The organism is Paenibacillus sp. FSL R10-2778 (genome assembly GCF_038593035.1).
Lineage (GTDB): Bacteria > Bacillota > Bacilli > Paenibacillales > Paenibacillaceae > Paenibacillus_AQ > Paenibacillus_AQ odorifer.
Map to the genome: position 1 here is coordinate 576,714 of NZ_CP151956.1, position 57,539 is coordinate 634,252.

At 46.2% G+C, this 57,539-nt stretch carries 57 protein-coding genes and 2 riboswitches (2 of these 59 cut by a window edge); of the genes, 44 read left to right on the forward strand and 13 right to left on the reverse strand.

What is annotated here, in order from left to right:
* Nucleotides 1–703 carry the 5' portion of a TspO/MBR family protein gene (locus NST40_RS02550; RefSeq protein ID WP_076124500.1) on the reverse strand. Its footprint begins 65 nt before the window's first position, so 703 of the gene's 768 nt are visible here — the first part of the coding sequence; the start codon lies at nt 701–703; its stop codon lies beyond the left edge, outside the window.
* Between the two features lie 463 nt (nt 704–1,166).
* Between NST40_RS02550 and NST40_RS02555 the strand changes: the two genes are divergently transcribed.
* The 3 genes from NST40_RS02555 (at nt 1,167) to NST40_RS02565 (ending at nt 6,371) form a co-directional block, all read left to right on the forward strand.
* Nucleotides 1,167–4,253, forward strand: coding sequence for a DEAD/DEAH box helicase (locus NST40_RS02555; RefSeq protein ID WP_076276038.1), 3,087 nt, complete (start codon nt 1,167–1,169; stop codon nt 4,251–4,253).
* A gap of 33 nt (nt 4,254–4,286) precedes the next feature.
* Nucleotides 4,287–5,078 (forward strand): hypothetical protein, encoded by a 792-nt coding sequence (locus tag NST40_RS02560; RefSeq protein ID WP_076124497.1) that lies wholly within the window; start codon nt 4,287–4,289, stop codon nt 5,076–5,078.
* 141 nt (nt 5,079–5,219) lie between these two features.
* Nucleotides 5,220–6,371: a YCF48-related protein gene (locus NST40_RS02565; RefSeq protein WP_076276040.1), complete on the forward strand. Its 1,152-nt coding sequence runs from the start codon at nt 5,220–5,222 to the stop codon at nt 6,369–6,371.
* Between the two features lie 364 nt (nt 6,372–6,735).
* On the opposite strand, the gene NST40_RS02570 is transcribed toward NST40_RS02565, so the two are convergent.
* Nucleotides 6,736–7,464, reverse strand: coding sequence for a GTP pyrophosphokinase family protein (locus NST40_RS02570; protein ID WP_076218890.1), 729 nt, complete (start codon nt 7,462–7,464; stop codon nt 6,736–6,738).
* Nucleotides 7,465–7,668: 204 nt separating this feature from the next.
* Between NST40_RS02570 and NST40_RS02575 the strand changes: the two genes are divergently transcribed.
* The 4 genes from NST40_RS02575 to NST40_RS02590 are packed head-to-tail and all read left to right on the forward strand — an operon-like array spanning nt 7,669 to nt 10,283.
* A complete protein-coding gene (locus NST40_RS02575; RefSeq protein ID WP_076276041.1) occupies nt 7,669–8,460 on the forward strand; it encodes a zinc ribbon domain-containing protein in 792 nt (263 codons plus the stop codon).
* 40 nt (nt 8,461–8,500) lie between these two features.
* The gene (locus NST40_RS02580) at nt 8,501–9,319 is read left to right on the forward strand and encodes a TrmB family transcriptional regulator (protein WP_076124492.1); all 819 of its coding nucleotides are present in this window, start codon (nt 8,501–8,503) and stop codon (nt 9,317–9,319) included.
* A gap of 25 nt (nt 9,320–9,344) precedes the next feature.
* The gene (locus NST40_RS02585) at nt 9,345–9,647 is read left to right on the forward strand and encodes a hypothetical protein (protein ID WP_038568522.1); all 303 of its coding nucleotides are present in this window, start codon (nt 9,345–9,347) and stop codon (nt 9,645–9,647) included.
* Nucleotides 9,648–9,689: 42 nt separating this feature from the next.
* Nucleotides 9,690–10,283, forward strand: coding sequence for a xanthine phosphoribosyltransferase (locus NST40_RS02590; RefSeq protein WP_076276042.1), 594 nt, complete (start codon nt 9,690–9,692; stop codon nt 10,281–10,283).
* A 114-nt stretch (nt 10,284–10,397) separates the two neighbouring features.
* On the opposite strand, the gene NST40_RS02595 is transcribed toward NST40_RS02590, so the two are convergent.
* The 3 genes from NST40_RS02595 to NST40_RS02605 form a co-directional block, all read right to left on the reverse strand.
* Nucleotides 10,398–11,354: a diacylglycerol kinase family protein gene (locus NST40_RS02595; RefSeq protein WP_076193704.1), complete on the reverse strand. Its 957-nt coding sequence runs from the start codon at nt 11,352–11,354 to the stop codon at nt 10,398–10,400.
* A gap of 110 nt (nt 11,355–11,464) precedes the next feature.
* Nucleotides 11,465–11,803, reverse strand: coding sequence for a membrane protein (locus NST40_RS02600; RefSeq protein WP_036682511.1), 339 nt, complete (start codon nt 11,801–11,803; stop codon nt 11,465–11,467).
* Between the two features lie 93 nt (nt 11,804–11,896).
* Nucleotides 11,897–12,886: a serine hydrolase gene (locus tag NST40_RS02605; RefSeq protein ID WP_076276043.1), complete on the reverse strand. Its 990-nt coding sequence runs from the start codon at nt 12,884–12,886 to the stop codon at nt 11,897–11,899.
* Between the two features lie 469 nt (nt 12,887–13,355).
* On the opposite strand from NST40_RS02605, the gene NST40_RS02610 reads away from it, so the two are divergent.
* The 13 genes from NST40_RS02610 to NST40_RS02670 all read left to right on the forward strand — a co-directional run bounded on the left by NST40_RS02610 (nt 13,356) and on the right by NST40_RS02670 (nt 24,952).
* Entirely contained in the window at nt 13,356–13,544 is a 189-nt protein-coding gene (locus NST40_RS02610) for a hypothetical protein (RefSeq protein WP_019913840.1), read from the forward strand.
* A 403-nt stretch (nt 13,545–13,947) separates the two neighbouring features.
* A complete protein-coding gene (gene coxB, locus NST40_RS02615; protein WP_076124488.1) occupies nt 13,948–14,994 on the forward strand; it encodes a cytochrome c oxidase subunit II in 1,047 nt (348 codons plus the stop codon).
* 126 nt (nt 14,995–15,120) lie between these two features.
* Nucleotides 15,121–16,968 (forward strand): cytochrome c oxidase subunit I, encoded by a 1,848-nt coding sequence (ctaD, locus tag NST40_RS02620; protein WP_076124740.1) that lies wholly within the window; start codon nt 15,121–15,123, stop codon nt 16,966–16,968.
* Complete coding sequence (locus NST40_RS02625; protein WP_038568531.1) at nt 16,965–17,591, forward strand: cytochrome (ubi)quinol oxidase subunit III; 627 nt, start codon at nt 16,965–16,967, stop codon at nt 17,589–17,591. Before ctaD ends, NST40_RS02625 begins: the two co-directional genes overlap by 4 nt.
* Before the next feature lie 5 nt (nt 17,592–17,596).
* Complete coding sequence (locus tag NST40_RS02630; protein WP_036682505.1) at nt 17,597–17,923, forward strand: cytochrome C oxidase subunit IV family protein; 327 nt, start codon at nt 17,597–17,599, stop codon at nt 17,921–17,923.
* A gap of 85 nt (nt 17,924–18,008) precedes the next feature.
* Nucleotides 18,009–18,929: a cytochrome c oxidase assembly factor CtaG gene (gene ctaG / locus NST40_RS02635; RefSeq protein ID WP_341001028.1), complete on the forward strand. Its 921-nt coding sequence runs from the start codon at nt 18,009–18,011 to the stop codon at nt 18,927–18,929.
* Nucleotides 18,930–18,955: 26 nt separating this feature from the next.
* Nucleotides 18,956–19,420 carry a DUF420 domain-containing protein gene (locus NST40_RS02640; protein WP_076124485.1) on the forward strand — a complete coding sequence of 155 codons (465 nt, stop codon included), beginning with the start codon at nt 18,956–18,958 and terminating at the stop codon, nt 19,418–19,420.
* A 995-nt stretch (nt 19,421–20,415) separates the two neighbouring features.
* Complete coding sequence (locus NST40_RS02645; RefSeq protein WP_076124484.1) at nt 20,416–21,144, forward strand: hypothetical protein; 729 nt, start codon at nt 20,416–20,418, stop codon at nt 21,142–21,144.
* 61 nt (nt 21,145–21,205) lie between these two features.
* Entirely contained in the window at nt 21,206–21,601 is a 396-nt protein-coding gene (locus NST40_RS02650) for a GntR family transcriptional regulator (protein WP_076124482.1), read from the forward strand.
* An 18-nt stretch (nt 21,602–21,619) separates the two neighbouring features.
* On the forward strand, nt 21,620–22,549 hold the full coding sequence (locus NST40_RS02655; protein WP_076307923.1) for an ABC transporter ATP-binding protein: 930 nt from the start codon (nt 21,620–21,622) through the stop codon (nt 22,547–22,549).
* Nucleotides 22,550–22,553: 4 nt separating this feature from the next.
* On the forward strand, nt 22,554–23,456 hold the full coding sequence (locus NST40_RS02660; protein WP_076218889.1) for an ATP-binding cassette domain-containing protein: 903 nt from the start codon (nt 22,554–22,556) through the stop codon (nt 23,454–23,456).
* Nucleotides 23,449–24,729, forward strand: coding sequence for an ABC transporter permease (locus tag NST40_RS02665; protein ID WP_076124479.1), 1,281 nt, complete (start codon nt 23,449–23,451; stop codon nt 24,727–24,729). The genes NST40_RS02660 and NST40_RS02665 overlap by 8 nt, the downstream gene beginning before the upstream one ends.
* A gap of 31 nt (nt 24,730–24,760) precedes the next feature.
* On the forward strand, nt 24,761–24,952 hold the full coding sequence (locus NST40_RS02670; protein ID WP_139332130.1) for a hypothetical protein: 192 nt from the start codon (nt 24,761–24,763) through the stop codon (nt 24,950–24,952).
* 459 nt (nt 24,953–25,411) lie between these two features.
* Here the strand turns inward: NST40_RS02670 and NST40_RS02675 are convergent, their stop codons facing one another.
* Genes NST40_RS02675 through NST40_RS02685 form a run of 3 tightly spaced genes read right to left on the reverse strand, consistent with a single transcriptional unit; the run spans nt 25,412 to nt 26,995 of the window.
* Nucleotides 25,412–25,864 carry a hypothetical protein gene (locus tag NST40_RS02675; RefSeq protein WP_076124475.1) on the reverse strand — a complete coding sequence of 151 codons (453 nt, stop codon included), beginning with the start codon at nt 25,862–25,864 and terminating at the stop codon, nt 25,412–25,414.
* Between the two features lie 40 nt (nt 25,865–25,904).
* Complete coding sequence (locus NST40_RS02680) at nt 25,905–26,426, reverse strand: hypothetical protein (RefSeq protein ID WP_051490930.1); 522 nt, start codon at nt 26,424–26,426, stop codon at nt 25,905–25,907.
* 14 nt (nt 26,427–26,440) lie between these two features.
* The gene (locus tag NST40_RS02685; RefSeq protein ID WP_076218887.1) at nt 26,441–26,995 is read right to left on the reverse strand and encodes a hypothetical protein; all 555 of its coding nucleotides are present in this window, start codon (nt 26,993–26,995) and stop codon (nt 26,441–26,443) included.
* 68 nt (nt 26,996–27,063) lie between these two features.
* A riboswitch (cyclic di-AMP (ydaO/yuaA leader) is annotated at nt 27,064–27,228 on the reverse strand.
* Between the two features lie 419 nt (nt 27,229–27,647).
* A riboswitch (cyclic di-AMP (ydaO/yuaA leader) is annotated at nt 27,648–27,837 on the forward strand.
* A gap of 251 nt (nt 27,838–28,088) precedes the next feature.
* Between NST40_RS02685 and NST40_RS02690 the strand changes: the two genes are divergently transcribed.
* The 5 genes from NST40_RS02690 (at nt 28,089) to NST40_RS02710 (ending at nt 35,541) form a co-directional block, all read left to right on the forward strand.
* Entirely contained in the window at nt 28,089–28,505 is a 417-nt protein-coding gene (locus NST40_RS02690) for a hypothetical protein (RefSeq protein WP_076124472.1), read from the forward strand.
* Nucleotides 28,506–28,721: 216 nt separating this feature from the next.
* A complete protein-coding gene (gene kdpA / locus NST40_RS02695; protein WP_076141854.1) occupies nt 28,722–30,398 on the forward strand; it encodes a potassium-transporting ATPase subunit KdpA in 1,677 nt (558 codons plus the stop codon).
* Between the two features lie 16 nt (nt 30,399–30,414).
* Complete coding sequence (kdpB, locus tag NST40_RS02700) at nt 30,415–32,448, forward strand: potassium-transporting ATPase subunit KdpB (RefSeq protein WP_341001036.1); 2,034 nt, start codon at nt 30,415–30,417, stop codon at nt 32,446–32,448.
* Between the two features lie 55 nt (nt 32,449–32,503).
* Nucleotides 32,504–33,112 carry a potassium-transporting ATPase subunit KdpC gene (kdpC, locus tag NST40_RS02705; RefSeq protein WP_076193779.1) on the forward strand — a complete coding sequence of 203 codons (609 nt, stop codon included), beginning with the start codon at nt 32,504–32,506 and terminating at the stop codon, nt 33,110–33,112.
* Nucleotides 33,113–33,216: 104 nt separating this feature from the next.
* Entirely contained in the window at nt 33,217–35,541 is a 2,325-nt protein-coding gene (locus NST40_RS02710) for a histidine kinase (protein WP_076185175.1), read from the forward strand.
* 99 nt (nt 35,542–35,640) lie between these two features.
* On the opposite strand, the gene NST40_RS02715 is transcribed toward NST40_RS02710, so the two are convergent.
* Together NST40_RS02715 and ytxJ are read right to left on the reverse strand one after the other, a co-directional pair.
* Nucleotides 35,641–35,880, reverse strand: coding sequence for a glutaredoxin family protein (locus NST40_RS02715; RefSeq protein WP_076124465.1), 240 nt, complete (start codon nt 35,878–35,880; stop codon nt 35,641–35,643).
* Nucleotides 35,877–36,203, reverse strand: coding sequence for a bacillithiol system redox-active protein YtxJ (gene ytxJ / locus NST40_RS02720; RefSeq protein WP_042123836.1), 327 nt, complete (start codon nt 36,201–36,203; stop codon nt 35,877–35,879). The genes NST40_RS02715 and ytxJ overlap by 4 nt, the downstream gene beginning before the upstream one ends.
* 228 nt (nt 36,204–36,431) lie before the next feature.
* Here ytxJ and NST40_RS02725 point away from each other — a divergent pair, with 228 nt between their 5' ends.
* The 7 genes from NST40_RS02725 to NST40_RS02755 all read left to right on the forward strand — a co-directional run bounded on the left by NST40_RS02725 (nt 36,432) and on the right by NST40_RS02755 (nt 42,928).
* The gene (locus tag NST40_RS02725; RefSeq protein ID WP_341001040.1) at nt 36,432–37,154 is read left to right on the forward strand and encodes an SDR family NAD(P)-dependent oxidoreductase; all 723 of its coding nucleotides are present in this window, start codon (nt 36,432–36,434) and stop codon (nt 37,152–37,154) included.
* Between the two features lie 49 nt (nt 37,155–37,203).
* Nucleotides 37,204–37,839 carry a ThuA domain-containing protein gene (locus tag NST40_RS02730; RefSeq protein ID WP_076185171.1) on the forward strand — a complete coding sequence of 212 codons (636 nt, stop codon included), beginning with the start codon at nt 37,204–37,206 and terminating at the stop codon, nt 37,837–37,839.
* Nucleotides 37,840–37,984: 145 nt separating this feature from the next.
* Complete coding sequence (locus tag NST40_RS02735; RefSeq protein WP_076185170.1) at nt 37,985–38,377, forward strand: MerR family transcriptional regulator; 393 nt, start codon at nt 37,985–37,987, stop codon at nt 38,375–38,377.
* A 37-nt stretch (nt 38,378–38,414) separates the two neighbouring features.
* Nucleotides 38,415–38,741 carry a thioredoxin domain-containing protein gene (locus tag NST40_RS02740; protein ID WP_076124458.1) on the forward strand — a complete coding sequence of 109 codons (327 nt, stop codon included), beginning with the start codon at nt 38,415–38,417 and terminating at the stop codon, nt 38,739–38,741.
* 111 nt (nt 38,742–38,852) lie between these two features.
* Complete coding sequence (locus NST40_RS02745; protein ID WP_341001044.1) at nt 38,853–40,601, forward strand: spore germination protein; 1,749 nt, start codon at nt 38,853–38,855, stop codon at nt 40,599–40,601.
* Between the two features lie 27 nt (nt 40,602–40,628).
* The gene (locus tag NST40_RS02750) at nt 40,629–41,720 is read left to right on the forward strand and encodes a GerAB/ArcD/ProY family transporter (RefSeq protein WP_341001047.1); all 1,092 of its coding nucleotides are present in this window, start codon (nt 40,629–40,631) and stop codon (nt 41,718–41,720) included.
* Nucleotides 41,717–42,928 (forward strand): Ger(x)C family spore germination protein, encoded by a 1,212-nt coding sequence (locus tag NST40_RS02755; protein ID WP_076310501.1) that lies wholly within the window; start codon nt 41,717–41,719, stop codon nt 42,926–42,928. Before NST40_RS02750 ends, NST40_RS02755 begins: the two co-directional genes overlap by 4 nt.
* 28 nt (nt 42,929–42,956) lie before the next feature.
* Here NST40_RS02755 and NST40_RS02760 read toward each other — a convergent pair whose 3' ends face one another.
* On the reverse strand, nt 42,957–43,844 hold the full coding sequence (locus NST40_RS02760; protein ID WP_076124450.1) for a CHAD domain-containing protein: 888 nt from the start codon (nt 43,842–43,844) through the stop codon (nt 42,957–42,959).
* Nucleotides 43,845–44,083: 239 nt separating this feature from the next.
* Here NST40_RS02760 and NST40_RS02765 point away from each other — a divergent pair, with 239 nt between their 5' ends.
* On the forward strand, nt 44,084–44,977 hold the full coding sequence (locus tag NST40_RS02765; RefSeq protein WP_081391852.1) for a hypothetical protein: 894 nt from the start codon (nt 44,084–44,086) through the stop codon (nt 44,975–44,977).
* A gap of 102 nt (nt 44,978–45,079) precedes the next feature.
* On the opposite strand, the gene NST40_RS02770 is transcribed toward NST40_RS02765, so the two are convergent.
* Nucleotides 45,080–45,865: a carbon-nitrogen family hydrolase gene (locus tag NST40_RS02770; protein WP_341004231.1), complete on the reverse strand. Its 786-nt coding sequence runs from the start codon at nt 45,863–45,865 to the stop codon at nt 45,080–45,082.
* Between the two features lie 158 nt (nt 45,866–46,023).
* Here NST40_RS02770 and NST40_RS02775 point away from each other — a divergent pair, with 158 nt between their 5' ends.
* The 8 genes from NST40_RS02775 to NST40_RS02810 all read left to right on the forward strand — a co-directional run bounded on the left by NST40_RS02775 (nt 46,024) and on the right by NST40_RS02810 (nt 52,776).
* Nucleotides 46,024–46,452 carry a MarR family transcriptional regulator gene (locus tag NST40_RS02775; RefSeq protein ID WP_076304354.1) on the forward strand — a complete coding sequence of 143 codons (429 nt, stop codon included), beginning with the start codon at nt 46,024–46,026 and terminating at the stop codon, nt 46,450–46,452.
* Nucleotides 46,453–46,485: 33 nt separating this feature from the next.
* Nucleotides 46,486–47,121, forward strand: a complete 636-nt coding sequence (locus tag NST40_RS02780) for a nitroreductase family protein (RefSeq protein WP_076223389.1) — start codon at nt 46,486–46,488, stop codon at nt 47,119–47,121.
* 59 nt (nt 47,122–47,180) lie between these two features.
* On the forward strand, nt 47,181–47,474 hold the full coding sequence (locus NST40_RS02785; protein ID WP_036676736.1) for a putative quinol monooxygenase: 294 nt from the start codon (nt 47,181–47,183) through the stop codon (nt 47,472–47,474).
* Nucleotides 47,475–47,649: 175 nt separating this feature from the next.
* A complete protein-coding gene (locus NST40_RS02790; RefSeq protein ID WP_341001050.1) occupies nt 47,650–49,218 on the forward strand; it encodes a phospholipase D-like domain-containing protein in 1,569 nt (522 codons plus the stop codon).
* 62 nt (nt 49,219–49,280) lie between these two features.
* Nucleotides 49,281–49,658 carry a hypothetical protein gene (locus NST40_RS02795; protein WP_341001052.1) on the forward strand — a complete coding sequence of 126 codons (378 nt, stop codon included), beginning with the start codon at nt 49,281–49,283 and terminating at the stop codon, nt 49,656–49,658.
* A gap of 74 nt (nt 49,659–49,732) precedes the next feature.
* Complete coding sequence (locus NST40_RS02800; RefSeq protein ID WP_036676741.1) at nt 49,733–50,059, forward strand: metalloregulator ArsR/SmtB family transcription factor; 327 nt, start codon at nt 49,733–49,735, stop codon at nt 50,057–50,059.
* 107 nt (nt 50,060–50,166) lie between these two features.
* On the forward strand, nt 50,167–51,930 hold the full coding sequence (locus tag NST40_RS02805; protein WP_076185164.1) for a SulP family inorganic anion transporter: 1,764 nt from the start codon (nt 50,167–50,169) through the stop codon (nt 51,928–51,930).
* A 150-nt stretch (nt 51,931–52,080) separates the two neighbouring features.
* Complete coding sequence (locus NST40_RS02810) at nt 52,081–52,776, forward strand: DUF1361 domain-containing protein (protein ID WP_038568569.1); 696 nt, start codon at nt 52,081–52,083, stop codon at nt 52,774–52,776.
* Here the strand turns inward: NST40_RS02810 and NST40_RS02815 are convergent.
* The gene (locus tag NST40_RS02815) at nt 52,773–53,090 is read right to left on the reverse strand and encodes an MGMT family protein (RefSeq protein ID WP_076124439.1); all 318 of its coding nucleotides are present in this window, start codon (nt 53,088–53,090) and stop codon (nt 52,773–52,775) included. The genes NST40_RS02810 and NST40_RS02815 overlap by 4 nt on opposite strands.
* A gap of 214 nt (nt 53,091–53,304) precedes the next feature.
* Here NST40_RS02815 and NST40_RS02820 point away from each other — a divergent pair, with 214 nt between their 5' ends.
* The 3 genes from NST40_RS02820 to NST40_RS02830 all read left to right on the forward strand — a co-directional run.
* Nucleotides 53,305–54,357 carry a LacI family DNA-binding transcriptional regulator gene (locus tag NST40_RS02820; protein ID WP_076193723.1) on the forward strand — a complete coding sequence of 351 codons (1,053 nt, stop codon included), beginning with the start codon at nt 53,305–53,307 and terminating at the stop codon, nt 54,355–54,357.
* Nucleotides 54,358–54,424: 67 nt separating this feature from the next.
* Nucleotides 54,425–56,839 carry a hypothetical protein gene (locus NST40_RS02825; RefSeq protein WP_076276049.1) on the forward strand — a complete coding sequence of 805 codons (2,415 nt, stop codon included), beginning with the start codon at nt 54,425–54,427 and terminating at the stop codon, nt 56,837–56,839.
* 93 nt (nt 56,840–56,932) lie between these two features.
* A protein-coding gene (locus NST40_RS02830; protein WP_076124434.1) for an extracellular solute-binding protein crosses the window boundary here: on the forward strand, nt 56,933–57,539 show its 5' portion. 794 nt of this gene lie beyond the right edge of the window; only the first 607 of its 1,401 coding nucleotides appear in the window; its start codon is at nt 56,933–56,935; the stop codon falls past the right edge of the window.

Genomic DNA, 57,539 nt, shown 5'->3' on the forward strand with positions numbered 1-57,539 from the left:
GACCTGCCGTTACTGTGCCCGTTACAAAGACTGCATTAGCTTCTCTATGTTCCAAGGCGATCGCGATGAAAGCCCATACGAAGACCAGAGGATAGATGCTGTCTCGGTTAGGGTAGCTGACTAACACCGCAAGCAGTGTCCCCACGCAGAGCATGATCACGGCCCAGGTTATCCCGCTAAGTCCAAACCCATCCCAATGATTTTTCTCCAGAACAACGCTAACATTCACGATAGTCGCCACAGAGATCCAGCCAAGGTATATACTAAAGGGTAGCTTGATCAGCCATTTCTCACCTGAAGTAGGATTTGCAATCTGGCGCGTTCGGCGATAGATAACAATGATGGAAATTAACATTAACACCATGGCAATCAAAGAAAGCTCGATGTATAGATACTGCCAGAGGAAAAGCCAGCTCATATTAAAAACACAGCTCAGGATAAACCAGAACGAAATAGCTCGTACAGAATCCCTAGAACTTGTATAGGAGCGGAATTGATAAATAACGAAACCGGCTAACAAGAGGTAGATCAGCGACCAAATGGAGAACGCGTAGCCAGCAGGAGTCATGTAAGTCTTATATTTGTCAGAGATTTCTCCTGTACTGTTTCCGCCCAAAGGCAAGGTTACCGCCAGCACATTTACGATAATTACACCCACAAAGAATACGAGGTTCCACCATTTATAAGGATTATAACGTCTCAAATAATTCACTCCCTAGCTTTTTTAATAGGGTGTTGCTTATTTAGAATATACCCCTTTTTGGCCTAATTAAGACTATAAAAAGAAAAGAAGTGACTAGTGAGTCATAACATTCTTGGATAGCAGGGCAGTAGTGCGGGGTATTTTAAATGAATCAAATTACTGGGTGTTTCTATATCCTTCAACTTTATTTCATAAAAATCTACAGAAAATATGCAGAAATGTTTTTAAATCAGCGCTTTTTCGTATAAGATGAAGAGATGAAGATTCAAGAAAATATAAGTTTTGTCCTAGTTCTTTATCCTTATATTTACCGCAGGAGCGCATCGCCTCTCTAAAAGAGGAAGAAGCGGCTTCTACTTGTATAGCTTCAAAATTTATTTCTCGCGGAAAAGGTTGCAGTTACCCTTCCTGATGGTAGGGGGCTGGTTCTTTTTTTGCTTGCTTAAAAGACAGGAGATCACCGATGACTAAGCATCTGTATGCAATATGGTTAGGGGACGTTTTATTTTGCTTCTCTGGCGAAACTTCGGAGCCGAAGGTTGACGCTTGGACTCGCGTAGTGAAGCGGATGGAGCTACAGGGAGGAGTGCGTCCTTTTGCAACTGCTGCTCTGCGTCTGGCAGAAGTGAAATATCCGGCTCCCCCTGTAGAGGGGAAGCCAGCCCGGCGCGGATTGCCCGGACGAACGTTCGAAGGGCTCGCCTTGGTTCCTAGCGATGCATTTCAACTGCTTCTGGCATGGGATGAGACGTTATGCCGAGATCAGGGAGTGGAGCCAGGCGGCGAACTGCGTTACTGGGCAGCAGCGGCACGTTTTGCGCTGGAGCTGATGGGTACGGGCGGGATTACGCCGGGGGCCTTGCCACCACGCCCTGTGGGCTCACGTCGCCGCGGCGGCGAACAGGCGGCGACGGTCTGCTGGTCGCCAGCTTTCCGAAAGCAGGAGGACAAAGAGATCTTTCTGCAGCTGGCAGCATCCATGCCTGTTCTTGCACTAGGAACGCATATCGCAGAGGCAGGGGATTTATCCTCTCGTGATGAGGCTGGAGCATATGTGCTTTACTCCTTTATGCAGGCTGTAATGACTGCTGAGATAAAAAAAGTAATTGCGGGCATTGAAAGTGAGTTAATCCCTTATAAAGCGAATTATCGCCGGGGTTATTCCCCTTTAACAGAACTGTGGTGGAATAGCCTTCTCACGGGAAGCCGAGATATACCCGTGCAAGGAACTCCGGCAGAGGTGACAGACCTTTTGGTCACTGTGAACGAGACCGCTGGCAGCGATGTGCCACATTCAGAACCAGAGGAAGCACGGAGCGGGCAGCTGGGTCTTGGGTTACGGCTGGAGCCGCCAGAAGACAATAATGAAGTCTGGCGGTTAACCTTCTGGGCGGAGAATAAGGAAGAAGGGGAATTCTGGTTTCCCGCCAAATCGATCTGGAGTAGTAAAGAACGAGAGTTTACGTTATGGGGTAAACGCTATCGCAATATCCAGCAGCAGCTGCTTATAGCGCTGGGCCGGGCTGCGAAGATATCGCCGGATATTCAGCGCGCTCTTGCTAAGCCTGCGCCTACGGGGGCGGATTTGGAACCGGAGCGTCTTTATTTCTTTTTGAAGGAGACGGTGCAGCAGCTGCGCGATCGGGGAATAACGGTGCAGATGCCTTCGCGCTGGAGCCGTGAGGGACGCCGCCGCATTGGCATGAAGATGAAAATGCAGCCAGGCGTGAACGGGGGCGATAGCCCTGCGCCCGCAGCTCTGGGTATGGAAGAGCTGATCTCGTTCCGTATTGAGGCCTCGCTTGGAGATAGTACGATTAGTGAGGAAGAATTAAATGCATTAGTAGAGGCCGGTGTACCTTTTGTACGTTTCCGCGGGGAATGGATCGAGATAGATCCTAAAGAAATCCGCCAGGTTCTTAGATATATGAAACGCCATGAAAACGGAGAAATGACTGCCGCGGATTGGATGCGTCTAGAAGCCGAGGATGGTGAAGATCGGCTCTGGAAAGGAATGTCCGTCACTGGAATGGAGACATCCGGGCTGTTGGCATCACTTATGCGCGGAGATGTATTACGTAATCTTCCGGTGCGTCCTGTACCTGAGGGTCTGCATGGAACTTTAAGACCTTATCAGGAGCGGGGTTATCAGTGGCTGGCCGAGCTCAGTGGTCTGGGTTTTGGGGTATGCCTCGCCGATGATATGGGTCTAGGTAAAACGGTGCAGGTTATCACCTGCCTGCTGGACCGGGCGTTAAGTGCTCCCCCTGAAGAGAAGCAGGAGCCTGTACTGATTCTCTGCCCAACATCGCTTCTTGGCAACTGGCAGCGGGAGCTGCAGCGCTTTGCACCTTCGCTTAATGTACACATACATCATGGTGGACGCCGTGTTCGGGGAGATAGCTTCTTAGAACTGGCAACCAGTCATGATATCGTACTGACGACCTATCATTTGGCAGGCCGTGACAGTGAGGATTTAGCCAATGTCCAGTGGTCAACAGTGGTGCTGGATGAAGCTCAATATATTAAAAATCACCGTACGAAGCAGGCGCAGAGTGTGATGAAGTTATCAGCGCCGCATCGCATAGCTATGACAGGTACTCCGGTAGAGAACAGACTTGGCGAGTTATGGTCTATTTTCCACTTTTTAAACCCGGGCTATTTAGGAACCTATCATTCCTTCCGGCAGCGTTATGTGTCTGGTGAAGGTGGGGAACGCCTGCGGGAGCTACATCGCTTGGTATCCCCCTTCCTGTTGCGGCGTCTGAAGAGTGACCCGGATATTTCTAAGGATTTACCGGAGAAGCTGGAGCTGAAGTCTTATTGCCCGCTGACCGAGACCCAAGCTGCCCTGTATCAGGGTGTCGTGGATGAAATGCTCGGTGTGATCGGGGAGAGCAGTGGTATGGCTCGCCGTGGACTGGTGTTATCCTCTCTGACGAAGCTGAAGCAGATTTGCGATCATCCTCAGCTATTCCGGAAAGAAGAAGGACGGAGTCCACGCAATGAACATTCCGGTAAAATGGAGGTTATGTTCGAGGTGCTGGACAGTGTCGCTGAAGTTGGCGAATCTGTGTTGATCTTTACGCAATACGTAGCGATGGGTGAGCTGCTGGTGAGCAAGCTTACTAAGCGTTATGGTACATCGCCGCTGTTCCTTCATGGGGGGATTCCAAAACGGGAGCGGGACGAGATGGTGCATGATTTTCAAGAGGGCAAGGGTCCAGCCTTCTTCGTGTTATCTCTTAAAGCGGGCGGAGTAGGTTTGAACCTAACCCGGGCCAATCATGTTATTCATTACGATCGCTGGTGGAATCCGGCAGTGGAGAATCAGGCGACAGACCGGGCTTTCCGAATTGGGCAGGATAAGAACGTACAAGTTCATAAGCTGATTTGCCAAGGAACGCTGGAGGAACGTATTGACGAATTAATTGAGCGGAAGAAAAGCCTTTCGGAGCAGGTTGTTGGTTCTGGTGAAACATGGTTGACCGAGATGTCTAATCATGAACTGAAGGAGCTTATTGAACTGCAGGATCAGGATTGGATGTAAAGAAAGACATGAGCAATACGGAGGGATCGAACAATGAGTGAACTGTTAGAGATGCGGCTGGAAGTTGTGCCTGGATTAGTAAAAGCAGCATGGACGGCTTCGCCCGGGAAAGTGACGGGAGGGTCGCGGGCAAAAGGTGAATGGAATGTCGGTACTTCTGCTGTTCCTCAGGGACAAAGAACGGAGCAACCTCTCTCTCTGAAGGTTCCAGTATGGCATGCTGCCCGTAGAAAAGAAATATTGCGGCGTCTGGCGCTAAGTCCGGATGAGGTATTTGCTTTGCTGCAAGGGAGATTGACGGGTGGGCTGGCGGAACTGGAGCTTCTGCCTACAGATACTGAGCTGGAGCAAGCCCTCTTTGAGGGGGAAGGGTTAGAGAACCAGGCGGAGACTCTGCAGCTTATAAAAGAACGACTTGCTGAAGAGCCGCTGCTGGCGCTTTCTCTGAGAGGATTTACTAAGGGAGAACTCCTGGATGGAATATTTGCCCTTTGGGCTGAAACTGATATAGCTGCCGATGATTCTGAGACAGAGGCAGCCCCAGCTAGTGAGCTTGCAACAGAATTAGCACGGCTAGAGCGCAAGGGCCCCGCAATTTCTTCTGGGGAATGGCTTGCAGAAGCGGCTGCTGAAGGTTCGCTTCACCAGCCGGGACCGCAGTTCCATGAGATTACGGCTAGGCCATTTCCTTCATCGCCGGTAGTAGCAGCGGTAACGGAAGACTGGGGAGCTTTGCTGCCTCAGACACCTAAGGCTCTAGAAGGCCTAACTTTGATTATGAATCGAGTAGCAGAAGCTGCTGCCCGTCGTGCAAGTAAGGCGTAATTAAACAGCAGTGGAGTTTAGAGAAGCCGCATCCTATCTGAGGAGGCGGCTTCTTCTTTGTGTAATGCTTCTGTAACCTTTTACCATTAAACTCTGTCTATGATTATAGAATAGAAGGAAATGGGAAAAGGAGGATTTCATTTGAGACTATATGCCGTTTTTGCCCCGATAATCATTGCTGGGTTATTTCTGCAATCCTACATGGTAAACGATAATCTTGGTTTAGATTCGAGTATGGGGACAAATACCGCTGAGCTGAAGACGAAGATGAATTCTTTGCAGGGGTATCCTGCTAAATTTCGCATGAATGACATAAAGCATGGATGGGGAATAGACGAGACTGGATTATGGACTACGAACGATGGAGGAAGTAGTTGGTACCATCCGGACAGCAATATCGTTCCTATTCCACAAGAAACAGGCATCTTTGCCGCAGCAAGCTTTTTCCTGAATGCCACAAATGGCTGGATTATTAGTAGTCATGGTATGGGTCAACCTATTCAGATCTATCATACCTCTGATCAGGGCCAGACCTGGAAGGAGACAAAACTCCCCGTCACGGAGGATTGGGAGCAAGGATACAGTGGCGGTTTTATTCATTTTATCGATGTGAATAACGGGTATGTGTTGCTGGATTCAGAACCTGGTCTCGGGATGATGGAGAAATCCTTGTATCGCACGGCTGATGGCGGGAACAGCTGGAAGCGAATCGGAAATCTAACGGGGAGTATTAAAGCCTATCCAACAGGGATAACCTTTCAGGATTCTCAGAATGGCTGGATCACCTCCAGCAACCATGGGCAAGAATACATTTTAACATTCAGAACTACGGATGGCGGGAAGAGCTGGAAGCCGGAGCAATTAAAGAAGCCAGCTGCTCTGGCAGCCTTTACTTACAGTAATAGTTATCCGCCTAAATTCTCAGGCAAAGACAATATGAAAGGCATCCTGCCGCTGGAGATCGTTGACGATGGGATTCGAAGTATGGTGTTTTACACAAGTGATAACGGAGGCAGGACATGGAAGCTTGGCCCTCAATTGCTCGGTACTGAGGCAGCGAGAACAACATGGCTGAACGCTCGTGAAGGTTGGGCTTTGCAGGAGGGCGGCAAACTGGTGGCGACTGTCAACGGGGGTGTAAGCTGGAGGTTGATTGCGACATCACAGCTATTCGCGAAGGCAGAAAACATTCAGTTCGTTACGCCGAAAAACGGCTGGTTGGCGGGTCCAGGATTTCTACAGACCACTACAGATGGCGGCGTCACATGGAAGCCTTTGGTTAGTAAGCCTTGAGGCTGAATACAGCGGAACGCCGGGTCATGATTAGCCGTTGGTTGAGGTTTAGGGACTCAGGAGGCGTTATTCACACATTTATCGCCTATCCAGCATGTTTTCGGACTCCAGTGCAGCTATTTCATATAGTAGGGCGCAGATCGGGTGTTTTTTATGCCGTTAGCGACTTTGGGGTCCGTTAGTATGCAAAATGGAGGATTATTTTGCGAATAAGATCGGCTGTGTCCGATAGCACCTTGCTTCGGCGGCGAAGGGTAATGATCAAACGGCCTAATCGATTAAAAAGAAGGGGGTGTCCCAGCAGCCATTGTCATGGCTTATGAGACATCCCCTTAATTTTTGAGAAATGTAGAAATATGAAAGCTTAAACCTGCCCGCCGGCAGGGGATTCCCCTTCTGCAAGTTCCAGAATCTCGCGGCGTAGGCGCAGCATTTTTTGATCCAGTTCATCGGCGGCGCGTGCGGCATCCTTCAATTCCTCCGCAACATGCGAAGGAAGCTGCTTATCGAATTTATAATACAGAATATGTTCCATACTTGCCCAGAAGTCCATGGCTAGGGTTCGCAGCTGTATTTCGGCTTTGACCCAGCGTGTTCCTTCCAGCAGGACGAGCGGAATTGCGACGATAAGATGCAGGCTTTGATACCCATTCGGCTTGGGATGGGCTATATAATCTTTGATCTCCAATACGCGAATGTCTTCGCGTGTGCTGAGGTGATCAACCAGACGGTAAATATCTTTAACAAAAGCACATACAATCCGCATACCTGCAATATCGTGAATGTGCTGCTCCATATTTTCCAAGTTGAACTCGAAACCTTTGCGCTCCATCTTTTGAAGGATGCTCTTGGGTTCTTTAATTCGGCATTTAACATGCTCGATGGGACTGAAGCCGTCACGGACCTGCCATTCCGTTTTGATCACATCGATTTTATTCTCAAGATCGTTTAGTGCATGGCGATAGAGTGCTGGCAGAGACTTGAACTCATTGATAAGATTTGTGAAATCCTCGTTATCTTGCCAATGTTGCAGATCCTTAACGTGTACCTGCATCTGTTTTAGCGTAAGCTGTGTGCTGTCATGTTCTTCCACTGAAACTCTCCCAATTTCGTTATTTGTGATTAATTCTATTTTAACCGATGTAGAACCCCTGACGCAAAATAACGTCTGAAATCAGGGAAAATAAGAATTTATAGGAACATTCTCCGCTAAATCGCGTATTAAAGCACATTAATGAATCTGTTCGATACATTTGGTATGATAGAAACACGTATCGCTGGAGAGGGAGGAACTGTAATGAGTTTTATGAAACGAATCAAAGATAGTGCGAGCCGGGTTACCGAAAAAGCACAAAGCTCTGTTGAGATCGGCAAGCTGAACGGGCTTATTTCCGATATTGAACGTGAGATGGAAGTGGAATTCACGAAAATGGGCAGGCTTTTTTATGAAGGGTATCGCTCTAAGGATATGTCTGTAGCTGAAGGCAAAATGGTAGAACTGGCACGGACCTGTTCCAAGCTTCAGGAAAAAATTGAAGTCCAACGCGCAAGAATTGCTGAACTGAAAAATGAACGGTTATGTTCTTGTGGCAATGTTGTGGCGCTCGATGCAAATTTTTGTCCAAAGTGTGGAAGTAAGCTGGAGGAGCTAACCACATCAAGAAAGATTCCGTCACCGCCGGTATTCGTCAAAACTGTGGATGAGGACGAAGAGGATGAGGATCAATACTATGGTGCGGATGAGCTAACGGATGAAGAGAAGGAGATTGCAATGAAGCTCCATCCGCAAAGTGTGGTGTATTCTGAGATCCTGCCTTCAGAGGATGATGAGCTGCCATTGGAGGAATATGCGGCGAACGAACATGACATTGAACGGGATCGCAGACATGCTGATCAGCTGGAACGGGAAAGACAAAGACAGCTTGAGCTGGATCGTCGCATCCGCGATTGGAACGCGAATGAACATCAGGACGAGTCCGCAGTCACCCAGGACAGTGGTGTTCGTGATATGATTAAGTGTCAAATCTGTCGGAATGAATTGCCAAAGGGCTCCTTATGGTGCCCGCGTTGTGGATCGGAGCAAATATAGTACAGATATCAGTCAGCTTAGGGCTTAGGGGGACAACAAGATGGAACAGCTGCTGCTGCATCTGCGCAATCTGGGCTTCACGGAGATGGAGTCCAAAATCATGGTCGAGCTTGCGACTAAAGGTCAGGCTTCTGGCTATGAGGTTGCCAAACAGCTCGGAGTTTCAAGATCAAATGTGTATGCGGCGCTTCAGCGCCTAACACAGCAGGGATATGTACGATGTGGTGAAGGAGAGCCTGCGCGGTATAGTGTTCTCAATCCGGAGGAGCTGGCGACGATGATCTCGGGAAGAGTTCAAGCTTCGCTGGCTTATATGGAAAGTGAGATGCCTCGCGGGGGGCCTGTTAGTCCTTCTTTTTATAATGTAGAGGGCGACCGCAATGTAATGGGGGCGCTGATTCGCCAGCTTAACATGGCAGAGCAGGAGATTGTAGTGGATATGTGGCGCGAGGAAGCGTCGCTTCTGCGGAGCGAACTTGAACAGGCCGAACTGCGTGGCGTTAGGCTTTTATGGGCTTTTGACGGTGGCAATGCTGCTGCTGCCTCTTACCCGGTATGGCCGTCATTCGGAAAAAATTCGCAGCGGGCGGATGGACGGAAGTTCTCATTTGTGATTGACCGGAGCTGGTGTATGCTGGGGATGCGTTATGATGATGGGTCGGCGCAAGCAGTGGTAACAGAGCACCCGGTGTTAGTGGAGCTGCTGTTGAATCATTTCACACAGGAAATGGTCTTGTTCGAGCTGGAGCAGGATATGGGCGCAGAATTAGTAGAGCGTTATGGAGAACGTTACAGCAAAATTCATAGCAAATATGTTATGTATGATCAAGGCGATGATGGGGAAGAACAGGCGCAGTAGTTATTATCATAGGGAGGTGAGAAGCATGGAATGTATCGTTCATTTTGAAGTGGTGCACAATGATGGTCCTAAAAAATTGCGTGGACTGTTGTTTCTGGATAAGGGAGCATCTCCTGGAGAAGCAGAATTAGTCGAAATGTTTAAGGATATGAATTTTAACGTGAGACTGGAAGACCGCGAAAAATTGATTTTTAAACCGGTAAATCCGGGGGATTTCTTGGAGATTCGAATTACGGGTTATGATAACGGTCAGGAAAAGAGCAAGGATGATCATAATTTAAAATCGATCGTTGGAAATTTATTGCCTCAGAAGCCGACAGGTCTGTAATGTGGGGAGAATGGATTCAATGATGGGAGAAGGAGGAGCACTATGGAGCTGTTGAGACAAAAAGTGTTGAAAGAAGGTATTGTACTCGGGCAAGGAGTGCTCAAGGTGGATTCTTTTCTGAATCATCAGATGGACCCCTTCCTGATGCGTGAGGTTGGCCGTGAGTTTATCCGCCGGTTCGCTGGCGAAGAAATTACGAAGGTGCTGACTATAGAATCCTCGGGGATTGCTCCGGGGATTATGACAGCATTAGAGCTGGAGGTTCCGCTGATTTTTGCCCGTAAGCAGAAATCGCTGACGCTGACAGAAGACATTTACGTGGAGAAGGTCTACTCCTTCACGAAGAAAGAAACGAATGAAATTACCGTTTCGAAGAAATTCATTGCTCCCGGAGAACGGGTGCTGATTGTTGACGATTTCTTGGCGAATGGTGAAGCCGCCTTCGGACTTGCCCGTATTGTTGAGCAGGCGGGGGGAAGTGTGGTTGGAATTGGTATTGTGATCGAAAAAGCGTTCCAGCCAGGAAATCGGCTGCTGCAGGAAGCGGGATATCGCGTAGAATCACTTGTGCGTATTGCTTCACTGGAGGACGGAAGAGTCACTTTCGTGGAAGACGAGGAAGAGCCTCTTATTTGAGGCTTTTGGAATGAATTCTCAGTCAAAAGCTATAGGATATACAAAACAGCAAGCGACTTGGTAATGAACCAGTCGCTTGCTGTTTTTTGTGTGTATGGTATGCACGGGTCAGGGTTACCCGTTACTGCCGCATGCCGCTGCAGTGTCGGCGGGCAGCTGTACGCTGTCCGCTGCCAGCGGCGATAGCACCCGCAGCGCCCCCGGCTCGCAGCGAACGGCCAGCGGCCCTTTGCCGAGGCTCTCGCCGTCGCCGATTGCAGGCCGGGCCTCGGCAAAGCCCACAGCTACGCTGCGTCCGCGCAGCATAGACACGAAGGGCAACGCCACATGCTTGCCCTTCAGTACCGTGGGGAACAACCGCAGCAACTGCCCGCGGCTGCACCCATGCACGACGCAGACGTCAAGCTGGCCGTCATCGGCCTTTGCCTGCGGGCAGATCAAAAGCCCGCCGCCGTAGCTGGGCAGGTTGCAGATCGAGACCAGCCATGCCTTCTCGAAGGCGTGCTCCGTACCGTCGCAGACTACACTTACCCGGCAGGGCTTGAATGTCATCAGCGTATGCAATATGCCGATGATATACGCCAGCTGGCCTGCTCCAATGGCATTGCACAGCCGTTTGTAACGGCTGGCATTCACATTCTCGGCCACTTGAGCATCAAAGCCATTGGCAACGGCTGTTACGGTCAGTCCGTTTGCTCCTGAAAGCAGGTCTGCTTCGATATACCGCTCGCTAAGGGCGGCCTCCAGCGCGGCTTCTATGGAAAGTGGAATGCCGAACCCCCGGGCGGTGTCGTTGCCGGAGCCGGCAGGAATTACGCCCATGGGGATATCTTTGCCGCAAAGTGCACCCAAAATGCTATGGAGCGTGCCGTCACCGCCGATTACAATCACGGCTTTCCAATCCTCGCGATGCTTTAGTGTATTTAAAACAAGGGCTTCTGCACCCTCTACGCTGTGCGTAAACAAGGACATGAAAGGCAGCGAACGCTCCTTCATGAGCGCCTCTACAGTATGCCAGGTCCGGCCGCCTGCTCCCCCGCCGGAACGCGGGTTTATGATAAATAGATACATATGATTTCCTCCAGCCTGTAGAATTCCATTGATGCCCTTTCTACATTGTAAGGAGTGGATGGGCAAAAGGGAATACTTTTCAGCGATCAGAGGGGCTGCTTTTTGGGGGATTACAGATGGCGAATCTGACTTTCTGCGATATCACCTGCCCAAGGAAGTTTATACCACCTGCCACTTAAGGCATGGTAGATCATTAACAGCCACACCCCAAAGCTGCAAAGAGAGACGAGGGCACTCATCAAGGGACCGAGGAATGGGACCAATCCGGTTAGAACGTGGAGGATCATCAGCACCCCGAAGGTAATCAGTGATTGCAGCGAATGGAACAGCACAAAGCGGCTGCGTTTCTCCAATGCGAGAAAGACGACGCCGCCGAGAAAAGGGAAAAAGTAACATAACGCGCCCGCTATATTATCGGGCAATCCGGTGGATGATTTAAAAGGGGACAATGGGCTCACTCTCCTTCTGCTTGGAGAAGAAGGGGCTTGATTGTTCGAATCCTTCTTCCTTACAAGCCTATGACTTGTCAGGAAAAAGTATGTTTAGCTCATTGAAGGGAGAACATACTTTTCAAGCAGCCTGCGAGGGTTCTTCCAGTTGTTTGTCTTGCTCTCTGCTGTAAAGACCACTACAGCATCCAGATTGGGAAAGAGCAGAATCTGCTGCCCGCCATGCCCGTGGGCGAGCTTGTAGGGCTGCCCGCTCATCGTACCGATCCAAAACTGATATCCGTAATCACCAAACGCTGGATATCCCTTTGCTTGAGCGGTAAGTGCATCCTGCAACCAATGTTCTGGGATGATTTGCTGCTCTGCAAACACTCCATTATTCAGCAGGCAGATTCCGAATTTAGCCATATCCCGAGACGTTAGGTGCAAACCGATATGACCCATGCTATGTCCTTCGGGGCTAGGTAACCAAGCGGTATTAGCCATTCGGAGTGGAGTGAATAAATGCTGTGCTGCATAGGAAAATGCATCAAGACCTGTAGATTCACTAATCATTATCGAGATTAGATGTGAGTCGATGCTTCGATATTGGAACTGGCCGATTTGTTCTGGAATAATGTTCAAGCTAAGGCCAAAGGAACCCCAGCGGCGGCTGCGATGGAGGTTCCGAACAAGCGGTTCACCAAGCTTCTTCCCTGTGATCCAGCTAAAACCGGAAGTCATGGTAAGAAGATGACGGAGTGTAATTTTTGAGAGATGTGGGGAGTGAAGGTATGGAATATGCTTGCGAAGGACCTCGGACACAGAAATATGGAGATCAGGCATCTCTCCACGGCCGATAGCGATTCCCGTAAGGACACTGACAAAACTTTTGGTGGCAGAACGGAGATCATTTAATGCTCCAGCATGATGGTCGTTATAATAACGTTCGAAGATAAGTTTTCCATGACGCACAATAAGCATGCTATGCATCTTGGGGTATTCTTTTAGGATAGCTTGATGGGCTTGTTCAAGACCCTCCCGGCGTGTATCGGTGTCTTCTGGCGTTGCGGTAGTCATTAGGGGAATTACAGGCTGGGCCATAAAGATCTCCTTCTCATTTGTTGATAAATACAATTTCGCTTGCTGTATAGGTTATTGTATTTTAACCAGTTTGGAGACATCTGACTTACGAAGACAGCTGTTAAAAATAATATTTTCCAAATAGTACATTTTACAAGGAAAGGTGGAAGTTAATCCGGAATATGATACAATATAACGATAAGGCCCGAAAGGAGTGATTCAGTAAGTGGCTCTTCGGGTAATAAAAGTGTCAAGGAGCTATCGTTCATCAGGCGTCCTTACTCTCAGCCCAAATCACGACGAACCTGCTTCACCGGCAAGGCGGTGTTTCAAAGGCTAGATTTAGCTTTAGATTCCACGTTTTGACGGATAGTGCAAGCCACGTATGTGTAATGGATACTTCACTTGCATTCGAGGTTACGGCGTACTTTTCATCATGCATTCTCTACAACGGAGCATTCATTTTCAATGTTTTGGGAGGGAACTGATCATGGCAAGTAAAGGTCATAACGAAGTCAAGGAAAGTCTACGGGAAATGACACGCATTTTCCGGCCCAAAGATCCCAAGAAATTCGTAAAGGAGTACGTCCGAAAGTATCGGATTACAGGAGGCTATGAAGAAGAACTGACCATGGTCGTGGAACACGAGTTGGTACGGATGAATTCATCCGTCTCCTAGCTAACAGATACGTTTGTCACTTGCTTAACTTTAGACATCATTTTGAGTAATAACATCCACGAGGATTCTTATAAACCGTGCCCGAGCAACTTTTGTTGCTGGAATCGGTTTTTTTTGTATGCGCATTTACGAATAAGGAAAAGTCTTCCTCATAGAATAGTCAAATGAATTAATAGACACATTTTAAATTGAATACGCTTTCTTTATTATTTTTTATTTGTTTGCGTTTTCATAAAATGCTATAAAATCCAGATGGGACAAGGGTTTATTGTGTCGAAAATTACAATGTGAACTAGTTGTGAACGATTGACAAAACTTTCCCTTAAACTTATATTAATAGTGATTGTTATAATTGACAGAAAAAAACAGGAATCTACGAAATCGGGAAAAGCGGGGTAGATCAATGATGAAAACGTGGCAGGCTGTAAAGCGACTCCTTCCCATGACCGCTATGTTTGGACTCTTTCTTGCCGGGTGCGGTCGTGAGGACTTGTCAGTACTCAGACCACAGGGACCTGCAGCAGACAGATCTTACGGATTAATGGAGCTGTCGATCAGCATTATGATCGTGGTGTTGCTGATTGTCTTTACGATTGCAGCTTATGTACTGATCCGCTTCCGCAGAAGACCGGGTCAGAATGAAATCCCTGAGCAGGTTGAGGGCAGTATGAAACTTGAGATTCTCTGGACAGTCATTCCGCTCATTCTTGTTGTAGTACTGGCCGTGCCAACGGTTAAAGCTGTGTTTGCCGCTGGAGATGATCATTCCAATGACAAGAATGCGATCAAGGTTAAAGTAACCGGCCACCAATACTGGTGGGAGTTTGAGTATACCGACTATAAGGTAACTACAGCGCAGGACCTGATTATTCCGGTGGGCAAAGATATCGCCTTTGAACTGGAAACTAAAGATGTGCTGCACTCCTTCTGGGTCCCTTCTCTTTCCGGTAAAATCGATACCAACCCAGCTGGAACGATTAACCGCTTTAGCTTTAGTGCGCCTAATGAAGGCGTTTACCGTGGGAAATGTGCGGAGCTATGTGGACCTTCTCATGGATTGATGGAATTTAAGGTGAAATCAGTTAGTGAACAAGAGTTTCAAAAGTGGATTGATTCTATGAAAGCACCTGTAGCTGTGCTGCCAGAGGATCCTGCTTTAGCTGAGAAGTTCAAAGCGGCATGTCTGACTTGCCACGCTGTAGGTGATCAAGGGATTAATAATGCGCCGAACTTGACCGGAATTGGTTCTCGGGAATCGATTGCTGGAATTCTGCTCAACGACGACACGAGGGAAGATGGTGCGCCGATTGAAGAGAATCTCAAAACCTGGCTGCACGACCCGCAATCCGTAAAACCAGGCAATCTGATGCCTAACCCCAAAGATCTGGGCCTGAGTGATGCTGAGATTGATGGCATTGCAGAGTATCTGGCCAACTATAAGCTGGACTAATGCCTTAGCCTAAAGGCGGGCGGAACTTTCGAAAAGGGGGGACGAACTTTGGCTCAAGCAGCGCATACCTTGAATTCATCCAAGCCTCTGGGGCACGGCCACAGTGTGAAGCGCCATACAGGACTTATGGATTGGCTAACAACCGTCGATCACAAAAAAATCGCGATTTTGTACCTATGGGCCGGAGGATTATTTTTTGGCATCGGGGGAATTGAAGCGCTTCTGATTCGTTGGCAGCTCATCAAGCCGATGAATAACTTTTTGGATGCACAAACGTTTAATGAACTCATAACCATGCATGGTACGACGATGATCTTCCTCGGCGTCATGCCAGTCATCTTCGCACTCATGAATGCCGTCATTCCGCTACAGATCGGTGCACGTGACGTAGCCTTTCCTTTTCTAAATGCACTTGGTTTCTGGACCTTCCTGTTCGGCGGGATTCTACTGAATCTTAGCTGGGTTATGGGTGGTGCTCCTGATGCCGGGTGGACCGCCTACACCCCACTATCTACGAGTACATACAGCACTACACACGGTGTAGACTTCTATACGATCGGCTTGCAAATTGCCGGATTAGGGACCCTCATCGGGGGGATTAACTTTCTAGCCACGATCATTACGATGCGTGCGCCGGGAATGACCTATATGCGGATGCCGATGTTCGCCTGGACTACATTTATTACTTCCGCCATTATTTTGTTTGCTTTTCCAGCAATAACAGTAGGTTTAGTACTACTGACATTCGACCGGATTCTAGGAGCCAATTTCTTCGAAGTCGGAGCCGGAGGAAGTCCAGTGCTATGGCAGCATATCTTCTGGATATTTGGTCACCCGGAAGTGTATATTCTCATTCTGCCTGCCTTCGGGATTATTTCCGAGGTCATCCCAACCTTTTCGCGTAAAAGACTGTTCGGATATAGCTCCATGGTGTTTGCAACCATCTTGATCGCCTTCTTAGGTTTTATGGTTTGGGCTCACCACATGTTCACAACTGGACTTGGACCTGTAGCTAACGCGTTGTTCTCCGTATCAACGATGTTAATTGCGGTTCCAACCGGGATTAAAATTTTTAACTGGTTGTTCACGATGTGGGGCGGGCAAGTACGTTTCACAACCCCTAACCTGTTCGCTGTAGGATTTATTCCTACATTTACTATGGGGGGAGTTACTGGAGTGATGCTGGCGTCCGCACCTGCTGACTTTCAGTTCCATGATACGTATTTTGTTGTAGCGCATTTCCACTATGTTATTGTAGGTGGTTTGGTGCTTGGCCTGTTCGCAGGTCTGCACTACTGGTGGCCAAAAATGTTCGGAAGGATGCTGAGTGAGACGCTGGGCAAGTGGACTTTCTGGACGTTTATCATCGGATTCCATCTGACCTTTTTTGTACAGCATTTCCTTGGGCTTATGGGGATGCAGCGCCGCGTATTTACTTATTTACCAAATCAGCAATTTGATTTGCTAAATCTAGTCAGTACCATTGGTGCAGGACTTATGGGTGTTGGTATGATTATTTTCTTGGTGAACATCTTCCTGACTTCCAGAAAACCAGCGGATGCAGGCAATGATCCGTGGGAGGATGGACGTACATTGGAATGGACCATTCCTTCACCGCCGCCAGAATATAACTTCAAGCAAACACCTCTTATTCGGGGGATTGATGCCTTCTGGAAAGAAAAAGTAGCAGGGAATAAAGGCATGACACCAGCAGAGCCGGTGGGCTCAATTCATATGCCGTCAGCAACGATTTTACCGTTTACGATGTCTATCGGAATTTTTATCGCTGGGCTTGGCTTTATGTTTAGCCGTGATGAATTCGGCAATGCTTTTATGAGCTTCCTGTTTAATAATTATATCGTTACAGCCATCGGTCTTATTATTACATTTGGATCCATGCTGATGCGTTCACTGTATGATGATCACGGATGGCATATTGAACCTGAAGAGCTGGAAGGAAGTGAGCGGACATGACAACGGCACATGCAGAAGCTTCTAAGGATACCTTTCCGCACGAGCCGGAAAAAGCTACGCTCGAAGGACGCAACAAGGTTCTTGCCTTTTGGTTGTTTCTAGGCGGCGAAGCGGTATTGTTCGGCACGTTGTTCGCTACTTTTCTCGCACTGCGTAATCAGACGAATGAGGGGCCTTCGGCGAATGAACTGTTTCACCTGCCGCTTGTTGCCGCTGCAACATTCATCCTGCTGGTAAGCAGTCTGACGAGTGTATTCGCTATTCAAGCGATGCACAGAAATCGGCCGGCACTGCTACGGAATTGGCTTTTAGTTACTGTAGGCTTAGGTTTAGGTTTCCTGGTTTTGGAGATCTATGAGTTTACTCAATATGTAAGACACGAAGAATTCGGAATGACCACAAGTGCATTCAGCTCGGCATTCTACACACTGGTAGGATTTCATGGTGCGCACGTAGCCTTCGGGATCGCTTGGATCTCCATCTTGATCGGGCAGCTCGCCCGCAAGGGGTTAACGGTTGTTACTGCACCAAAAGTGTATGTGTCAGCCATGTACTGGCATTTTATCGATGTAGTATGGGTCTTCATCTTTACGGTTGTATACCTACTCGGAAAGGTGGGCTAGGCACTATGACGACGGATCAGCATATGCCAGATAGCGGCGGGTATAAGCAACGTCATCGGCATGAAGGACCACAGAAACATATTGTTGTCTTTATTTTCTCCATTGTCTTAACATTGATTGCTTTCGCTGCTGTTGCGGCTGGGGGCGTAAATGCAACCTTTGCGATTATTTTGCTGCTGGTAATGGCTGTTCTTCAGGTCATTGTGCAGATGGGCTTCTGGATGCATCTAAAAGATAAAGGGCATCTTCTGCCGATTCTCTTCATGCTGGGTGGCTTCTTTATCGCTGGGACCTGTATTGTTATGTCGCTGTATTGGGTTTGGTGGAATTAACGGACGATAATGAAAGAGGTGGGCTGCGATGCCCCCTCTTTTTGATGTTTAGATATATGAATTCCTGCGCTAGGAGGTTGGGATTATGCTGGGATTAGAATACTTTAGCTTTGCTGAACTATGGAGTCCGCTTTTTCTAGCGGTAATGCTGCTGCTGACAGCAGGTTATTTTGTGTGGATTGGTCCGATTGCTGGGCGTTATGCCGATTCAATAACGGTGCCATTTTGGCGTAGAGCGTTATTTGTCTGTGGGATGCTTGCCCTTTACCTGGCACAAGGAGGACCCATTAGCCTTTTGGGGCATATGATGTTTTCCTTCCACATGGTCAGTATGGCCTTGTCTTATCTGGTAGCGGTGCCGCTGATTATGCTTGGAATTCCAGATTTTATATGGCGCAGGATACTAAAGGTGAATCCGCTTCGGCGGTTATCTTTTTTAGCTCATCCGGTAGTAGCTGCTCTATTGTTTAACGGACTTTTTTCCTTGTACCATATTCCTGTTATTCATGATTATGTGATGCTGCATTTTACTGTTCATCGTATTTATTACATTGTTTTGTTCCTGACTTCTGCTTTAATGTGGTGGACACTGATTAATCCGCTGCCGGAACATCGTATGGCGAGTGGGCTTGGGAAGATTGGATTTATTTTTCTGAACATGGTATTGCTGACGCCGGCTTGCGGGCTGATTATATTTGCCGATCATCCGCTCTACGCCACTTACAGTGATCCAGAGACTTGGGCGCGTGCTATGGGCTATTGTATCTCGGGTGACCCCTCTGTTTTACTTCAGAATTTTGGAGGTCCTGCATTCTTTGAAATGATGTCGCCTAAGGTGGACCAACAGGTGGGAGGCATCGCGATGAAGTTCATTCAGGAATTTATTTTTGCCTCTATGCTTGCTTATGTGTTCTATCATTGGTATAAAAAAGAGAACGGACAAGACGACGATGAATTGTCGACGCCATCCTCAACACTTCAGGAGAGCAACTTGAACCGTGCATAACTGGTAGACTGCCGAGGGGGAGAATCATGGATATTTTCACAGTGTTTCCGACTATTAGTACGTCATTCATCGTGATCAGCGCGGTGCTGGTGGCTATAGGTTGGTGGCTCATTATCAAGGGCAAACGCGAGGCGCATAAGAAAACGATGATTGCTGCCGCTATCGCTGCGCTGCTGTTTTTTATTGTTTACGTATCGAGAACGTTGTTTGTGGGAAATACCTCATGGGGTGGACCGGATGAACTGAAGACAATTTATCAAGTGTTTTTGATCTTCCATATCGTTCTGGCAACCGTAGCTGCGGTATTCGGACTTACTACGTTAACACTTGGTTTCAAGGCGAAGTACTCCAAGCACCGTAAGTGGGGCAGAGTGACATCCATAATCTGGTTTATCACAGCGATTACAGGCGTTATGGTGTACGTGCTGTTGTATGTTTTGTATCCAGGTGGACATACCAAGCCGGTGTGGGAAGTTATTTTGGGTGCGTAAAATAAGTGCTTGAATAGAGCACAGAGTTTAGTGCGTTGAGCGAATGAACTGCACTAAAGTAGCAGAACCGTAAATAGTTATGAAATAAGCCTATATATCTGCATGTTCCTGAGTAGGGATTGCGGGTGATGGGCTTATTTTGGTTTGTAGAGCTTCGGGATCTGTCCTGAAAATGAACGAAGTTAGCACGAAAAAGATGTAATTGGGGAAAACCTCCCTGAAAATGAACGAAAATAGCTTAAAAAGGCCATAATTAGGGAAATCCTTCCTGAAAGTGAATGGATTTAGCTCAATAACGGAGTAATAGCTGAAATTTTGGGGAGTTTTTCCCTAATGTTAATCCGTCCGGCAGTCGCCCATATCCCATACCTGAAACTGCACTAGCAGCCGAACTAGCATTCCACACCTGAAACCTGAACCAGTCAGCAGCCGAATCAGCACCCCGCCCCCGAAACCGCACCATCCGCAATACCCGCATCACACAATCGGAACTGTACCATCCGCCGCTCACGCATCACACAATCGGAACTGCACCATCCGCCGCGCACGCATCATCCCCCCGAACCAGCACCACAGCCGCACCAGCATACTAACCCGAACCAGTATCCGCTCCGGCACTCGCCTCCATAACGCACTTCACACCAACGCGTTACATAGAAGCAAGAGTGAGCTCTTACTACTTCATTTCCAGAATGAATTATCTAATAAACTCAATTATCCCAGTTATATTCGCCTCGTAGCATTCTGCCTCAATTCCCCCTCGTTGTAGATAATCCTAACAAATAAGCTTTACCTAACGTCTGAGAGTGTCTTCATAAGCTTGAAGTATGAGGTTGCTTAAACCTCCTATTTCTTTTGAATAATTTCCAGTTACAGGATTGACAATGTAAAATTAAGGTCATATACTGTGTATATAGATATATACAGTAAGCACAGGGATATGAACACCTGCTTCTGCTAGACGCTGAAGACATTGTAAAGCGAGGTTAGCATTAATGAGAACATTAAAAGATTCATGGTTTATGTTGCGCTCTGATTTTCGCGGAGATAAATTAAAAATATTAGGGACCCTCGTAATAACAGTTGTTTTTATGAGTTATCTTGGTGGACTGACTAGCCTGATAGCAAATGATGTACTAGGTGAGCAGGATCGGACGATGCTAGCGGATTTCTTATTTCTCTCCTTTATCCCCTTATTGGGATTAACATTCTCTCGCCGCTCCATGAAATATTGGAGTGAAGATTCTTACACAAAAATGTTGGTTTACTTACGAACTTTACCGATTCCAGCTGCAGTAATATTATCGCGGAGGAAACTTCAGGGTGTGGGCTCCTTTACTCTAAATGGTACGTTATTCTTCGTTATTATTTACTTGTTAGGAGAGAATTTCCGGGCAGAGCTGGCGGTTCCTTCGTACATAGCTTTTGCGATTACTTGGCTTGGCTTCGGATTCATGGTCTCAGGTCTATATATTTTTATTGAATATCTTTTTAGCGGCAAAGCTTATCTATGGCTAACATTGCTTATCGTAGTTTTATCGTGGGCAACATCGTTCTTAGTTACACTGGGCGGAGGCAGTTTGTTCTTATACAGTATCTCCTATTCGAAGGAGTGGGGGCTGTTATCTCCGATCATGTGGGGGTCACTACTGCTGGGAACAATATCTGTGCAGTTATTCTCTAAATGGACTATACATCGGCTGAAAAGTCGCAATCTCATATAAAAAATCGGAAATGGCAAGGACTGCGCTCTAGCACGCTAGAGTGGAAGGCGAGGTGTAAATAATGTGGATACCGGTACAAATCAACGAAAATAGTGCAGAGCCCCTCTATCATCAAATAGAGACTCAGCTTAGATCATTAATCATTAGCGGAGTCATTACAGAAGGTACGCTGCTGCCCTCGATTCGTGAGTTCGCAGGAGATCTGAAATGCAGTGTAATTACAGTGCGGCGCGTATATCAGGATCTGGAGAACGAAGGTTTGCTGCGAACGCGACAAGGAACAGGTACCTTTGTATCCCATGTAGGTGACGGAGCCATGGAAGAATATAAACGTGAAACGGTTGGCAAAGCACTTGAAAGTGCAGTGGATATCGCCCGATCGGTACATTGCAGCAAGGATGAACTTGAACAGATTTTTATGGAGATTGTAGAACGCAAGTATAGAGAAAAGGATTGAGAGGGGGCGCTTACTCATATGGTACAGATGGCTATAGAATTGCGGAATGTACTTAAACGGCGGAGAAACAAGACGATAGGGCCACTGACCCTGAATCTGCCTAAAGGATATATTACAGCTTTGGTAGGTCAGAATGGATCCGGCAAAAGCACGCTGCTGAATCTGCTGATGCAGCTGACTAATCCAGAGGAAGGCGAGATATATTGGTTCGAGAACAGGTATGATAGCGGGTTGTCTCTGGAGCTTCGCCAGACCATTGCCTATGTTCCTGAAACGTCAATTACTGAGGAGAACCACTGGAATGCAGCGGAGGCAGCTCGATTTCGGAAGTATTGGTATCCAAATTGGGACGATCAGTATTTTCACGAGCTGATGGATCGCTTTGAGGTTCCGTATCATATGAGACTTTCGAAGATGTCTAAAGGGGAGCGCCGGAAATTCGAAATTGCTGCAGCACTTGCGGCACGGCCAAGTCTGCTGCTATTGGATGAACCTTCATCGGGTCTTGATCCTTTTGCCTGGAAGATTATGATCGAGACACTTCGTAAATATATGGATGAGCACAACGCAACGATTATCATCTCCACACACATTGTGGATGAGGTGCGACGGCTGGCGGATTATATCGTCCTTATGCATCGGGGAGAACTGCTGGGTATGGCTGAAAAAGACAGTCTGTTCGGTGCTTGGACCGAGGTTTGGGTGAATGCTGCGGATGAAGAGGAGCTTGCGGAGTTATCGGCTGAGTTGCCAGGAGGCTTGCACTTTACCATGGATACACCGGGTGTAGCTTCTTTTATCATAGAACAATTTTCTGAAAACGAGAAACGCATTCATGACTTGGGCGTAAAGGTTATCAAGAGCCGCAGTTTGGAACTGGACGAAATATTAAGTTTATGGACACAGGGTCATCGTCCTATTCTAATTGACCACAAGAGAGGGGACTAGAGAAATGGAAGCCTTAAAGCTGGAAAGTGTAGTTAAGCAATATGGAGAAAAAACCGCAGTAAACGGAATTAACCTAACCGTAGGTAAAGGGGAAATTTACGGATTACTGGGGGCGAACGGCGCGGGAAAAACAACCACGATGCGTATGGTGCTCGGCCTAATCTACCCTGATGAGGGCAAGATTTTGTATAACGGAAAACCTTTCAACAGTGAACTGCAGCAACTTATGGGTTATCTGCCCGAAGAACGTGGACTATATCCTAAGGTGAAGATCAGCGATCAAATCGTTTACTTGGCCCGCCTGCGTGGGATGTCAGCTAGTGATGCAGATAAGAGCTTGCGCTATTGGCTGGATCGATTCGAGGTTCCGGATTATTACAATAAAAAAATAGAAGAGCTTTCCAAAGGAAATCAGCAAAAAATGGGCTTTATCGCCGCTGTCGTTCATAAGCCGCAGATTCTGATTCTAGATGAAGCTTTCAGCGGGCTGGACCCAGTAAACGTGGAGCTGCTGAAAGATACGGTCAAAGAATTACGTGATTCGGGAACAAGTATCCTCTTCTCTACGCACCGGATGGAGCATGTGGAAGAGCTATGCCGTAACATTACGATTCTCGATCGATCCAATACGGTCGTTCAAGGGGATATCCGCACGATCAAGAATGGCTACCCGCGGGAAGAAGTATTGCTGCGTACAGCTAATGAGGTAAAAGGTTTGGAGTCCATCGCAGGTGTTACAGCAGTTAAACAGCTGGAGCGTGGGTATCTGTTATCGATCAGTGAGATCGGTGCAGCACAGCGTATTTTACAGCAGGCGATAGCACAGGGTGAAGTGGAGCATTTTGAAATCAAGGAACCTACGTTAAACCAAATCTTTATCAGAGCGGTGGGTGAATCTAATGAATAAGATGGGGACAATTATCGGCTTTACCTTTAAAAATAAAGTTAGAACGAAATCATTTATGATTACTACTTTGATTCTAGTATTATTGCTCAGCATAGGGATGAATCTTCCCTATATCATCGATCAGTTTAAGGGTGATTCGGCCAAAAGTGAAGTTACTCAAATTGCTGTGATTGCTGAAGAGGGAAATCAGGTTGCAGAATTGTTGAAGGCTTATACTGCGCCAGAGGGCATGCCACAGGCTAAGATAGTACAATATGCTTCTGCGGAGGATGCCGAGTTAAAGAAAGCATTAGATGAAGAGACCGTAGAAGGTTATGTTACTTTTGCGGAACCTACTGGTGAAGGGCTTCCACCCGTTACTTATCATAGTAATGATGGGGAACTAAACGGAGATGTGCAAGTTTATCTCCAAAATGCACTTCAGCAAGCAAACACACAATTCATCGTTGGCGACAAGCTGACCTCTGAACAGATTGCTGCAATGTCAACGCCTGTGCAGATTACTACACAACAGCTTAACGCAGGCGGTGGCAGTGAAAGCTCTCAGGAGGACACTCCAGCCATTAACTACATTATCGTATATGCCATGCTTATGTTGTTCTTTATGTCCATTATGATGACAGGCAACATGATTGCCGCAGAGATAACTTCTGAGAAAAGCTCGCGGATTATGGAGATTCTGATTACAAGTGCCTCACCTTTAGCGCAAATGTTCGGTAAAGTTATCGGTGTTTTCCTAGTAGGAATATTGCAAATTGGGATCTTTGTCGCAGCGATCGTCGTCAATTTGACGCTCCCGCATAATGCGACTGTATTGGCTGATTTTGATCTCGATTTAGGCCAGCTCAATATTAACTTGCTGCTCTATGGATTTGTCTTGTACGTATTAGGTTACTTCCTCTATGCCTTGATGTATGCGGCTGTAGGTTCGATTGTCAGCCGTACGGAGGATCTCGGTCAGGCGGTAATGCCAATCATGATGTTAGGCTTCGTAGCGTTCTATGTTCCACTGTTCAGTATCTCCAATGCAGATACTCTAGTGGTTAAGATAGCGAGTTATGTGCCCTTCACCTCACCATTGACGATGCTGCTCCGAATTGGTGTCGGCGAGGTGGCGATCTGGCAAGTCATTGTATCGCTGCTGATCCTGCTTGTGACTACCTTCATCTTCGGATGGCTGGCAGCCAAGATCTATCGTACCGGCGTACTGATGTACGGCAAACGCCCAAGTATTAAAGAAATTAGAAAAGCAATGAAAGCTTACAAGATCTAAGATGACCTCATATAACTTTTAAGGAGTGCTAATGATGTCTACAAGCGAACAATATACCATTATGCTTTTAATGAGTTCGGTATCGCTGGCTACGGTTAGTAGAATGCTTCCGGATGGCTCCACTTTTATGGATTTTGTTCAAGGTCTATTGACTGGTGTTGCTATAGTGGGGATGTTGGCGGGATTGTGGATGTACGGTAAGGCGCGTAAGAGTAAAGCGTAATAGTAAGCACTGAGTTTTCGGGGGTATCCTAACAGCCGTTTATGGTTGCTGGGATATCCCCGTTTTTGAGTTGGCAATCTCTTTGTATACGAGCTGATATAGCTAACGGACCCAGCAGCACTTAAATGCAGCAATCATCGAGATTTGGCAAGATATCGGACACTATAGTCGCTATTGGCATGAAAAAGGGTGAATCAGTAGCTCTTTTAACCAAATAGTTGCACTGGAGTCCGATACTATGCTCAAAAGGCGATAAACGTGCAAATAACGTCATCTTGGTCCGTAAGCCTTGGTGGAAGATGATTAGGGCTTGCTTTAAGACGATCCGAGACGTTCACTGCTCGGGATTTCTACTGGAGTCCGAACGCCGGCTATATTTGTGGAAAAGCTTCAATTAAAGGCTCCTGAGTCCGTTAGATGCTTCATGCGCTTAAAGATTGTCTGAATTCTTGTCAGTGACTAAATTATAGAAAGATTTGCGCTCGTTAGTATATCCGTTTGGGTGGTCATCTGCTCCCGTAGAGCTCTAAGCTGTGTTTTCAGTGCGGGAACACTTTTTTGCAGAATAATGCTTATTTGAGAAAGAGGCAGCTTTAGGCCGTACCACATGACCTTCACAAGCTGTTCCTCCCAAGGTAATGCCTTAGCCGATAGAAGGGAGCGCCGGGCAAAAGAATCAGCACACTGGTGAATACAAGTGCGGTAAGCGTGGATAGAGAATAACTGAGGATCAAAATCATCCTGACGATATATTTTATGAAGCTCTGTGAAGGTGCGGATAGTAATCTTGTCTGCCTCATTAGATTGTTCTAACAACATGGAACTAAGTACGTAGACTTCATTAGTATACTTTTGAACACACTCTGCAAATTTAGTACTGTAGGTGGACTCGGGAGGTAAGGGGTCAGGCATGGTGAACACGATCCTTTCAGATTGAGAGATTTGCTTGAATCTATAATATAGAAAAGTAAGAGATGGATTTATTGATAAGATCGGCGGTGTCTGGTTCCGGGCAACTGTGTTTCTGCTGGGAGGCAGTGGATAAAGCTTTTGAAGGCTTGTAGTAGAGCCGTTCACTTCTGGAATTGCTCCCCCCTGCTGCAACACTGTACAGACGCCCTTGCTGAATATGCCCTGCCAAGGATTTACCCTGGAGCTTGGCCTTTAAATCCTGCAAAGCACCCTGAACTAGCTCAAGCTTAACCTGCTCCCAATCTGAACCTTCGCGGCGGACCTTATCCAGCGCTTCTTCAAGACGGCAATGACAGATGGCCCGTAAAAAAGAACTCCATTTAATGAGATCGAAATTTTTGGTGTTGGCAGAGATCAGACAAGCCCCCCAACTGCAGCCTCCCTTACAGGTGAGCTTCAGAATACCATAACGGCAGCCTTCAGCCCCTTCCATTCCATAGTGAATAGGCTCGGGTTCATCCAATACAAATACTTCAATGCGGGATAGTCTGCGCTGGTCCATAGTAGGGTTCCTCCTTAGATTTCCAAAAGCTTTAAGTCTACATGATGAGTGACACTAGCCCTTTCTACACAAGCGAGCATTTCCATTTTATTCTCACAGACTGCGGTATGCTCTAGCCATAGTCGGAACTTCTCTTTTCGTATAACAGATAGATGTAAGGGAAAGGTGCTGCGGGATCTCAAGACATACCAACCGGCGCTTACATCTTTCCAAGGCTCCTTGAAGGCTGTAAACCACGGGAGCTTTTGGTGCGATGACCAATCCTGCTGCTGCTGTTGTTCTCGAATTTTTTTATATATCTCATATACAATCTTAGAGTCTAAACAGTCTTTACAAGAAGAAGGTGTGCTGAACTGGCGAAGGGCTTGGATCTGGTTCTGGCCAAATGCATAGCCTACAATGTACCTGTGATTATGTTCTTCGAACCACAAGGCCCCGAAACAAACGTAATTTAGACTTATCGGCTCAAGCAGCCCTTGATGTATCCCTAAATAATAGTGCTTCAAAACATTCACCCCATCCAGCGTGCTATCACCTAATAAGCTCAGGTAACGCAAAAACCGCAGCAAGAGGAGGACCTCTGCTGCGGTTTTGGATTACAGGCAGATATACCTGGGCCAAAGCGTGGCGGATCAAGGGTCTCTCTCTTTACGCTTACGAGGTTAGCTGTCGGATTCGGACGGTGAGAGTCGCCCTACCTATTGAGACTTATGCAGTCTCCTTTGGATTCACCCCAAGTAGGCCAGGTGGCCTGATGGTTCCCCCGTTCCCTGCGAATGCAGGAACTCAGCGTTGATTGTTTTTCATGAATTAGATTCAACCCGAATCATACTCTTTTCAAGATTTTCTGTAAAAAACGGAAAATGTTCTTTTAGAGCAATTTTAACCATATCCTGCCGACTACGACTGAAAAACGAGGTAAATAGGTATTTATGGCGTGTTATCGCGCCTCTTTCTCGCTCAGCCTCAGCTTCTTGCGTTTCTACCTATAATGGGAATTTGCAGTATTTTCGCTCTAAAAAGGTGAATAAAATCACATGGGTTATAGATAGCGATTAAACGCTCCAAACTCGAGTAAACAAGAGATATAGAGAGATTAGATATCAAGTAAGCGCTATCTAATGGGAAAATAGTTTTTAATTTGCATTATTTTGGCATCATTCAGGTTTTACAAGTCTTCGTGCATAAGAGTATGATTACTCCTGTTTCAACGACAATCGAATATTTGATCCGCTTAATTTCCGGTAAGGAAAGCGGGGGAACCAACAATCGGCAGCCGATGTGAGAGTCGGAAGCAGATTATGGGGTGAATCCTGTAGAGGGTGTGAGTGAGCTCGCATCTATACAGGTAGGGCGACTCTCACCGCCCGAATCCGACAGCTAACCTCGTAAGCGTATGGAGAGAGGATGAGTGCAATGTGACCGCTAGCGAGCCACAGAGGAGATCCTTTGTGGCTTTTTGCTGTGCTCTTAGAAGCAAAGCATTTATGGAGGCCTCCCCTAAGAGGTCGCTAAATTCATCATTAGCGGTATTTGTAAGGCAGCGTCTAATGACGTGACACAACCGAGCTTTAGGTTGTGCCCGAAAATGACGATAGGTCAACATCCTTTCGGAGATTTTCGTTGCCTCCTTGTTGTAAATGAGCAGGAGGAGAAAAAAAGATGACGGATCAGAATGAATATGTGCTTGTATGTGCGCCTACAAAGGCGGGAGAACATTTCATTAAACTTCTGAAGTTCAGGGGTATTAAGATGGCGGGATTAACCAACAATGTGGCTGAGAAAGCTTTACTTGAGGAGCTCGGGATTGAGCAGGTTATTCTAGTGGATACCCGCCATCAGAGCACTTGGTTTCGCCCATCGTTCCCGGTAGGCAGGGTATATCTGTTTGAGAGCAGCTTTCCGCTTTGCTGCCGCTATATTCAGATGTGCCGTACCTGGACGACACAGCCGATTTTTGTGATTACAAGTTCAATAAATCCTAGATTGGTCTATAAAAGACTTGGTGCGAGCTATGTAATCTATTCCCATAGTGGTGATGCTGATTTTCTAATCGATAGATCACCTCATCAAGGATAATGGAAGGAGTGCGGAAGATATGATGGATCTGTATATGGTGGCTTCGTTAGCTGTAATTTACGGGTTATTTTATGGCTTTATGCGCTGGTGCGCAGGTGTAGTTGAGGATACGGGGAGGGATAAGCTGTGATTCTAGTAATCGCTGTTACCCTACTGTTGTTTTTATATCTGGTTTACGCGTTGATTCATCCTGAGAAATTTTAAGGAGGGGCATTCATGGGCATTTTGCAAATAGTCGTCGTAATTGTAATTCTCATCTTGCTGGTCAAGCCGATGGGAACGTATTTATATCATGTATTTTCTAACGAACCGAATCGTACGGATCGCTGGTTTGCAGGCACAGAGAAAGGTATTTATAAGCTGATCGGCCTGAAAAAACGGGACGGAATGTCCTGGAAGAAGTATGCACTCAGCTTTGTTTTAACTAATATCGTACTGGTTGCTTTCAGTTATATTTTTCTGAGATTACAGCGGGGATTGCCGCTGAACCCGAATGGAATTGCCGATATGGAACAGACGCTTTCATTCAATACGGTGATCAGCTTTATGACCAATACGAACCTGCAGCATTATAGCGGGGAGACGGGACTATCGTATTTTTCACAAATGGCAGTCATCACGATGATGATGTTCACGTCTGCAGCGAGCGGATTTTCTGTTGCGGTTGCTTTTGTCAGAGGGATTACAGGACAGAAATCAGTCGGGAACTTTTTCGAGGACTTCGTAAAAGCACATATTCGTGTATTCATTCCATTAGCTCTGCTAGTTTCATTGGTGCTGGTAGGATTGCATGTGCCACAAACGCTCAAGCCATCGCTTGAGGTCACTACACTCGAAGGGCAGACACAACAAATCGCTATCGGTCCAGTCGCTTCTTTGGAATCAATTAAACACTTAGGTACGAATGGTGGCGGCTTCTTCGGAGCCAATTCAGCGCATCCTTTCGAGAACCCTAATCCACTTACGAACGTGCTGGAGATTCTCTCTATGTGGATGCTGCCAGCCTCTCTGCCATATATGTACGGATTGTTCGCTAAGAACAAACGTCAGGGCTGGGTGATTTTCACAGCAATGATGACCTTGTTCGTACTACTGCTGGGATTGAATTATTATGCGGAAACCAAAGGCAATCCAGCTATCAATGCGCTGGGGATCGAGTCTTCGCAAGGTAGCATGGAAGGTAAAGAGGTACGTTTTGGTATCCCGCAATCTTCGTTGTTCACTTCGGTAACAACGGCAGCTACGACAGGTAGTGTTAACAATATGCATGATACGCTGACACCGCTGGGTGGCATTACCCCTCTGGCCCTAATGATGCTCAACAATGTCTTCGGGGGAAAAGGTGTCGGACTAATCAATATGCTGATGTATGCCATCATGGGTGTCTTCTTATGTGGACTAATGGTTGGCAGAACACCAGAGTTTCTCGGGCGAAAGATAGAAGCCAAGGAGATGAAGCTAATTGCGATTGCTATCCTTGTGCATCCGTTCATTATCCTTGTACCAACAGCAGGTGCGTTCTTAACGGACTTGGGCAACGGTTCCATCACGAATCCCGGATTCCATGGACTTAGCCAAGTGTTATATGAATATGTCTCTTCTGCCGCGAACAATGGTTCAGGATTTGAAGGGCTTGCGGACAACACCACCTTTTGGAATGTTACAACCGGGATCGTAATGCTGCTTGGCCGTTATGTCTCTATAATCGCGATGCTGGCAGTTGCAGGCTCACTGATCCAGAAGAAGCCAGTTCCTGAGACGATTGGCACATTCCGCACAGACAATGGTCTGTTCACCGGAATTCTGATTGGTACAGTAGTAATTATCGGTGCGCTGACGTTTCTGCCGGTCATTGTGCTCGGCCCGATTGCAGAATATTTGACCTTACGGTAGGAAGAGGGAGAACAAGATGAGTACTGTAAAAAGAAAAAAGCTGCTGACGGGACCCATACTCCTAAGCGCTATAAAGGATAGCTTTATTAAGCTTAACCCGGTGACGTTAATCAAAAATCCGGTCATGTTCGTAGTCGAAATCGGTACGATTATTGTATTGCTTATGGTACTGGCCCCCGGATATTTTAATGCAGAGAAATCGGTAGGCTTCAATATCACAGTGTTGTTCATTCTGCTATTCACAGTGCTGTTTGCCAACTTCGCTGAAGCGCTGGCTGAAGGCCGCGGGAAAGCCCAGGCGGATTCACTCAAGAAAACGAAACAGGATATCACAGCTAACAAACTCGTTGGAGGGTCTGTGAAGACCGTTTCTTCTTCCGAGCTTCGTAAAGGAGATATTGTCATCGTCAGTCAGGGAGAACTTATCCCTGGCGATGGTGAAGTAATTGAAGGGCTGGCCTCCGTAGATGAATCTGCAATAACAGGTGAATCTGCACCTGTTATTAAGGAAGCCGGCGGAGATTTTGGCTCAGTCACAGGCGGCACCCGGGTAGTCAGTGATGAGATTAAAGTCAAAATTACCAGTGACCCCGGTGAGTCATTCCTGGATCGGATGATCTCCCTCGTTGAAGGGGCGAAACGTCAAAAGACACCCAATGAAATTGCACTAAATACACTCTTGATCAGTCTGACGTTGATTTTCCTGATTGTAGTAGTGACCTTGCGGCCAATTGCGACTTATCTGGGCGTTGATCTAGATATTCCTGTTATGATCGCCTTGCTGGTCTGTCTGATCCCGACCACAATCGGGGGTCTGCTCTCCGCTATCGGGATAGCAGGGATGGACCGCGTCACACAGTTTAATGTCCTTGCTATGTCAGGGAAGGCCGTTGAAGCTGCCGGCGACATTAATACAATGATTCTAGATAAGACCGGTACGATTACTTTCGGAAACCGGATGGCGAGTGATTTTGTGCCAGTTGGAGATGAAACGGAAGCTGAGCTTACGGCTTGGGCAGCTATTAGTTCGCTAAAGGATGAGACTCCGGAAGGACGTTCTGTTATTGAGCTGGCTAAGAAGCTGGAACGCAGCTATGACAGCAAACTTGCTGAAGGCGGAGAGTTCGTAGAGTTTAAGGCTGAGACCCGGATGAGTGGTATAGATCTGCGTGATGGACGATCTGTTCGTAAAGGGGCAGTCGATTCCGTGAAGAAATGGGTACAGTCGAAGGGCGGAGTCATTCCCGCGAACCTCGACAGTAATTCCGATGCTATCGCTCGGATGGGGGGGACCCCGCTTGCTGTTGCGGTAGACAACCGGATTTATGGACTTATTTACTTAAAGGATACAGTTAAGCCAGGCATGAAAGAGCGGTTTGATGAGCTGCGAAAAATGGGAATCAAGACTATCATGTGTACAGGGGACAATCCGCTGACCGCAGCTACTATTGCCCGTGAAGCAGGGGTAGATGATTTTATTGCAGAGAGTACACCTGAGGATAAAATAGCGGTTATCCGCCGTGAGCAGAACGAAGGCAAGCTGGTGGCAATGACTGGTGATGGTACGAATGACGCACCTGCCCTTGCCCAAGCTGATGTGGGCTTAGCGATGAACAGTGGGACTACAGCCGCTAAGGAAGCAGCAAACATGGTTGATCTGGACTCCGATCCCTCGAAGATCATTGAGGTTGTAGCTATTGGTAAACAGCTACTGATGACGCGGGGCGCGTTGACAACGTTCAGTATTGCGAATGATATCGCTAAATACTTCGCAATTATTCCGGCAATGTTCATGCTCGCCATTCCTGAAATGGAAGCCCTGAATGTCATGGGATTGGGTTCACCTAGCTCGGCAATTATATCTGCATTAATATTTAATGCGATTATTATTCCGCTGCTGATCCCATTGGCTATGAAAGGTGTCTCGTATAAAGCGATGAGTTCTACGAAGCTGCTGGGACGTAATATTTTTATCTATGGTTTAGGTGGAGTAGTCGTTCCTTTTGCGGGCATCAAGCTTATTGATTTGCTCGTAAGTGTATGGATTTAACAACGGATTGACTAATCATTGAAAGGGTGAGAGCATCGTGAATAACAGAAAATCGATTGCGGACGCTGAAGAACAGTTGTCATCATCGAAGGGTGCTAATTTCTTTATTATATTACGGCTATGTCTAGTGTTTATTGTTCTTTGCGGAGTGATTTATCCTCTGACTACTACAGCGATTGCTCAAGTTCTGATGCCATCGCAAGCGAACGGCAGTCAGCTGAAGAATGACGCTGGAGTAGTTGTGGGCTCAGAACTCATCGGGCAAAGCTTTACGGACCCGGCATTATTCCATGGCCGTGTATCCAGCATTGATTATAAAGCGGAAGCCTCAGGCTCCAATAACTACGGCCCATCCAACCCGGATATGCTGCAGCGGACGAAGGATTCCATCACACAGTGGCAGCTTGATAATCCGGATGTGCCTGTAAACAAGCTGCCGGTTGATTTAGTAACCAACTCGGGTTCAGGTCTTGATCCGCATATCACTCCTGCGTCGGCAATTGTGCAGATTCCCCGGATCAGTAATTTGACTGGGATTCCAGCCGCGCAGCTGGAAGAGCTAGTGAATAAGCAGACCGAAGGTCGCGATCTAGGGCTGTTTGGTGAAAAGCGGGTAAATGTTCTGAAGCTGAACATGGAGCTGCAGAAATTAACGAACAAATAAATATAGCTAATATCCCTGCCCGATTGTTCAAACTGGGTCAGGGATATCTTGCTTTCTGGCATAGAAGAGTGAATGGATGAACGGGTTATTAAGGAGTGGTCTTGATGGGAACATATCGGAGGAAGACGCCGGAGGAACTGCTGCTCTCTATTTATGAGCTGCATCGTGGACGTCTGAAGATCTATATAGGTCCGGTCAGTGGATCAGGCAAGACCTATCAGATGCTGCGTGAGGGTCAGGCGCTGAAAGCTCAGGGCATCGATGTTGTAATCTGTGCGGTTTCAACCAACCAAAGTCCAGAAACAAGGGATCAGCTGGGTGACTTGGAACGGATTCCAAGTATTCATTGGTTTCAGAAGGAGATCGAGAAGAAGGATCTGGACGTGGAGGCCATTGTGGCGCGTAATCCAGAGGTTGTACTGACCGATGGATTGGCTCATCATAATCGCGAGGGTGCGGAGAGATCGACTAGGCTGGAGGATATCAAATATTTATTGGGCTGTGGAATTAGTGTCATCACAACTGTAAACGTATACGAGCTGGAAGGCGCAGCAGATCTTGCGCGGAAGTGGACGGGGATTGAGGTGGAATATTCCTTGCCTGCGGAAGTGCTCACCCTTGCAGATGATATCGTTCTAATTGATGTGACTCCGGAAAAGATACTTCAACGTTTGTCCGAAGGACATTTGGGCAAGAAGCAGCGGACTTCGCTTTTTAACAAAGGGAATCTAAGCAAGCTGCGGGAGCTGGCGCTGAGAATGGTTGCGGAGGATGTTAATGGTTCGCTGGAGAAGCATCGGGAGGAGCAAGGATTGCTGGGGGCTTCGGGGATTGCCGAAAAAGTGTTGGTGTCCGCACAGTATTATTGGAATGGCTCGATTCATATCCGCCGTGGGCAGCAAATCGCTAAACGGTTAAACGGAGATCTGGCGGTGGTATCCTTCTGGAAGCAGGGCCTGACGCCCTCTAAGGAAGCAGCAACCTTCAAGCGATCCCTATGGAAGCTGACTGAGAAGATTGGGGCCTCGATGGAGGAGATTTCTTTTCGCTCGAAGAGGGAGATTCCGGGACTTCTAGTGAAATACGCCATCCAGCATAATATTACCCGTATCGTTATGGGTCACTCTAAGCAAACGGCGTGGCAGGAGCTGTGGAAGGGTTCGATTGCTAACTCATTGTTAAAGCAAATCCGCGGAGTAGATGTGTTTTTCGTGGCTGATCGTGCTGAGCGTGAGGGAGAACGTGTTCTTCCTACCCGGCAGAGCCGAAATGAGCGGAAAGCTGATGCCTATCACAGATTAAGCACTCAGGAAGTAAAGGATAAAATCGATGCGATTCGTGGGGGCACATTTAAAGTGTACATTGGTGCTGCTCCCGGGGTGGGCAAGACTTATAAGATGCTGCGAGAAGGAAATGATCTCTTAAAGAGAGGGATCGATGTTGTTATTGGACTACTAGAAACGCATGGACGTAAAGAAACCCTTGAACAGATCGGTGATCTGGAGATCCTTCCGCGACTGAGCATTGACTATCGGGGGACTGTCCTTGAGGAAATGGATACGGCAGCTATTATTAAGCGTAATCCGGAGGTCGTACTGGTAGATGAACTGGCACATACCAATATGCCGGGCAGCAAGCATAAGAAGCGGTATATGGATGTTATGGAGTTATTGGATGCGGGGATCTCTGTAATCTCCACAGTGAATGTTCAGCATTTAGAAAGCTTGAATGATGCAGTAGAACAAATTACCGGAGTTAGAGTTAGAGAGACTTTCCCGGACAGCATTCTGCAACGGGCCGACGAAGTTGAACTTATCGATGTATCCCCCAAAACACTGCAAGAGCGGATGAAGGATGGAAAAATATATGCGATGACCAAAGTGGATCAGGCGCTGGGTGCTTTTTTCAAAATCGGCAATCTAATCGCCCTCCGTGAACTGGCGCTGCGGGAAATTGCTGATGATGTGGATGAACGTCTGGAGGCCTGGGAACGTGTCGGGTCGCTGCGGGGACCTTGGCGGCGGCAGGAAGTGATCTATGTGTGCATCACCTTAGGAGATCATGCGGAACGTCTGATTCGGCGCGGTTTTCGGATTGCCTATCGTCTAAAAGCTTGCTGGTATGTTACGTACGTACAGGAATATAAGCAGAGCGGGCCTTCTTACGATAAACGAATTAATGATTTGAAAGAATTGACGGAACGACTGGGTGGAACGTTTAAGATGATTCCTAACGTGCTCCCGGCACGAGTGTCTTCCTTGCTGCTTGAAAGGTCTCAAGCCTTACAGAGCACACAGATTATTATCGGCCAGTCCCAACGCTCATGGGTGCGCAAATGGCTACGCGGGGATGTCACTAAACAGATTTTGCGTTCGGCCAGAAATGTAGATGTACTGGTCGTGGCAAATCTTATGCGTGAGGAACCCTAAGCTTTAGAACAATGAAAAAAAGGGATTCCTTGCCGAGTGGCTGCTGGAATCCCCTTTTTTGTAAGCATATATCAAGTGCTAAATAATTAAACGAATGAATTACTGAGCAGCTTCGAGAAGTGCTTTCAGCTCGGGAAGATTGAATCCTTTGGTGGCGTGATCCCCTGCTACAGTAACAGGAACACCCATGAAACCAAGCTTTTCGACTTCCTCTTGATAGACGGTGCTAGTCATAACATCTCTTACTTCAAAAGGGATACCTTGCTCCGTAAGATATTGTTTGACCAGATTACAGTCGCTGCAGCCTGCTGTTGAATAAACAATCACTTGCTGGCTCATTGGTTCACAGCCTCTTTGATAGCATCTCTTGTGATCTTCCAGTGGGAAGTGTTCCAGCGGACCTCATTATCCTCAAGCAGGAAGAGCTGTGGAGATTCATGCTTAATCCCGAAATCCTCGGCAATTTGATTGGAAACTGGACGATCCTCGATGACTAGAACTACTGCTGCTGCAGTATCCGCATCCTTTAGATAAGCCTGGAATTCTTCATTAGCTTTGGCGCTAATCGGGCAGGTAGTGCTGTGTTTGAACAGCAGCTTCTTGCCAGGTTTAGCCACATACTGCTCAAGATCTTCCAATGTATGAAGTTGTTGAATAGACATAGATATCACCCTCCTGGGATCGTTATTTTACTAACCATTGTGTTGTTAACAACCTGTAATCATGATTGTAACATATATTAAATTTAAAACAAAAAGGATTCTGGAGCAGCTAATCCAAGAATGACTAAACCCTCATTTTAGCGCGTTGAAAAAAAGAGGACGGCATGCTAAGGTGAAAGGAAGACAACTTGCTTCAATAATCCTTACTAGGTAGGAGTGTTGATAAGAATGAACAGAGTCGCATGTGTGACTGGAGCTGATCGGGGTCTCGGATTGTCTCTTGTGCACTCTCTTTTAGAGAAACAGTTCTCAGTATTTGCTGGACAATACATGAGAGATACAGATGAATTGAAAGCGCTTAAAGAGGAGTATCCGGAACAGCTGGAACTTATTCCACTCGATATTGGTAGTAAGGACAGTGTAAAGCAGGCAGCAAGGGCTATCGCCAGCAGAACTGTGCATGTTGATATTCTTATTAATAATGCCGGAATTATTCATTCCGCAGATGATGCTACGATGCTGGTGGATATGGATGATGAGGGCATGGCGGAGATTTATAATGTGAATACACTAGGCGCGTTGAGAGTCAGCAATGCACTTATGGGACTTTTATTGCAAAGTAAGGATAAATTGATTGTTAATATTTCTTCGGAAGCGGGCAGCATTGGCAGAAATAAACGTATTAACATGTACGGCTACTGCATGTCTAAGGCGGCTCTCAATATGCAATCCTCCCTGATGCACAATCATCTAAAGACGCTTGGGGGTCAAGTGATGGTGTTTCACCCCGGCTGGATGAAGACTTATATGCATGGCGAAAAAAATGAGCAAGCCGATATTTCACCCGATGTGTCTGCAGACCAGATTATAAGTCAGGTTATGGAGTATAAAAAGTATCTAGGGGATGAGCCGGCCTATCTTGACGTGGATGGAAATACATGGCCTTGGTAGATGGGCTTCCCGTAATCAAAAAAACTACACGAAGAAAGGCGATGATAGGATGTCTACACTAAAAGCACTGGCACTCGGAAGTTATTCGGAGGTTAAATATCACCCATTTGCGGGAGTAGACCGGGAGATTGAGCAGATCCTTGCCAATGACCTGCAGGTATTCTCCTCGGAGGATTATGGGCTGCTTAATAAAGAAACATTATCTGACTACAAGCTGGTGATCTCTTATACCGAATTCTCCGATGATAAAATACCGGCGGAACAAAGCAGCGCATTGCTCTCCTATGTGGCTAACGGTGGTGGATTACTAGTGGTACATAACGGAATCTCCTTACAGCGTAATCAGGAGCTAGGCGCTATGCTGGGAGCGCATTTCACTCATCATCCAGAATTCACTTCGCTCCAGATGTCCATACCGGCACGGGAGCATCCCATTATGCAGGGGATCGAAGAATTTGTGATCGATGATGAGCCTTATTATTTTGAGCAGCATCCCTATTTCGAAACAACTGTGCTTATGGAATATCCTCATGATGGGGCAATGAGACAGGCGGCTTGGTGCCATGAATTTGGTCTAGGCCGGGTTGTTTATTTAATGCCTGGTCATCATTTGCCGTCATTTTCCGTAGAGCCCTTTCGCCAGATGATTCTTAGAGGTGGACTTTGGGCGGCAGGATTATTATAGGATATAAGCGGATATACCTGTTGTAAAATAAAACACGAGTCCAACTGCGGGTTAGCCGCGGTTGGATTTTTTTTGTTGACTCTAACATTGGTGTCAGGGTTTATACTGGTGTAGAACAATTCTCATGAACCCCGGGGAGAATGCTATGAAAATAGGTGAGCTTGCTAAACTGACGGGCGTAAGCGTCCGTTCACTTCGTTACTATGAGAGTCAAGGATTAATCTCGCCGATCCGTCAGGCCAACGGATATCGGGAGTATTCTTCACTTGCTGTAGAGACGGTAGAAACGATTAAACTATATTTGAACCTGGGTCTGTCGACAGAGCAGATCGCGGGCTTTCTACATTGTGTCTTGAAGAACAAAGAAGCTTTCTGCGCAGAAGTGATGCCACTATACCGCAGTAAATTGGAAGATATTGAACGTCAGCTTGTAGAGCTGAATCAGATCAAGAGAAATTTGGAAGAACGAATGGCATCTATTCTGCAGGAGCAGGATGAGAGCAAGTTGGGAACGTGTCCACTGGAGAACTTGGAATAGTACTGCTGGTGTTGAAAAATATGAGGAGGAATGGCAAATGTCTATTATAAATGCCGATAGTGCGGATTGGGTGCGGTCAGAAATACGTGGTGGAGGAACGGTACTGGTGGATTATGGTGCGCCATGGTGCCCCCCTTGTAAGGTGCTGCTGCCTGTTCTGGAAGATCTTCACCAGGAATATGGAGACGATGTTTCTATTGTTAAGGTGAATTGTGATGAACTGCCGGATTTGGCTGGAGAAGCGGGTGTTATGGGGATGCCTACAGTCATTGTATATAAAGAGGGGCAGCCTGTGGAAAAGCTGGTCGGTCTGCGTCCGAAAGCAGCCTACCAAGGCATACTGAACAAGGTTCTTCAAGCATAAGGCGATAATTTTAAAGATGAAATTAGGGAGACTCCATATTGTGGGGTCTTTTTTGCGTGCATGATTTACCCATCTTCGGTAAAAAATACGAACACAGTTATAAAGGAGGTGATGAGGGTGTGGAATATTATTCTAGAGATAATTCCTAAATGGAGTGTGATTTTCCAAGCTATTATGATCTTTTTCGTTCCGTTTATTCTAATCCGGATGATGAGTTGGGCTAATGTAAAGGAAGATACGATAAGTACTAGAGCAAAAAAAGCTGCCGGCAGCATAGGCGGGGGTGTTCCTTACGGAGAAGCCTCTCTAGGTTCTAGCAATACGAAAAAGGTTGCTAAGGCGGACGATTCTGTTGGAATCAGTGAAGAATCTTCTACAGGAGCAAGCTATAGCGGTCAATTTCGGGAGGATTTGCAAAGATTTAAAGAGATGAGCACAGATATGCATGATGTGAGTTTTCGGGAGTTACGTATCGGAGGTATAAAGCTGCAAGCGGCCCTTATATTTGTAGATGGACTGACAGATAAAGATAAAATGGATCGGAATATTCTGAAGCCTTTAATGAATGCCTATAAGGTTTTTAAGGATCCCCATACGATACCGGAAGCAAAGGATCTAAAAGATATTCTCATTCATGAGATCGTGCTTATTTCGGAAGTTGAGTTTACAGATGATGTGAAGCTCTCCCTTCAAAAGGTGTTGTTCGGCTCTGTAGTGCTGTTAGTAGAAGGGATACCGGAGGCTATTGTGCTCAGCACCCCGAAGGGGAACACAAGAGGGATAGAAGAGCCTGAATCAGAAGCTGTCTTGCGGGGATCTCGAAGCGGATTTAATGAGACGTTAAGTGATAACACGGCATTACTGCGCCGACACGGGCAGAGCACAGAGCTAGCCATGATTTCTTTTACTGTAGGCAAGAGGATGAAGAAGGATCTGGTTCTAACTTATATCAAGGACATCGCGAATGATGAACTGGTCGAAGAAGTCAAAAGAAGAATCAGGACGATTGATATAGATGATGTGCAAGAATCTGGTTATGTGGAGCAATTAATCGAAGATAATAGCTTCACGCCATTCCAGCAGATTCAGAATACGGAAAGACCTGACCGCGTAATGGCAGCGTTATTGGAAGGGAGAGTAGCTATCCTGCTGGATGGCACACCCTTTGCCTTGATCATGCCCGTGTCCTTCGGGATGCTGTTGCAATCCCCAGAGGATTATTACGATCGGTGGATGGTGGGGTCGTTGGTGCGCTTACTGCGTTTTCTCGCCGCATTGATATCAATGTTTGCACCGGCACTATATATTTCCTTCCTCTCGTTCCAGCCAGGATTAATTCCGACTAAGCTGGCCATATCAATTATCAGCTCCCGCCAAGGTGTACCTTTTACAGTATTAATCGAAGCCTTAATCATGGAGACCTCGATTGAAATATTACGGGAGGCTGGACTCCGGCTACCTAAACCTATCGGTCCTGCAATGGGGATTGTAGGCGGTCTGATCATCGGCCAAGCCGCGGTAGAAGCAGGAATCGTGAGTCCTATTCTAGTTATCGTTGTTTCAGTTACAGCGATTTCCTCTTTCACCATCCCTATGTATAGTGCAGGAATGACGCTGCGTATGCTCCGTTTTGTAGCCATGTTTTTTGCAGCAGTCTTTGGATTATATGGAGTGGTGTTATTCTTTCTTTTCATCAGTGCCCATTTAATCAAGCTAAAAAGCTTTGGCATGCCTTATCTTGGCATGTTTATCCCGTATAAGATTAAGGATTGGAAAGATTTTATATTCCGTATGCCGCTGCAATTTCTAACAGGCCGCCCTACGCTGTTGAAGCCGAAGGACCCCCGACGCAAAGGGTGAGAGATCGAAGTAAAGGAGGAAGCGAATATGAGTACCGAGGTGAAGGACCGAATTACTGCTGTTCAAGCGACGATCATATTAGCCAATTATACTATTGCGGCAGGGATACTTACACTTCCTCGGACGATTGTAGAGGCGAGTGAAACTCCAGACGTGTGGATCTCCGTTTTTTTAGGGGGAGTAATTACCTTTTTAACGGGTTTAATTATAGTGAAACTTAGCCAACGGTTTCCAGGTCAAACTATTTTTCAATTTAGCGGGAAAATCATTGGCAAGCCACTTGGAGTGATGCTCTCTATATTAGTGATTGTTTATTTTCTGTGTATAGCCAGTTTTGAAGCACGTTCCGTACAGGAAGTGACCTCTTTTTTTCTGCTGGAGGGAACCCCTCCTTGGGCTATTGTTGCTGTGTTTATTTGGATAGCCTTCTATTTATGCAGAGGAGGACTTAATGCTATCACTAGCATGTGTAGGTTGATTGTTCCGATTACTTGGACAGTTTTTGTTGGAGTATGCTTGCTTAGTATTGAAGTTTTCGATATCGATAATTTGCGGCCTTTCCTTGGAGATGGTTTAGGACCGGTATGGAAGGGCATCAGGCCAACCATTCTGACTTTTACTGCTGGTGAAGCGATGCTGTTCGTTGTTGCTTTTATGGATAAGCCACAAAAAGCAGTAAAGGTAATTATTGCTGGATCATGTATATCAACGTTCTTTTATCTTTTAGCTGTTGTAATGACTATTGGTGCGTTTTCTATAGATGGAGTGGTCACAAGAACTTGGCCATTTCTTGATCTAGTGAGAAGCTTTGAGGTGAATTATCTTATTTTTGAGAGGTTTGAATCGCTGCTGCTGGTAATCTGGATTATGCAAATTTTCTGCACCTTCTGCATCACTATTTATGCTGCTGCTTTGGGAGTTTCTCAAATATTTAATAAACGATTTAATAGCTGCTTATTGGCTATACTTCCAGTAGCCTATCTAGTTTCCAGAATGCCACCAAATGTGAATGCTCTATTTGCATTAGGGACAGTCGTAGGTAATTGGATGATCGTTTTATTTGGATTAATTCCATTGCCGCTATTGATCATCGCACATTTCCGGAGGGCGGCTTCATGAAAAAATGGAGAGTGTCGATTACATTTCTTATAGTATGTATTCTGTTGACCGGTTGCTGGAGCAGTACACCTGTTGAGGAGTTAAGTATGGAGATTGGTGTTGCCCTGGACAGTGCGGAGCAGAACGAGAATGAAGAGGCTACTCAGCAAGGAGGTGGGGGGAAGCCCATGCCTAAACAAATCATGAGTACTTATCAGTTTGCGATTCCTCAAGGCTCGGGAGGGTCAGGTATGAAGTCTGGTGCGGCCTCATCCTCAACCAGAAATTACTATAACATGAGTGAAGTAAGTGATTCTATGTTTGAAGCATTACGGGCACTTTCACTGCGTACTAGACGTACTCCAATCGGACATCACCTTAAGGTCATTGTGATCGGTGAGAAGCTTGCACGCTCCACCAAGTTTTCTGAGTTAATTGATTTCTTTAGCAGGGATAACGATATCCGTCCCAGTGTTCTACTATATGTCAGCAAGGGAAAAGCCAGAGATGTATTGGAAAATGCGCTGCCCGGCCAAACCCCTTCATTTGTATTAGAGGGGATTTTTGTGAATAGAAGTCGGAGCACGAGGATATGGGAGCCGGTTTCAATAGCTAAAGTGGCGGGTCCTTTGCATGGTAAAAGAAGTTTCATGTTGCAGAATGTGATTTCTTTAGAAAAAGAGAAGGAGACAAAGCTGGATGGAGCAGGCGTAATTAAAGGGAAAACGGGAAAGCTCGTTGGTTTTTTAGATGCATCGGAGCTGGAAGGTATGGTCTGGCTGACTGGAAAGGGAGAGGGGGGTGCTCTCAAAGCATACGACCCGTCTAACAATAAGCTCATTACCTATGAAATCAAATCTCTGGGTAGTAAGTATAAAGCTAATGTGAAGGATGGGAAGATCTCTTTTCATGTGAAAATAGAATCTACGGGGAGATATGGTGAGGCTTTTGCCAAGAGTGCAAAGAAGTTACATGACGGCATTGTAAAGGAGGATAAAGCAGTGCTGGAGAAGCATGTCTTAGACATGCTTCAGGTCACTGTGAAAAAAATGCAGAAGGAGCTGCATACAGAGGTTGCAGGTTTCGGCAACGCTTTGCGTATTCAACATCCAGCCGTATGGCGGAGCGTAGAGGATAACTGGGATGAAACCTTTAGTGAGATTCCGATTACCTATGAAGTGAAACTGAATATTGAAGAGTATGGTGCATCAGATACAACGGCTGAATAGAAAGGACCATTTGCAATGTTGTATGGAGCTACTTCGTTTGTGTCTGGATAGGAATGACATCATTATGATGCAGTGCATCGAGCACTTCATCCTTTAATTGCGACGTGAAGGCATTCCATGCTTTTTTACCGATGTCCAGCTCTTCACGTCCAATAGCATTCAGTGTTTCCAGCCATAGACGTTTGTCGTTAATCAGCCCAAGTTGATCTTGAATCTCCTTATAGATCTCCTCATGCGCATGGAATTTCTGATTTAATGCAAAATCGGCTGCACTCGCGGTATAACGCAGTTCCTTAGCAGCGATTCTTAGCTGGTGCAAAGCGTCGAAGGCTTCTTTAGATTCGGCATTGTCTTCATGGAAAATAGCTTTACAGGTTTTTTTCTTCTGCTCATAAGCGATCTCAAGCTCACGCATAACAACGTTAACATTCTTTTTGGCGGCTAGGGCTTCAAGCTGCTCGCTTAGGAAGGTCTTCCACTTTTCCTCGAGGTCTTCATTAATTAGTTCAGGCAGCTCCTTAGCGAGCTTCTTGCGGTAAGTTTTGCGCTTGTCCTTTTGGTACGCAATCACTGCCTTTAACAGGTCTGCAGTTTTGGAATCTCCGTTCTCCTTCGCCTGCTTGCGCTTGTTCTTGAAAGATTCTATTAGAACATCTGCATCTCGCACTTTACCTAATCTCTTTTGCGCTTTTTTGAAAATAGGGTACAGGCCTGAAGTGTGCCGCGGATCAAGAATGGATAATAGACTTAGCAGCTTACGGCAGTTCACTCTTGCCTGGTGGATATCTTCATCAGCGAATTTATTTAATGCGTCATGGCTGTAATCCCAAAAGTTGATATAAAGGTGGTTAAGGGCTTGTTCCCATTGCTTTGTTTTGGTTAGCTGTCGTTCTTTGGTCAGCTTGTCTCCTGTCATGCAGCATCACTCCTTAACGTTTGGGATAGCATGAATTTAGGGCTTCCCCTATTATGCTCTGGGGTAAGTCCATTTACTATAAGAATAGCGTTATCATAACCTCATTTCAATTCTCTGCTCACAGCATGGAGACAGATCGGTTACAATATTACTATCATTATTTATACGGATAGGCTTGGATCTTTAGCTGGTAGAGAATAGCAGGTCTCGTGGCTCATATTCGGGAAAGAGGGGCTTTGGTGGATACTCGTGAGTATGATTCAATATTTAGTAAACTTCCTTCAGAAATGGGGCTCTTTCAACATCTGAGTGCAAGGGATGAGAGCAAAGGTACAGAAGCAGGGAGCTTAGAGGATATGCTGGTCCCGTTCGCTTTTGAGGAAACCTTATGCCGGGATGTTGGAGCGGGACTTATACCTCCTAGCTTACATCTGTGGAGTCATTCTGGTGGTGTGGCACTTGGACTTCGGGACAGTAAGCTACCGTGTGCAGCTCAGGCGATGCTTACGCTTGAGGCGCAAGGGATTAGAACAGCGGTTAGGCATTCCGGCGGAGCTGCGGTGCCTCTGGATGCAGGGATCATTAATGTTTCTCTAGTTCTGCCCAAAGGACGTGGAAAGCTGGACTTTCATGATGACTTTAAGCTCTTGGCTGCTTTGATCACGGAAGCGGTTGCTATTAGTCATCCACAGGCTGCGGCGCAAATTGAGGCTGGTGAGATTGTTGGTTCTTACTGCCCTGGTGATTTCGATCTGGCCATTGGTGGCCGGAAGTTTTGTGGTATTGCTCAGCGTAGGCAGAACAATGCCTATTTTGTACATGCATTTGTTGTAGTTTCTGGCTCGGGACAAGAACGCGGTGAACAAATTCGTAATTTCTATGCGCAAGCCTCCGGAGGAGACTCCTCACTATCATATCCACAGGTTCGTCCAGAGACGATTGCTGGACTGGGTGAACTCGGTGGACCTGAAGTGGCGAAAGTGTTTGGGGAGGGGATTATTCAGGCTTTGATTCGTCGTGGAGTCTCTCTTAGAGCATCCCGCATTTTGCAGCAAGAGACAGGATACAGCCTGGACTATGATGATCCACGTGTGCTCGATGCAACGCGGGTGCTGCGCGAGCGGTATTCCTAAGGGCTGAGCATGGGTTAGAGTCTGTTAAAAAAGGACGTAACGGAAAGCTGGATAATGCCAGCCTACGTAACGTCTTTTTTAATATTCAACAATGACGCTCTATTAATTATACAACTCAGGACGTCTGTCCGAAAAAATCGGAATTTGTTTCCTAATCTCACGCACCTGATGTAAATCGATCTCTCCGGTTAGAATTTCTTCCTCTTCAGAAGCCTCACACACAATATCTCCCCAAGGATCAATAATCATTGAATGCCCAGCAAAGATATTGGCAGGATCGCTGCCTGCACGGTTGCAGGCTACAACAAAACATTGGTTCTCGATGGCCCGGCTGATCAACAGCGCCCGCCAGTGGGACAATCTGGGCAGTGGCCATTCAGCGCAGACGAACAGGATTTCCGCCCCTTGTGCGGTATGGGCGCGAACCCATTCCGGAAACCGGATATCATAACAGATTAGCCCTGCACATAACGTATTGTCTAATGTGAATAGTCCTTTGGCTTCTCCCGGCTGCAGATACAAATGTTCATCCATCAGCTGGAACAAATGCAGCTTGCTGTATTGTCCGACGAGCTCACCTGATCGATTAAATACATACATACGATTAGTTACACCAGTATCATTTCGGCTAGCGACAGAACCAGCGATGATATTGATGCTGTATTGTTTAGCCAAGCTGGAGATAAATGTCTTGGTAATTTCTCCTTCCGGATCGCCAATATCTTCTAAGCGAGTTAGATCATAACCAGTGGTCCATAGCTCAGGGAGAATCAGACAATCGGGGGCAGCGACAGCGGCTTCTTTTATTTTCTGGACAACAGCAGCATAATTCATAGTGGGATTGCCAAATGCTATATCCAGCTGAATCAGGGATATTCTCATAGGTATCCTCCTCTTTTGTTCAAGCGTATAGCACCGGATGAGGATAAGCAATGTTGATTTTTTAAAAATGATTTGATATATTAGTTGACGGGTCAATGATTATGCGTTAGTATAATTTTACACAAAACAATTGCATGCAATTAAATATAGAAAGGAGGTATATTTTGACGGAGTACTGTCCTGAGGAAGAACATATATTTGAACTGCTGCAGGCCTTAAACAAAGGAATCTCTCCAAAATTCGAACGTTGTGCAGGGATCAGTCCCACACGGCTTCGCCTCCTGCATGAACTGTTTCGGGTAGATGAAGTCAGCCAAATCAGTCTGCAAAAGGAAATGGATATTGATGCGGCAGCCGTCACACGTCATCTGAAGGGATTGGAAGAGAGTGGCATGATCGCTCGCCGCAATAACCCAGCCGATAACAGGGTCACATTGGTCTCATTAACCGATCAAGGTCGGGAAAGAATGGTTAAATATAGCGAAGAGAAAAGGCGGTTTATCGCTACTCTGCTAACAGGTTTTAACGATCAGGAGCGAGCAGTGCTCATTGATATGCTCAATCGTCTGCAATCTAATATCATTCTGTTGTAACTTACAAAACACACTAAAAGGAGAATTAAACATATGAACGCTACACAAACAAATGATTTTCAAGAAATTATTACAGGACGCCGCTCTATCCGCAAATATGATCCATCCGTTAAAATCAGCAAAGAAGAAATGACACAGATCCTTGCCGAAGCTACACTTGCTCCATCTTCAGTGAACATGCAGCCTTGGCGTTTTCTGGTCATTGAAAGTGACGAAGCTAAAGCTACTTTAGCGCCTCTCGCTCGTTTTAATAACGTACAAGTAGAGACTTCTGCGGCTATGATTGCCATCTTTGGTGATCTGAACAACTTCGATTACGCTGAAGAAATTTACGGTACGGCTGTTGAACGTGGACTTATGCCTGCTGAAGTAAAAGAAAATCAATTAACCAGATTATCCGCTCATTTCGCTAACCTGCCACGGGAAATTAACAGAGACACCGTGCTTATCGATGGCGCACTTGTTGCTATGCAGCTGATGCTGGTTGCTCGTGCACATGGTTACGATACAAACCCAATTGGTGGATTTGAAAAAGACCAAATCGCTGAAGCGTTTGGTATGGAAAAAGATCGTTATGTTCCTGTAATGCTGCTCTCCATTGGTAAAGCTGTTGATGCAGGTTACCCCTCTGTTCGTCTGCCTATCGATAAAGTTGCTGAGTGGAAATAATTATTAAAGTTAGTAAGCCAACACGCTACCATAAACACTAATCTTAGGAGGAATATACAATGATCATTATTCATGCTGTACTTAAAGTTAATCCAGAGCGTCGCGAACAGTTTTTGACGGAGTCTAAAGCATTACTGGCTGCTACTCATGCTGAAGAGGGTAACCTTTCTTATGAGCTATATGAGAATGCTGGAGAAGCCAACTCATTTATTATGATTGAGCAATGGCGTGATGCTGAAGCAGTATCCAGCCACAATACGAGCGCTCATTTCACTGCTTTCTCAGCTAAAGCTGGCGAATTCTTGGCTGCTCCTCTAGATGTTAAAGTATTTAGCGCAGAACAGGTAAAATAAGCTGTCTCCATTCTTAGCGAATTCTATTTAAACCTAAACAGGGATGATCCATAGCCATAAAGGCTGTGGGGCATCCCTATTTTGCATTTCACCCCGTTTATAAAAAGGAGATCTAGGGTATCTATCCTTACCTTGATTCAAAGGCATGCAATATAAACGATGGGGGACTTTACATATGAAGACACAGAGAAATATGATTGATTTCTTGAATTATTATCTATCCGGCGGATCGCTTGCCCGTATTATGGGTGTAGCAGGAGAAGAGGTGGAGCGTAAGCTTGAGGGGATAGACCTAGAGGCTGCCAGAGCCTATCGTCAGACGCTTGGCGGAGTCATTACGACAAGTCAGCAGCTATTCCAGCTTCCTGGATTTAGTCCAAGCTTACTGGAACAACTTACTGAAGTATTGGGCAGACTAGACTCAGGCAAGCTAAAGGTTCTGGCTCCGCAGACTACGTGGAATAATCAAGTAACACCTTACGTGAATGGTCCGGAGTGTCTAGGAATGATATTAGAGGAGATCAGAAAAGCGCAGCATTATATCCACCTGTCTGTCATGCTTTTTTTTAATGATCGCTCGGGCAATCTGGTTGCAGATGAACTGTTTTATGCTCTTAAGCGTGGCGTTAAGGTAAGGGTTATGGTCAATTACACATTGACGGCATTGGGGTACGGAAATAATCTGGAGTACGGCCAGTTCTCCAAGATTGCTGATCAGCTCGAGAATGCAGGCGCCAAGCTGTTGAATACCTTCAATTCGTATTATTCAGCTATGGAATGGCGGGTGAAACGAAAGGCGCTGGAGCAAGAGGGAGTGCCGGAAAGTATCCTGTTTCTGCAGGATAAAGTGCAAGAGGATGTTGAGGTCACAGGACTGAATGTCATCGATCATCGGAAGTTTATGGTCATAGATGGGGTAACCTCGATTATAGGCAGTGTAAATATTGGTGACCAATATACGTATGAGACCCCAGTGCAGGCATCCTCTGCAATGAGTATAGATGGACATCCACAGGGGATTCCTAGTAAAGAGGCTGAGTGGCATGATGGCTGCTTCCGGATTCGCGGCGCAGCAGCGCAGCCTTTGAATGCGATGTTCTATTCTCGCTGGCTGCTTCTAGGCGGAGATCATTTTGATGTGAATGATGTCTTTTATTATCCGGATGTGGATTATCATTTTGGTGAGGAAGAATGTACGCTGTTAGCAAGCTTTCCAGGTAACCCGGTTAACCTGATTCAACAATATTATCTGGATCTAATTACTTACGCGGCTGAAGAGACTATCATCGTGAATCCTTATTTGATTGATCAGGATTTTTGGGATCGGCTCGGGCTGCTTGGTCCGGAATGCTCGTGTAATTTGAACATTTGTAACCCGCTGGAGGTTAATGATCATCCTACAAATCGCGCGGCAGTAAGAGGCAATATGTATATGCCGTTTATTAACGGTGTTTCCTTCTATGACTACAGTGCCACCGGTCGATTTTCCCATTGGAAAATTACCTATGATCATAGATCACAAGCCGTTTTTCATGGTTCATATAATATCAACGAAAGAAGTGCCTGCCACGATTTTGAGCTGGGAATGCTGGTAAAAGGGGAGGCCTTTGCAGAGCAGATAAAGTCTATGATCGATTATGACCTGAGTGTCTCGCGGAAGATTACCAGTAAAAGTGAGTTCTTTAAGCATCCTTGGTTACACCCTAGTACTTATCTGAATAAGGCAACCCAGAATTATACTTGATAAATTGGGCTAATTCTCATGATATAATGATCGTTATAAATCATTAGGGTGGAGTATGGGCTATGCAAATCAAAATTACAAAAAGTGGTTTGAAAAAGGACGAGGTATTTTTTCTCACAGAATTTGGGGAGGGCCGGGGAGTCTGGTGTGGTGCTCCTGTGAATCCAGGGGCAGAAATGGATGTGGAATTGGAGCTTTCGGAGCTGCTTATGAGGTGGGTGGATATCCATCCTGTGCCTGCAGGTGAGTTCAACATCAGGCTCGAACAGGATAGGGTTATTTTTACGGGCGTATTGGAGAATATTGAAGAAGATGGCACAGGATTTTTACGAATAGGTGAAGGGTTAGTGATGTTCGAGTGTCTCGGTGAACCTATGGCACTGGGTGTGTTCGTAGAATTGCAGGTCCGTGATGTGCGAATCTATCCCTTCAGTATTTGACGCTTCTTAGGGACTAAGATAACATACAAAGATAACATTAGATTCAGAAAGTTAAGCATGAGGAGTAGAAAGCTATGAACACCGAAATTCAGCAATTTAAGACCGAATTCTTCAAGGCGCTGGCTCATCCGATGCGTATTCGTATTCTGGAGCTGCTTAGCGAAGGTGAGAAGAATGTGAATGAACTGCAGGCTATTCTCGGCTCGGAAGGTTCTGCTGTATCCCAGCAGCTAGCTGTTTTACGCGCCAAAAATGTAGTAACCAGTGTGAAAGAAGGCACCACAGTCATTTATGCCTTACGTGATCCTCTGATCAAGGACCTTCTGGTCGTGGCCAAACAAATATTTGATAACCATCTCGTGAATACCATTTCATTACTGGAAGGCATGCGCGGCGAGTGAAAATGGAATAGATTAACGTTATTTTGGCGTTGACAACAGTCGCGTCCTAGAGTAATGTTCTTCTTATATTCAAATAATCAGATATTTAAAGAAAAGAAGGTTTGAACATGACAGGGCGGGGTCGTTATAAAGGCTACAACATGAACGCTTTTCGCAAGGATTTGATATCAGGGACAATCGTCGGGGTTATTGCCATTCCTTTAGGGATGGCATTTGCTATTGCTTCTGGTGTAAAGCCGGAATATGGCATTTATACGACAATCGTTGCGGGCATATGTATTTCATTGTTCGGGGGATCGAAATTTCAGATTGGTGGACCGACAGGTGCATTTATTCCTATCTTGTTCGCTATTGGGATGCAGTATGGTTATGAGAACCTGCTGTTAGCGGGGATGATGGCGGGGGTTATTTTAGTCCTCATGGGATTGTTAAGGCTGGGTGTACTGATTAAATTTATTCCGAAGCCGGTCACGATTGGTTTCACAGCAGGCATAGCGGTTATTATCTTCACCGGACAGATTGCTAACTTCCTTGGGTTAAGGGATATTGAACGGCACGAGAGCTTTGTAGATAACATGAAAGAAATTGGACTTCATCTATCGACGATCAATGGATATAGTATCCTGACCGCCGCGATTTGTCTGGCTGTTGTTATCCTAGCGATTCGCTTCGCTCCGAAGGTGCCGGGTTCATTGGTCGGTCTTCTTTGTGCAACTGTCATAGCAGCGTTATTTTTTAGCGGTAAGGTGACTACGATTGGTTTGGCCTATGGGAATATCCCTAATACATTGCCAAGCTTCCGTTTTCCGACCATTACCTGGGAGCGGATTACACTGCTGATTCGTCCGGCCTTTATCATCGCGATGTTGGGTGCTATTGAATCCTTATTGTCAGCTGTCGTAGCTGATGGGATGACGGGCAGCCGCCATAACAGCAACCGTGAACTGATTGGTCAGGGAATCGCCAATATTGCAGCTCCATTGTTTGGAGGAATTCCAGCCACGGGTGCCATTGCCAGAACCGCCACAAATATCAAAAGCGGCGCAGTTTCTCCGATCTCAGGGATCGTTCATGGGGTAGTGGTATTCCTAATTCTTCTGTTGTTTGCACCCTATGCTTCTAGTATTCCGTTGGCAGCGATGGCTCCTATCTTGATGGTAGTGGCTTGGAATATGAGTGAGCGTAAACAATTTCTTCATTTGCTTAAAATCAAAACAGGTGATTCTTTGGTATTATTCATCACTTTCTTGTTGACGATATTTGCAGATTTAACGCTGGCCGTAGAGGTGGGATTGATTCTTGCGGTGATTTTGTTTGTGAAACGGATGGGAGAGGTTCATCTGGTATCCAAAGTATTGCCTGATCCTAATTCCGTCAAGGTAGGAGCACATATGGTAACGGAGAGTCATGATTGTCCGCAGATTGGGATTTATACCGTGGAAGGACCGCTGTTTTTTGGCGCTGCGTATAGATTTGATGACACCATGCCGGGTTATGGCTCAGATCAGCCGAAAATTATATTAATGCGGATGGGAAAAGTGCCATTCATGGATACTACGGGTGAATCCAATCTGGCGGAGCTGGTGCGGCATCTCCATGCTGTTGGAGGGAAACTGATGATCTCCGGTGTTCAGCCGCAGCCGCTTGAGCTACTTAAGAGAACCGGGCTATATGACAAAATAGGAGAGGCACAGTTTTATCACCATACCGGTGAAGCGATCAATGAAGCTCTTAGCAGTATTAATCACAATAAATGTATCGGATGCAGTCATGCGGCGTTTAGGGAGTGTACGGCATTATCCTGTCAGGAGGATGCAGGTGGACTACGAGGTCTGACAGGACGCAAGAAGCCAGCATTGCCTCTGAACTAATCAGCGGTACTTGAGCTTAATAAATAAAGTCGGCCTGGGCGCTATTCTTGCGTCTGGGCTTTTGTATTAAAATTGGACTTCGGAATTCTGAATTTGTACAATTGGGTATAAGTTTAATGTAATCAATATCGATAAGGAGAATATAAGCTCATGAAGGAATTGAATTATCCGAAGGTGTTTATGCTCTTGGCGGGATTGTCTGTCGCTACATTGGCGGTATATCGTGTAGTGTCACTTCAGACGGATTCGTTTTACGGTTTTTTAATTTGGAATTTGTTCTTAGCTTGGATTCCGTTTTTATTTTCCATGGCTGCTTATGAGCTAGACAAAAGGAAGATAGGCGGTTTATTACTTCTTCCTTTGGGTGTCGCGTGGCTGCTGTTCTTTCCCAACGCGCCTTATCTCATGACTGACCTGGTGCATTTAACGGTAAGAAAAAGTAGATATATCGTGGAGGGGGCCATTCAGAATCGCTACTGGTATGACTTGGTCACTCTTTTATTGTTCACCTGGAGTGGATGGTTGACCGGTTTTTTCTCATTGTATCAGTTCCAGACGGTCATTTATCGCAAAAGCAACCTGCTGTGGTCATGGGTATTCGTGCTTGCGGCATGTATGCTCGGGGGATATGGTGTACTGCTTGGCCGAGTCTACAGACTCAATAGCTGGGACGTCCTGACGGACAGGCATCAGTTGTATCAACTTGTTCTGGATAGCCTGAATCTCCAGTCCGTATTTTTCAGCTTGTTCATTGCCTTTGTCCTGCTGGTCATTTACGCGACGATGTATTGTCTACTCAATGCTCTTGGCACCGGAGAAAGACGAAGAGTTACCAGAGGGTACTAATCGGCACACTCCGGCTCAAACTGGAATTGCTTCAGATCTACCACACCTTTTTCATTAAAACTAACTCCCTCTCCCTGTAGATAGAGCCTCTGGAGGGAGTTAGACTCATCCTCAGTTAGTGCGATCATTCCCTTAGCATTAATGACCCGATGCCAGGGCAGCTTATATTTTTTGCTCATGGAGTGAAGGATGCGAACGACCTGCCTCGCTCCTCTTGGGCTGCCTGCCGCGCGGGCAACTCCTCCGTAAGTCATCACTTTACCTTCTGGTATAGACTGTATGATATGAATAACTCTCTCAGTAAATGGTGTCATAGCAAGCTCAAGCTCCTATATCTTATTTTTATCCAATGAACAACAGATAAATCAATTCTAAACGAAACGGGGGACGAACAGGAGGATTTTTTGAGAATAGCAAAAAAGGGGTTGCAAAGCAATAAATACGCGTGGTATATTTTAACTGTAAAAATAATCTAAACGTTTAACAACGTGATTGAAAGAGTTCCATAATAAGATAGGAGAAGGTGTAATGAGGAAAACCAGCATTAAAGACATAGCCGCAAAGGCTAATGTTTCGATTGCTACAGTCTCCTATGTGCTTAATGGTACCCGCAATGTACGTTCCGATACAAGGGAACGAGTTGTTGCAGCCATTGAGGAGTTGAATTATAAGCCGAATGCTATTGCGAAGAGTCTCAAACTCAACCGTACGAATACAATAGGTGTTATTGCAGAAGATGTGACGGTATTTAACACCCCCGATATTATCGATGGAATTAATGATTTTGGAGATCGTAATGATTTGCATATTTTACTGGTGAATCTTCGTTTGGACAAGCGTATCGGCCGTAACTTCTCGAATACGGAAGACTATCGAAAGTATGCCGCTAATGCGGTTGCCGAACTGCTCAGTAATCAAGTGGATGGGATTATTTATATCGGTGTTCATCCCCGTGATTTAACGGGTTTAATCGATACGGAAGGTAAGCCTATTGTGTATACCTACTCTTACACACAGGACGATATCTCTATCCAGTATAATGATGAGCAAGCTGCTTACCAAGCCATGTCCTACTTGGTTAACCAAGGACATAGCAGAATTGCTGTAATCAGTGGTTTGATGGATTCAATCCCTTCCAGATTAAGACTGAACGGTTATTACAAGGCCGTTACTGAATATCAATTACCATTCGATCCACTGTTAATTAAGATGGGAGACTGGGAGAGGGAATCAGGGTATCGTCTTACCTCCGAGTTGCTCGCTTTGCCGGAGCCTCCAACCGCGATTCTTTCCATGAATGATGTAATGGTTGTAGGTATTTTGCAGGCGGCAGAGGAAAAAGGGTTTAAAATACCGGATGATCTGTCGGTTGTCGGTTTTGATAATCGTGAATTCAGTGATTACTTACGCCCGCGTATAACAACAATGGGACTTCCGCTACATGAGATGGGCTATCAAGCTATTGAGGTGTTGTTCAATTTAATCAAGGGGACGAAGATGGATTCACTGACCATGCCGGAGTGCCGGTTGATCGAACGTGATTCCGTGGCTACGTTAAAAAATGCTGTGAGACAAAAATAAGTTTCACAGCTCCTTTTTCCTCATAAATCTAAACGTTTAACTTAAAATATTGAAGAGGTGCTAGGCAATGACGATTCTAGGCAACGAAAATTTCAGGATGGAGTTAAGCGACCGCGGAGCGCTTCAGTCTCTGATATTACAGGGCGACCCTAGTGAAATGAACTGGGTAGTTGATCCGTCTTATTTGGAAGAGGCAGGTTATGCGGATACAGATAAGCTATTCGGAGAATGGACAATAGAGCTAGACGGGAATATCATAAAAAGCACTGATCTGTTGCCCAATATCACGCTAGAAGGAAAACACCGTGTAATTGTGGATTTTGAAGGCGCGCCGATTGCAATCAGACTTACATATTCTTTGGAAGATGAGCGACTAAGATGGACTATTGAAGCTACGAACCGCTCAACACAGTCTGTAAGAATTAATGGACTTCATGTGTGGTTTTCGCTCGCTTATGTCATGTACCGAGATGAAAATGTGCAGCGCAATATGAGTCAGTCCTGTGCAGTATTCCCCCATCTTGGTGGAGATTTCGCTAAAATTGCTGCCATTCGACGGAACAACGAAGCACCACATCTGGGTGTTTATGGTGTTCAGGGCAGAACAGTAACCGTAGGTACTTATTGTAGTTATAAGAATCGTTTTCTTGAGCAGGTTTCCCCTTCTTTGGATGGTCTGCTGTATCATCGGCTATCGTTGGTGGAGGACGGATCATCTATGACCGAATCTGCAGCTGCCGACTGGATATATGGTGGCGCTTACAGTCCGCTGGATCTTGACGCTGGAGAGACCTCCAGCTGGGAATACATATTCCATCCCTGTCAGAATCGAGATGATTTCTATAGGCAGGGTATGGCCTATGGACATCCACGCTGGAGCTATACGCCTGTATTAACCCGGGGAGGAAGGTTCGAAGCTGTTGTTGATCTGCCGCAGGGCCAGGCTCTACGTGAGCTGCGTTTGTATAGCACTTCACCGGTAACGGAGCTGATCCGCCAGGAGAATATTACGAACGAAGCTGTACGGTTGGAGTCAGGCAGCAGCTACACTATATCTTTACAGCGTTTGGAGCCGGGAGAACATAAGCTGGAGCTGGGGCTAGAAGATGGACGGACCGATATCCTGGTCTGGAATGTACTGGAGTCGATTGACCTGATTCTGGAAAAGAGAGCCGAGTGGTTGGTAAATAACAACTTTGGAGGGACAGGTGAGGCCGAGAGGCCATATGCCTTCCGTCCGCTATCGAATCAGGGAGAATCGCTGGGTAAGGTTGCTTTTCTTCTGATGAAGAATAGCATGGCCAAGGCTGTCCCCGAACAAGTAGCTAAGGCCGAGATTGCCGCAGTATTGGATGTGAAGGAGCATTGGTTTGAAGGCGGAGATTTCAATCATCCGCGTCCCTTGTATGGAGAATTCTACCGCATTTATGATCTGGATTATATTGGGCATGTCTTTTATCTATTGTCACGAATGGATGGTTCATTACTTAAAATTCATTCTCCTAGAGAATATCTACAATGGGCTGCCGAAATCATGTGCCTTCGCCTAGACCCTGATCGGCATAGTGGGCAGCGTGAGCAGGATGAGAGCCGTCTAAATGGTATATTTGTGCTCTATATTCTTGATTTATTAGAGGCACTGAAGCAGAGCGGTCTTTCGGAAGAGTATAAACGTCTACTTACCTTATGGGAGCAATTTGGCAGAAATCTGGAGACAGGGATACAGCAGTATGAGGGAGCTATAACGGAGCATTTTTACGATAATGCAGGATTTGGTCCTACCTGTGAAACATTGTGTCACCTTGGAAATAAAGAGGAGGCTCAGCGTTATGGGCAACTAATTCTGGCAAATATCGGATTCAGCAATGATTACAGAGTGCAGAATCCGGATCGCTGGTGGGAAGCTTTGTCGTATATGATTCATTCCCTTTGGGGTGGATTGGTAGCAGGAGCATCCCGGGTTGCCTATGAATTCCTTGGAGACCCTGAATATTTGGAAGCCGCTTACCGTTCTACGATGGCAGTATTCAATTGTTACGATTGGAATGTACGCTCTACTCCACGCCGTTTGTTGCCTGGAGAGGCAGCCTCTACATATAGTGTGGCAGCTCCTAACCTGAACATGCCAGAATTGTCGCGAAACCGTTTTGGGCAATCCGTATTTGTGGGGGCAAGTGATTCCTTGTTTGCTTCGCTGTTCTCGGGTGTGACAGGAGATGATTGGGATATGGGGGAGGAGCTAGTGGCCTATCTAATGGGCTTCGGGACAACCACATATTTGTACAGGGATCCACGCGGAAAGATGCGCTGTATTAACGGTTATATTGAAGAAGACTCGGAGGGCTGGATCGTAACAAGTTACGCTGCATATCCGTCAAGATATGTGCTGCTTGAGGATAAGCTCGAATATCGCACAACTGAGGGGATACTAGAGTCTCGCGTAAGACTGGCAGGCGGAGGAATATTCAGCCCTTGTCTGTAATCGCTAAGAATGACAAACCATGATGATTTTAGGCTAAAGCTTTAAATGCTTGGCTTGAAATAAATAGATATGAAAAAAAGGGAGGCAACAAACATGAAGTTTGGAAAACGTACTCTAGTTCTATCTTTAGCATCAATGATGGTTTTTTCCGCACTGGCAGGCTGTTCGGGCGATTCCAACAACGCGGCTCCAAAGGCATCTGAAGGGTCTGGAGCAGCCAACAAAGAAACTACGCCTGATAAAGATGTAACCTTGGAATTATTGTATTGGGGTGATGATGTACAGAAAAAGCTGGTAGAAGCGGCAGCAGAAAAATATACAGCCGACACCGGAGTGAAAATCAATGCACAAGTACTTCCAGCAGATGGCTCCTTTGATACATTTATTCAGACCCGGCTCGAATCCGGTGAACTTCCAGATATCAGTTATATGGGTGAAGGCGATATCCAAAAGTACAATGAAATGGGAATTATCGAAGATATCAGCGATTTATTAGCGGACGGAAGCATTCCTGAAAAACTATCAGCGATTACAATCCATTCACCTGAGCAAAAAGTGATTGGAGTCGGCCTATCCAACCAGTTGGAGCTGCTTTACTATAGCAAGTCCAAATTTGATGCAGCAGGTCTTGAATATCCACCCTCCAAAGTTGAAAATGCGTGGGATTGGGATACATTCGTGACAAACGCGAAAAAGCTAA

Bases quoted from the DNA above. Each gene is read 5' to 3' on its own strand.
- NST40_RS02555 (WP_076276038.1), top strand. From the start codon at position 1,167: ATGACTAAGCATCTGTATGCAATATGGTTAGGGGACGTTTTATTTTGC.
- NST40_RS02560 (WP_076124497.1), top strand. From the start codon at position 4,287: ATGAGTGAACTGTTAGAGATGCGGCTGGAAGTTGTGCCTGGATTAGTA.
- NST40_RS02575 (WP_076276041.1), top strand. From the start codon at position 7,669: ATGAGTTTTATGAAACGAATCAAAGATAGTGCGAGCCGGGTTACCGAA.
- NST40_RS02580 (WP_076124492.1), top strand. From the start codon at position 8,501: ATGGAACAGCTGCTGCTGCATCTGCGCAATCTGGGCTTCACGGAGATG.
- NST40_RS02585 (WP_038568522.1), top strand. From the start codon at position 9,345: ATGGAATGTATCGTTCATTTTGAAGTGGTGCACAATGATGGTCCTAAA.
- NST40_RS02590 (WP_076276042.1), top strand. From the start codon at position 9,690: ATGGAGCTGTTGAGACAAAAAGTGTTGAAAGAAGGTATTGTACTCGGG.
- NST40_RS02595 (WP_076193704.1), bottom strand. From the start codon at position 11,354: ATGTATCTATTTATCATAAACCCGCGTTCCGGCGGGGGAGCAGGCGGC.
- NST40_RS02605 (WP_076276043.1), bottom strand. From the start codon at position 12,886: ATGGCCCAGCCTGTAATTCCCCTAATGACTACCGCAACGCCAGAAGAC.
- NST40_RS02610 (WP_019913840.1), top strand. From the start codon at position 13,356: ATGGCAAGTAAAGGTCATAACGAAGTCAAGGAAAGTCTACGGGAAATG.
- coxB (WP_076124488.1), top strand. From the start codon at position 13,948: ATGATGAAAACGTGGCAGGCTGTAAAGCGACTCCTTCCCATGACCGCT.
- ctaD (WP_076124740.1), top strand. From the start codon at position 15,121: ATGGATTGGCTAACAACCGTCGATCACAAAAAAATCGCGATTTTGTAC.
- NST40_RS02625 (WP_038568531.1), top strand. From the start codon at position 16,965: ATGACAACGGCACATGCAGAAGCTTCTAAGGATACCTTTCCGCACGAG.
- NST40_RS02630 (WP_036682505.1), top strand. From the start codon at position 17,597: ATGACGACGGATCAGCATATGCCAGATAGCGGCGGGTATAAGCAACGT.
- ctaG (WP_341001028.1), top strand. From the start codon at position 18,009: ATGCTGGGATTAGAATACTTTAGCTTTGCTGAACTATGGAGTCCGCTT.
- NST40_RS02640 (WP_076124485.1), top strand. From the start codon at position 18,956: ATGGATATTTTCACAGTGTTTCCGACTATTAGTACGTCATTCATCGTG.
- NST40_RS02645 (WP_076124484.1), top strand. From the start codon at position 20,416: ATGAGAACATTAAAAGATTCATGGTTTATGTTGCGCTCTGATTTTCGC.
- NST40_RS02650 (WP_076124482.1), top strand. From the start codon at position 21,206: ATGTGGATACCGGTACAAATCAACGAAAATAGTGCAGAGCCCCTCTAT.
- NST40_RS02655 (WP_076307923.1), top strand. From the start codon at position 21,620: ATGGTACAGATGGCTATAGAATTGCGGAATGTACTTAAACGGCGGAGA.
- NST40_RS02660 (WP_076218889.1), top strand. From the start codon at position 22,554: ATGGAAGCCTTAAAGCTGGAAAGTGTAGTTAAGCAATATGGAGAAAAA.
- NST40_RS02665 (WP_076124479.1), top strand. From the start codon at position 23,449: ATGAATAAGATGGGGACAATTATCGGCTTTACCTTTAAAAATAAAGTT.
- NST40_RS02670 (WP_139332130.1), top strand. From the start codon at position 24,761: ATGATGTCTACAAGCGAACAATATACCATTATGCTTTTAATGAGTTCG.
- NST40_RS02675 (WP_076124475.1), bottom strand. From the start codon at position 25,864: ATGCCTGACCCCTTACCTCCCGAGTCCACCTACAGTACTAAATTTGCA.
- NST40_RS02680 (WP_051490930.1), bottom strand. From the start codon at position 26,426: ATGGACCAGCGCAGACTATCCCGCATTGAAGTATTTGTATTGGATGAA.
- NST40_RS02690 (WP_076124472.1), top strand. From the start codon at position 28,089: ATGACGGATCAGAATGAATATGTGCTTGTATGTGCGCCTACAAAGGCG.
- kdpA (WP_076141854.1), top strand. From the start codon at position 28,722: ATGGGCATTTTGCAAATAGTCGTCGTAATTGTAATTCTCATCTTGCTG.
- kdpB (WP_341001036.1), top strand. From the start codon at position 30,415: ATGAGTACTGTAAAAAGAAAAAAGCTGCTGACGGGACCCATACTCCTA.
- NST40_RS02710 (WP_076185175.1), top strand. From the start codon at position 33,217: ATGGGAACATATCGGAGGAAGACGCCGGAGGAACTGCTGCTCTCTATT.
- NST40_RS02715 (WP_076124465.1), bottom strand. From the start codon at position 35,880: ATGAGCCAGCAAGTGATTGTTTATTCAACAGCAGGCTGCAGCGACTGT.
- ytxJ (WP_042123836.1), bottom strand. From the start codon at position 36,203: ATGTCTATTCAACAACTTCATACATTGGAAGATCTTGAGCAGTATGTG.
- NST40_RS02725 (WP_341001040.1), top strand. From the start codon at position 36,432: ATGAACAGAGTCGCATGTGTGACTGGAGCTGATCGGGGTCTCGGATTG.
- NST40_RS02730 (WP_076185171.1), top strand. From the start codon at position 37,204: ATGTCTACACTAAAAGCACTGGCACTCGGAAGTTATTCGGAGGTTAAA.
- NST40_RS02735 (WP_076185170.1), top strand. From the start codon at position 37,985: ATGAAAATAGGTGAGCTTGCTAAACTGACGGGCGTAAGCGTCCGTTCA.
- NST40_RS02740 (WP_076124458.1), top strand. From the start codon at position 38,415: ATGTCTATTATAAATGCCGATAGTGCGGATTGGGTGCGGTCAGAAATA.
- NST40_RS02745 (WP_341001044.1), top strand. From the start codon at position 38,853: ATGAGGGTGTGGAATATTATTCTAGAGATAATTCCTAAATGGAGTGTG.
- NST40_RS02750 (WP_341001047.1), top strand. From the start codon at position 40,629: ATGAGTACCGAGGTGAAGGACCGAATTACTGCTGTTCAAGCGACGATC.
- NST40_RS02755 (WP_076310501.1), top strand. From the start codon at position 41,717: ATGAAAAAATGGAGAGTGTCGATTACATTTCTTATAGTATGTATTCTG.
- NST40_RS02760 (WP_076124450.1), bottom strand. From the start codon at position 43,844: ATGACAGGAGACAAGCTGACCAAAGAACGACAGCTAACCAAAACAAAG.
- NST40_RS02780 (WP_076223389.1), top strand. From the start codon at position 46,486: ATGAACGCTACACAAACAAATGATTTTCAAGAAATTATTACAGGACGC.
- NST40_RS02785 (WP_036676736.1), top strand. From the start codon at position 47,181: ATGATCATTATTCATGCTGTACTTAAAGTTAATCCAGAGCGTCGCGAA.
- NST40_RS02790 (WP_341001050.1), top strand. From the start codon at position 47,650: ATGAAGACACAGAGAAATATGATTGATTTCTTGAATTATTATCTATCC.
- NST40_RS02795 (WP_341001052.1), top strand. From the start codon at position 49,281: ATGCAAATCAAAATTACAAAAAGTGGTTTGAAAAAGGACGAGGTATTT.
- NST40_RS02800 (WP_036676741.1), top strand. From the start codon at position 49,733: ATGAACACCGAAATTCAGCAATTTAAGACCGAATTCTTCAAGGCGCTG.
- NST40_RS02805 (WP_076185164.1), top strand. From the start codon at position 50,167: ATGACAGGGCGGGGTCGTTATAAAGGCTACAACATGAACGCTTTTCGC.
- NST40_RS02810 (WP_038568569.1), top strand. From the start codon at position 52,081: ATGAAGGAATTGAATTATCCGAAGGTGTTTATGCTCTTGGCGGGATTG.
- NST40_RS02815 (WP_076124439.1), bottom strand. From the start codon at position 53,090: ATGACACCATTTACTGAGAGAGTTATTCATATCATACAGTCTATACCA.
- NST40_RS02820 (WP_076193723.1), top strand. From the start codon at position 53,305: ATGAGGAAAACCAGCATTAAAGACATAGCCGCAAAGGCTAATGTTTCG.
- NST40_RS02825 (WP_076276049.1), top strand. From the start codon at position 54,425: ATGACGATTCTAGGCAACGAAAATTTCAGGATGGAGTTAAGCGACCGC.